General features: G+C 67.5%; 57 protein-coding genes (1 of these 57 only partly in view). 28 read left to right on the top strand and 29 right to left on the bottom strand.

What is annotated here, in order from left to right; translation table 11 throughout:
* From CXY91_RS30740 to CXY91_RS25320, 6 genes are all read left to right on the top strand, one after another.
* Positions 1-261, top strand: a 261-nt coding sequence (locus CXY91_RS30740; protein ID WP_210202612.1) for a hypothetical protein, incomplete at its 5' end; no start/stop codon positions are given.
* Positions 227-1,741 carry a chromosomal replication initiator protein DnaA gene (dnaA, locus tag CXY91_RS25300; protein WP_100964434.1) on the top strand — a complete coding sequence of 505 codons (1,515 nt, stop codon included), beginning with the start codon at positions 227-229 and terminating at the stop codon, positions 1,739-1,741. The genes CXY91_RS30740 and dnaA, both read left to right, overlap by 35 nt.
* A 137-nt stretch (positions 1,742-1,878) precedes the next feature.
* Positions 1,879-2,997: a DNA polymerase III subunit beta gene (gene dnaN, locus CXY91_RS25305; RefSeq protein ID WP_100964436.1), complete on the top strand. Its 1,119-nt coding sequence runs from the start codon at positions 1,879-1,881 to the stop codon at positions 2,995-2,997.
* 15 nt (positions 2,998-3,012) lie between these two features.
* Complete coding sequence (gene recF / locus CXY91_RS25310) at positions 3,013-4,140, top strand: DNA replication/repair protein RecF (protein ID WP_248307637.1); 1,128 nt, start codon at positions 3,013-3,015, stop codon at positions 4,138-4,140.
* 121 nt (positions 4,141-4,261) lie between these two features.
* Positions 4,262-4,876 carry a LysE family translocator gene (locus CXY91_RS25315; protein WP_100964440.1) on the top strand — a complete coding sequence of 205 codons (615 nt, stop codon included), beginning with the start codon at positions 4,262-4,264 and terminating at the stop codon, positions 4,874-4,876.
* A gap of 1 nt (position 4,877) precedes the next feature.
* Positions 4,878-5,231, top strand: coding sequence for a cupin domain-containing protein (locus CXY91_RS25320; RefSeq protein WP_100964442.1), 354 nt, complete (start codon positions 4,878-4,880; stop codon positions 5,229-5,231).
* Between the two features lie 3 nt (positions 5,232-5,234).
* Here CXY91_RS25320 and CXY91_RS25325 read toward each other — a convergent pair whose 3' ends face one another.
* Together CXY91_RS25325 and hrcA are read right to left on the bottom strand one after the other, a co-directional pair.
* Entirely contained in the window at positions 5,235-5,891 is a 657-nt protein-coding gene (locus CXY91_RS25325; protein WP_100964444.1) for an ankyrin repeat domain-containing protein, read from the bottom strand.
* The gene (hrcA, locus tag CXY91_RS25330) at positions 5,888-6,970 is read right to left on the bottom strand and encodes a heat-inducible transcriptional repressor HrcA (RefSeq protein ID WP_100964446.1); all 1,083 of its coding nucleotides are present in this window, start codon (positions 6,968-6,970) and stop codon (positions 5,888-5,890) included. Before hrcA ends, CXY91_RS25325 begins: the two co-directional genes overlap by 4 nt.
* A gap of 136 nt (positions 6,971-7,106) precedes the next feature.
* Between hrcA and rph the strand changes: the two genes are divergently transcribed.
* The 4 genes from rph (at position 7,107) to CXY91_RS25350 (ending at position 11,076) form a co-directional block, all read left to right on the top strand.
* Positions 7,107-7,823, top strand: coding sequence for a ribonuclease PH (gene rph, locus CXY91_RS25335; RefSeq protein WP_091835654.1), 717 nt, complete (start codon positions 7,107-7,109; stop codon positions 7,821-7,823).
* Positions 7,824-7,827: 4 nt separating this feature from the next.
* Positions 7,828-8,475 carry an RdgB/HAM1 family non-canonical purine NTP pyrophosphatase gene (rdgB, locus tag CXY91_RS25340; RefSeq protein WP_100964448.1) on the top strand — a complete coding sequence of 216 codons (648 nt, stop codon included), beginning with the start codon at positions 7,828-7,830 and terminating at the stop codon, positions 8,473-8,475.
* Positions 8,472-9,674, top strand: coding sequence for a radical SAM family heme chaperone HemW (gene hemW / locus CXY91_RS25345; protein WP_248307638.1), 1,203 nt, complete (start codon positions 8,472-8,474; stop codon positions 9,672-9,674). The genes rdgB and hemW overlap by 4 nt, the downstream gene beginning before the upstream one ends.
* Positions 9,675-9,864: 190 nt before the next feature.
* The gene (locus CXY91_RS25350) at positions 9,865-11,076 is read left to right on the top strand and encodes an SMP-30/gluconolactonase/LRE family protein (protein WP_248307639.1); all 1,212 of its coding nucleotides are present in this window, start codon (positions 9,865-9,867) and stop codon (positions 11,074-11,076) included.
* 9 nt (positions 11,077-11,085) lie between these two features.
* Here CXY91_RS25350 and tsaE read toward each other — a convergent pair whose 3' ends face one another.
* From tsaE to CXY91_RS25390, 8 genes are all read right to left on the bottom strand, one after another.
* Positions 11,086-12,702, bottom strand: coding sequence for a tRNA (adenosine(37)-N6)-threonylcarbamoyltransferase complex ATPase subunit type 1 TsaE (tsaE, locus tag CXY91_RS25355; protein ID WP_100964452.1), 1,617 nt, complete (start codon positions 12,700-12,702; stop codon positions 11,086-11,088).
* Positions 12,699-15,143, bottom strand: coding sequence for a sensor histidine kinase (locus CXY91_RS25360; RefSeq protein ID WP_244543861.1), 2,445 nt, complete (start codon positions 15,141-15,143; stop codon positions 12,699-12,701). Before CXY91_RS25360 ends, tsaE begins: the two co-directional genes overlap by 4 nt.
* Before the next feature lie 475 nt (positions 15,144-15,618).
* Complete coding sequence (gene ahcY / locus CXY91_RS25365) at positions 15,619-17,019, bottom strand: adenosylhomocysteinase (RefSeq protein WP_199777565.1); 1,401 nt, start codon at positions 17,017-17,019, stop codon at positions 15,619-15,621.
* Positions 17,020-17,295: 276 nt separating this feature from the next.
* On the bottom strand, positions 17,296-17,628 hold the full coding sequence (locus CXY91_RS25370) for an HPr family phosphocarrier protein (protein ID WP_091835672.1): 333 nt from the start codon (positions 17,626-17,628) through the stop codon (positions 17,296-17,298).
* A gap of 31 nt (positions 17,629-17,659) precedes the next feature.
* A complete protein-coding gene (locus CXY91_RS25375; protein ID WP_100964456.1) occupies positions 17,660-18,061 on the bottom strand; it encodes a PTS sugar transporter subunit IIA in 402 nt (133 codons plus the stop codon).
* A gap of 106 nt (positions 18,062-18,167) precedes the next feature.
* A complete protein-coding gene (locus CXY91_RS25380) occupies positions 18,168-18,620 on the bottom strand; it encodes an HPr kinase/phosphorylase (RefSeq protein ID WP_091835675.1) in 453 nt (150 codons plus the stop codon).
* Positions 18,617-20,413 (bottom strand): sensor histidine kinase, encoded by a 1,797-nt coding sequence (locus CXY91_RS25385; protein WP_100964458.1) that lies wholly within the window; start codon positions 20,411-20,413, stop codon positions 18,617-18,619. Before CXY91_RS25385 ends, CXY91_RS25380 begins: the two co-directional genes overlap by 4 nt.
* A 64-nt stretch (positions 20,414-20,477) precedes the next feature.
* Positions 20,478-21,179 (bottom strand): response regulator transcription factor, encoded by a 702-nt coding sequence (locus tag CXY91_RS25390; protein ID WP_091835682.1) that lies wholly within the window; start codon positions 21,177-21,179, stop codon positions 20,478-20,480.
* 147 nt (positions 21,180-21,326) lie between these two features.
* Here CXY91_RS25390 and CXY91_RS25395 point away from each other — a divergent pair, with 147 nt between their 5' ends.
* The 3 genes from CXY91_RS25395 (at position 21,327) to CXY91_RS25405 (ending at position 24,947) form a co-directional block, all read left to right on the top strand.
* On the top strand, positions 21,327-22,076 hold the full coding sequence (locus CXY91_RS25395; RefSeq protein WP_091835685.1) for a HugZ family pyridoxamine 5'-phosphate oxidase: 750 nt from the start codon (positions 21,327-21,329) through the stop codon (positions 22,074-22,076).
* 212 nt (positions 22,077-22,288) lie between these two features.
* Positions 22,289-23,899, top strand: coding sequence for a phosphoenolpyruvate carboxykinase (locus tag CXY91_RS25400; RefSeq protein ID WP_244543850.1), 1,611 nt, complete (start codon positions 22,289-22,291; stop codon positions 23,897-23,899).
* 37 nt (positions 23,900-23,936) lie between these two features.
* A complete protein-coding gene (locus CXY91_RS25405) occupies positions 23,937-24,947 on the top strand; it encodes an Lnb N-terminal periplasmic domain-containing protein (RefSeq protein ID WP_100964460.1) in 1,011 nt (336 codons plus the stop codon).
* Between the two features lie 54 nt (positions 24,948-25,001).
* On the opposite strand, the gene CXY91_RS25410 is transcribed toward CXY91_RS25405, so the two are convergent.
* On the bottom strand, positions 25,002-25,742 hold the full coding sequence (locus CXY91_RS25410; RefSeq protein WP_100964462.1) for a M48 family metallopeptidase: 741 nt from the start codon (positions 25,740-25,742) through the stop codon (positions 25,002-25,004).
* A 52-nt stretch (positions 25,743-25,794) separates the two neighbouring features.
* Positions 25,795-27,096: a polyhydroxyalkanoate depolymerase gene (locus CXY91_RS25415; protein WP_100964464.1), complete on the bottom strand. Its 1,302-nt coding sequence runs from the start codon at positions 27,094-27,096 to the stop codon at positions 25,795-25,797.
* A gap of 184 nt (positions 27,097-27,280) precedes the next feature.
* Between CXY91_RS25415 and CXY91_RS25420 the strand changes: the two genes are divergently transcribed.
* From CXY91_RS25420 to CXY91_RS25430, 3 genes are all read left to right on the top strand, one after another.
* A complete protein-coding gene (locus tag CXY91_RS25420) occupies positions 27,281-28,630 on the top strand; it encodes an ActS/PrrB/RegB family redox-sensitive histidine kinase (protein WP_091836087.1) in 1,350 nt (449 codons plus the stop codon).
* An 85-nt stretch (positions 28,631-28,715) separates the two neighbouring features.
* Positions 28,716-29,285, top strand: coding sequence for an ActR/PrrA/RegA family redox response regulator transcription factor (locus CXY91_RS25425; RefSeq protein WP_158673581.1), 570 nt, complete (start codon positions 28,716-28,718; stop codon positions 29,283-29,285).
* 15 nt (positions 29,286-29,300) lie between these two features.
* Complete coding sequence (locus CXY91_RS25430) at positions 29,301-29,750, top strand: group III truncated hemoglobin (protein ID WP_100964467.1); 450 nt, start codon at positions 29,301-29,303, stop codon at positions 29,748-29,750.
* A gap of 5 nt (positions 29,751-29,755) precedes the next feature.
* Here the strand turns inward: CXY91_RS25430 and CXY91_RS25435 are convergent, their stop codons facing one another.
* Positions 29,756-30,193 carry a YqhG/Tai3 family protein gene (locus tag CXY91_RS25435; RefSeq protein ID WP_158673582.1) on the bottom strand — a complete coding sequence of 146 codons (438 nt, stop codon included), beginning with the start codon at positions 30,191-30,193 and terminating at the stop codon, positions 29,756-29,758.
* A 119-nt stretch (positions 30,194-30,312) separates the two neighbouring features.
* On the bottom strand, positions 30,313-30,777 hold the full coding sequence (locus tag CXY91_RS25440) for an MmcB family DNA repair protein (protein ID WP_100964471.1): 465 nt from the start codon (positions 30,775-30,777) through the stop codon (positions 30,313-30,315).
* An 80-nt stretch (positions 30,778-30,857) separates the two neighbouring features.
* On the opposite strand from CXY91_RS25440, the gene CXY91_RS25445 reads away from it, so the two are divergent.
* Together CXY91_RS25445 and CXY91_RS25450 are read left to right on the top strand one after the other, a co-directional pair.
* Positions 30,858-31,877, top strand: a complete 1,020-nt coding sequence (locus CXY91_RS25445) for an MraY family glycosyltransferase (RefSeq protein ID WP_100964474.1) — start codon at positions 30,858-30,860, stop codon at positions 31,875-31,877.
* Complete coding sequence (locus CXY91_RS25450) at positions 31,874-32,803, top strand: NAD-dependent epimerase/dehydratase family protein (RefSeq protein WP_100964476.1); 930 nt, start codon at positions 31,874-31,876, stop codon at positions 32,801-32,803. Before CXY91_RS25445 ends, CXY91_RS25450 begins: the two co-directional genes overlap by 4 nt.
* On the opposite strand, the gene CXY91_RS25455 is transcribed toward CXY91_RS25450, so the two are convergent.
* From CXY91_RS25455 to CXY91_RS25465, 3 genes are all read right to left on the bottom strand, one after another.
* On the bottom strand, positions 32,724-34,691 hold the full coding sequence (locus tag CXY91_RS25455) for an SDR family NAD(P)-dependent oxidoreductase (protein ID WP_100964478.1): 1,968 nt from the start codon (positions 34,689-34,691) through the stop codon (positions 32,724-32,726). The genes CXY91_RS25450 and CXY91_RS25455 overlap by 80 nt on opposite strands.
* A 57-nt stretch (positions 34,692-34,748) precedes the next feature.
* Positions 34,749-35,345, bottom strand: coding sequence for a TetR/AcrR family transcriptional regulator (locus CXY91_RS25460; protein WP_100964480.1), 597 nt, complete (start codon positions 35,343-35,345; stop codon positions 34,749-34,751).
* A 154-nt stretch (positions 35,346-35,499) separates the two neighbouring features.
* A complete protein-coding gene (locus CXY91_RS25465) occupies positions 35,500-36,978 on the bottom strand; it encodes a cobyric acid synthase (protein ID WP_100964482.1) in 1,479 nt (492 codons plus the stop codon).
* A gap of 260 nt (positions 36,979-37,238) precedes the next feature.
* On the opposite strand from CXY91_RS25465, the gene CXY91_RS25470 reads away from it, so the two are divergent.
* Positions 37,239-38,390, top strand: a complete 1,152-nt coding sequence (locus tag CXY91_RS25470; RefSeq protein WP_100964484.1) for an aminotransferase — start codon at positions 37,239-37,241, stop codon at positions 38,388-38,390.
* Here the strand turns inward: CXY91_RS25470 and CXY91_RS25475 are convergent, their stop codons facing one another.
* The 7 genes from CXY91_RS25475 to hisF all read right to left on the bottom strand — a co-directional run bounded on the left by CXY91_RS25475 (position 38,391) and on the right by hisF (position 43,443).
* Positions 38,391-39,791, bottom strand: a complete 1,401-nt coding sequence (locus CXY91_RS25475) for a hypothetical protein (protein ID WP_143079714.1) — start codon at positions 39,789-39,791, stop codon at positions 38,391-38,393.
* A 94-nt stretch (positions 39,792-39,885) separates the two neighbouring features.
* A complete protein-coding gene (locus CXY91_RS25480) occupies positions 39,886-40,236 on the bottom strand; it encodes a RidA family protein (protein ID WP_100964486.1) in 351 nt (116 codons plus the stop codon).
* A 61-nt stretch (positions 40,237-40,297) separates the two neighbouring features.
* Positions 40,298-40,747 (bottom strand): YqaA family protein, encoded by a 450-nt coding sequence (locus CXY91_RS25485; protein ID WP_100964488.1) that lies wholly within the window; start codon positions 40,745-40,747, stop codon positions 40,298-40,300.
* Positions 40,747-41,274, bottom strand: a complete 528-nt coding sequence (locus tag CXY91_RS25490) for a DUF1697 domain-containing protein (protein ID WP_100964490.1) — start codon at positions 41,272-41,274, stop codon at positions 40,747-40,749. The genes CXY91_RS25485 and CXY91_RS25490 overlap by 1 nt, the downstream gene beginning before the upstream one ends.
* A gap of 32 nt (positions 41,275-41,306) precedes the next feature.
* Entirely contained in the window at positions 41,307-42,281 is a 975-nt protein-coding gene (gene coaA, locus CXY91_RS25495) for a type I pantothenate kinase (RefSeq protein ID WP_091835742.1), read from the bottom strand.
* A 73-nt stretch (positions 42,282-42,354) separates the two neighbouring features.
* A complete protein-coding gene (locus CXY91_RS25500) occupies positions 42,355-42,675 on the bottom strand; it encodes a phosphoribosyl-ATP diphosphatase (RefSeq protein WP_100964492.1) in 321 nt (106 codons plus the stop codon).
* A gap of 3 nt (positions 42,676-42,678) precedes the next feature.
* Positions 42,679-43,443 (bottom strand): imidazole glycerol phosphate synthase subunit HisF, encoded by a 765-nt coding sequence (hisF, locus tag CXY91_RS25505; protein ID WP_092159819.1) that lies wholly within the window; start codon positions 43,441-43,443, stop codon positions 42,679-42,681.
* 153 nt (positions 43,444-43,596) lie between these two features.
* Here hisF and CXY91_RS25510 point away from each other — a divergent pair, with 153 nt between their 5' ends.
* The gene (locus CXY91_RS25510; RefSeq protein WP_100964542.1) at positions 43,597-44,394 is read left to right on the top strand and encodes a transporter substrate-binding domain-containing protein; all 798 of its coding nucleotides are present in this window, start codon (positions 43,597-43,599) and stop codon (positions 44,392-44,394) included.
* A 188-nt stretch (positions 44,395-44,582) separates the two neighbouring features.
* Positions 44,583-45,383: a transporter substrate-binding domain-containing protein gene (locus CXY91_RS25515; protein ID WP_100964494.1), complete on the top strand. Its 801-nt coding sequence runs from the start codon at positions 44,583-44,585 to the stop codon at positions 45,381-45,383.
* A gap of 3 nt (positions 45,384-45,386) precedes the next feature.
* On the opposite strand, the gene hisA is transcribed toward CXY91_RS25515, so the two are convergent.
* The 4 genes from hisA to hisB form a co-directional block, all read right to left on the bottom strand.
* Positions 45,387-46,124: a 1-(5-phosphoribosyl)-5-[(5-phosphoribosylamino)methylideneamino]imidazole-4-carboxamide isomerase gene (gene hisA / locus CXY91_RS25520; protein WP_199777566.1), complete on the bottom strand. Its 738-nt coding sequence runs from the start codon at positions 46,122-46,124 to the stop codon at positions 45,387-45,389.
* Positions 46,112-46,768 carry an imidazole glycerol phosphate synthase subunit HisH gene (hisH, locus tag CXY91_RS25525; RefSeq protein WP_100964496.1) on the bottom strand — a complete coding sequence of 219 codons (657 nt, stop codon included), beginning with the start codon at positions 46,766-46,768 and terminating at the stop codon, positions 46,112-46,114. The genes hisA and hisH overlap by 13 nt, the downstream gene beginning before the upstream one ends.
* Entirely contained in the window at positions 46,765-47,250 is a 486-nt protein-coding gene (locus tag CXY91_RS25530) for a DUF2628 domain-containing protein (RefSeq protein ID WP_100964498.1), read from the bottom strand. The genes hisH and CXY91_RS25530 overlap by 4 nt, the downstream gene beginning before the upstream one ends.
* 78 nt (positions 47,251-47,328) lie before the next feature.
* Entirely contained in the window at positions 47,329-47,916 is a 588-nt protein-coding gene (gene hisB / locus CXY91_RS25535; protein ID WP_100964500.1) for an imidazoleglycerol-phosphate dehydratase HisB, read from the bottom strand.
* Positions 47,917-48,101: 185 nt separating this feature from the next.
* On the opposite strand from hisB, the gene CXY91_RS25540 reads away from it, so the two are divergent.
* Positions 48,102-48,872 (top strand): isocitrate lyase/PEP mutase family protein, encoded by a 771-nt coding sequence (locus tag CXY91_RS25540; protein WP_100964502.1) that lies wholly within the window; start codon positions 48,102-48,104, stop codon positions 48,870-48,872.
* On the opposite strand, the gene CXY91_RS25545 is transcribed toward CXY91_RS25540, so the two are convergent.
* Positions 48,786-49,313 carry a hypothetical protein gene (locus CXY91_RS25545; protein ID WP_199777567.1) on the bottom strand — a complete coding sequence of 176 codons (528 nt, stop codon included), beginning with the start codon at positions 49,311-49,313 and terminating at the stop codon, positions 48,786-48,788. The two genes, CXY91_RS25540 and CXY91_RS25545, sit on opposite strands and share 87 nt — an antisense overlap.
* Before the next feature lie 42 nt (positions 49,314-49,355).
* On the opposite strand from CXY91_RS25545, the gene hslV reads away from it, so the two are divergent.
* From hslV to CXY91_RS25575, 6 genes are all read left to right on the top strand, one after another.
* Positions 49,356-49,925 carry an ATP-dependent protease subunit HslV gene (gene hslV, locus CXY91_RS25550; RefSeq protein ID WP_091835770.1) on the top strand — a complete coding sequence of 190 codons (570 nt, stop codon included), beginning with the start codon at positions 49,356-49,358 and terminating at the stop codon, positions 49,923-49,925.
* The gene (locus tag CXY91_RS25555) at positions 49,922-50,422 is read left to right on the top strand and encodes a GNAT family N-acetyltransferase (RefSeq protein WP_100964504.1); all 501 of its coding nucleotides are present in this window, start codon (positions 49,922-49,924) and stop codon (positions 50,420-50,422) included. The genes hslV and CXY91_RS25555 overlap by 4 nt, the downstream gene beginning before the upstream one ends.
* A complete protein-coding gene (hslU, locus tag CXY91_RS25560) occupies positions 50,422-51,729 on the top strand; it encodes an ATP-dependent protease ATPase subunit HslU (protein WP_100964506.1) in 1,308 nt (435 codons plus the stop codon). The genes CXY91_RS25555 and hslU overlap by 1 nt, the downstream gene beginning before the upstream one ends.
* Positions 51,726-53,330, top strand: coding sequence for a murein biosynthesis integral membrane protein MurJ (murJ, locus tag CXY91_RS25565; protein WP_100964508.1), 1,605 nt, complete (start codon positions 51,726-51,728; stop codon positions 53,328-53,330). Before hslU ends, murJ begins: the two co-directional genes overlap by 4 nt.
* A 53-nt stretch (positions 53,331-53,383) precedes the next feature.
* Positions 53,384-54,445, top strand: coding sequence for a tryptophan--tRNA ligase (trpS, locus tag CXY91_RS25570; protein ID WP_100964510.1), 1,062 nt, complete (start codon positions 53,384-53,386; stop codon positions 54,443-54,445).
* A 249-nt stretch (positions 54,446-54,694) separates the two neighbouring features.
* A protein-coding gene (locus CXY91_RS25575; protein ID WP_091835787.1) for a universal stress protein crosses the window boundary here: on the top strand, positions 54,695-54,874 show its 5' portion. 315 nt of this gene lie beyond the right edge of the window; only the first 180 of its 495 coding nucleotides appear in the window; it begins with the start codon at positions 54,695-54,697; its stop codon lies off the right edge, out of view.

Raw genomic sequence — 54,874 nt, forward strand, 5'->3', positions numbered from 1 at the left:
AATGCGCTTCTATGTCTCAAAGATTTAAAGGCCTGGAAATTAGTCATAGCCGCGGCCGATCTTTTTAGAGCGCGCGGCTCTACCTCGAAAAGCGTTGGGAGACCTCGCTTCGCGGCTTTCGTGCCGCCGGAGGCGGGCAGCGTTTTTCTCGATGAACAGATCACTGCATGGCCAACCTCGGAAAACGCGGTGGCAACATGCACGACAATGGAATGGGGCAATTGGAATGTTCGAGCGGATCGAGACTGGCAATCTGGTTGAGGCTGCGGCCACCCCTGTGGTGACCAGTCTTGCCCCGACTGAGCCGGCGAGCGTCGCCGGGGCCAAGGACCGGTGGGACAGGGTCCGCCGGCGCCTGCGCGCCGAACTCGGCGAGGACGTCTTCTCGAGCTGGTTCGCGCGCGTCGAGATCGGCGCGGTCGTCGAAGGTGTCGCCCATCTCACCGTGCCGACCCGCTTCCTGAAGAGCTGGCTCGAAGCCCATTATGCCGAGCGCCTGCGGGCGCACTGCATGGCCGAGCTCGATGCGCCCAACGGCGTCGCCCTTTCGGTGCGCCAGGTGGCGAGAGAGAGCAGCGAGCCCTGCCAGGACCTCTCGGCACAGCGGGCGCGCCCGGCCCAGGCTCGCCCGGCCACCCCGATGTCGGATGTCGCCCCCGCCTCGGCCGCCACTCCGGCGAGCGATCGCGACCCCATGGACGCCTGCGGCACGCTCCTCGACCGGCGCATGACCTTCCAGAGCTTCGTCGTCGGCAAGTCGAATGCGCTCGCCTTCGCCGCCGCCGAGCGGATTTCGGCGGCGCCCGCCGGCTCGACGCCCTATAACCCGCTCTATCTCCATGCCGGTGTCGGCCTCGGCAAGACGCATCTGATCCAGGCGATCGCCCAGGATGCGCGCCAGCACGGCAAGCGCGTCGCCTATTTCACCGCGGACCGCTTCATGTACGGCTTCGTCGCCGCGCTGAAGTCGCAGACGGCGCTCGCCTTCAAGGAGAAGCTGCGCGGCATCGACCTTTTGATCGTCGACGACGTCCAGTTCATCCAGGGCCGCTCGATCCAGCAGGAATTCGGCCACACGATCAACGCGCTGATCGATGCCGGCAAGCAGATCGTCGTCGCCGCCGACCGGCTGCCGACCGATCTGGAGGCGCTCGACGAGCGCATCCGCTCCCGGCTCGCCGGCGGCCTCGTCGTCGAGATCGGCGAGCTCGACGAGGCGCTGCGGGTCAAGATCCTGACCACCCGCCTCGACGGGCTGAAGGCCGCCCATCCGAGCTTCCACGTCAATCCGGACGTGATCGCCTATGTCGCCAAGCTCGTCGCCACCAATGGTCGCGATCTCGACGGCGCCGCCAACCGCATCCTGGCGCATGCGACGCTGACCGGCGCCAGCGTGACGATGGAGACGGCGGAAGCGGCGATCCGCGATCTCGTCCGGACGCGCGAGCCGCGCCGGGTCAAGATCGAGGACATCCAGAAGCTGGTCGCGACCCGCTACAATGTCAGCCGCGCCGACATCCTGTCGGAGCGCCGGACAGCGGCGGTGGTCAAGCCGCGCCAGATCGCGATGTATCTCGCCAAGGCGCTGACGCCACGCTCGCTGCCCGAGATCGGACGCCGCTTCGGCGGGCGCGACCACACCACCGTGCTGCATGCGGTGCGCAAGATCGAGAAGGCCATCGTCGAGGACCGTCTCCTCCATGACGAGGTCGACCTCCTGAAGCGCATGCTGCAGGAGTGAGCCTCGGGCGGCCACTCTTGCGTTAACTGTGCAGGCGGGCGCGCGCGCCCTTGCGCGCGGCCCGGCCGTCCGGCAATGTCGCGGGCCACCTTTCTGCCTGCCGGCTCGCCGCGGGCGCCAGCATGCCAGAAGACGCCATGAAGGTTACGGTCGAACGCTCCACGCTCCTGAAGTCGCTCGGGCATGTCCATCGTGTCGTCGAGCGGCGCAACACGATCCCGATCCTGTCGAATCTCCTGCTGCGCGGCAGCGAGGATGGGTTGAAGCTGAAGGCGACTGACCTCGACATCGAGGTGGTCGAGACCGTGCCGGCCGACGTGGTCGAGTCCGGCGCGACCACGGTCCCCGCGCACACGCTCTACGACATCGTCCGCAAGCTGCCAGACGGCTCGCAGGTCTCGCTGGAGACCACCGGCGAGACCGGCCAGATGGTGCTGCGCTCGGGCCGCTCCCGCTTCACCCTGCAGACGCTGCCGGAAAGCGATTTCCCGGACATCACCGCCGGCGAGATGGCGCACCGCTTCGTGCTGCCGGCCGGCGAGTTCAAGCGCCTGATCGACAAGACCCAGTTCGCGATCTCGACCGAGGAGACGCGCTACTATCTCAACGGCATCTATCTGCACGCCATCGACGTCGACGGGCGCCCGGTGCTGCGCGCCGTCGCGACCGATGGCCATCGCCTCGCCCGCGTCGACACCGCGGCCCCGCAGGGCTCGCTCGGCATGCCCGGCGTGATCGTGCCGCGCAAGGCCGTGGCCGAGATCCAGAAGCTGCTGGAGGACGGCGAGAGCGAGGTCCAGATCGAGCTCTCCGCCACCAAGATCCGCGTCGCCACGGCCGAGGTCGTGCTGACCTCCAAGCTGATCGACGGCACCTTCCCCGACTATCAGCGCGTCATCCCCTCCGGAAACGACAAGCTGCTCACCGTCGACCGGGGCGATTTCGCGGCCTCCGTGGACCGCGTCTCGACGATCTCGTCCGAGCGTGGCCGCGCCGTGAAGCTCTCCATGGCCGATGGCCGGATGACGCTCTCGGTGACCAATCCCGATTCCGGCTCGGCGACCGAGGAGATCGAGGTCGACTACGACGCCGGCCCGCTCGATATCGGCTTCAACGCGCGCTATCTGATGGACATCGCCGCCCAGCTCGACGGCGACACTGCGCTGCTCAAGCTCGCCGACCCGGGCTCGCCGACGGTGATCCAGGACCGCGAAGGCGCTTCGGCCCTCTATGTGCTGATGCCGATGCGGGTCTGATCCCGCGAGCGCATCTTGACCGCGGTCGCACGCCTAACGCTGCAGAATTTCCGCTCCTATCCAACCCTCGATCTCGCGATCGAGGGTCGGCTCGTTGCGCTGTGCGGCGAGAACGGCGCCGGCAAGACCAATCTGCTCGAAGCCCTGTCGCTGTTCGCGCCCGGGCGCGGCCTCAGGCGCGCCGACCTCTCCGACATGGTGCGCCAGCCGGGCGATGGCGGCTTCGCCGCCTCGATCGGTCTCGCCGATGACGGGGCGCGGCTCGGCATCGGCCTGGAGCCGCCCGATGCCGAGGGCCGGCGGGCCCGGATCGCCCGGATCGACGGCGCCCCGGCCGGCTCGGCGCTGGCCTTCAGCGATTATGTCAGGCTGGTCTGGCTGACGCCCGATCTCGACGGGCTGTTCCGCGGCGCCGCCGGCGATCGCCGCCGCTTCCTCGACCGGCTGGTGCTGGCGGTCGATCCCGGGCATGGCACGCGCTCGAATGCGCTGGAAAAGGCGCTGCGCTCGCGCAACCGCATCCTCGACGAGAGCCCGCACCAGCAGCGCTGGCTCGACGCGGTCGAGCGCGAGATCGCCGAGCTCGGCGTCGCCGTCGCGGCCGCACGCGCCGAGACCGTGGCCCGGCTCTCCGCCATCATCGCGCAGACCGCGGACGAGACCTCGCCCTTCCCGCAGGCCGAGATCGCACTGGAAGGTGAGATCGACGCTCTGGTCGCGACCTTGCCGGCGCTCGACGCCGAGGATCGCTATCGCGAGCTCCTGCGGGAGATGCGCCCGCGCGACAAGGCGGCAGGGCGCACCCTCGCCGGCCCGCAGGCTTCCGATCTCGCCGTGCGCCATGCCGCCAAGGATATCCCGGCCGGACAGGGCTCGACCGGCGAGCAGAAGGCGCTGCTGATCGGGCTGGTGCTCGCTCATGCCCGTCTGGTCGCGAGGATGAGCGAGCTGCCGCCGCTCGTCCTGCTCGACGAGGTCGCCGCCCATCTCGATCCGCGCCGGCGGGCGGCGCTCTATGGAGCGCTGGCCGAGCTCGGCTGCCAGGTCTGGATGACCGGCGCAGACCCGGCCCTGTTCGGCGATCTCCCGGCCGGAGCCCAGCGTTTGCTGGTCACGCCGGGCGAGGTCCGCCCCGTCTCCTGACAGCATTAGGGCGGCGATGCGTCAGAATCGCTGATCAGCACCATCACGCTTGCCGATAAGACGCGGGATCGGCTTGCTGCTAGCATGGCGCCAACAACGTCTTTTTGGGGAGCAACGCTCGATGGATCTCGCCGGGCTTCTGGTTTTCGCCGGTGTCTATTTCCTCGCCGTCGCCTCGCCGGGGCCAGGCATCGCGGCGATCGTGGCGCGCTCGCTCTCGACCGGCTTCCGGCGGGCCGTGCCCTTCGTGCTGGGCATCGCAGCCGGCGACCTGGTCTGGCTGGCCTTCTCGGCGCTCGGCCTGTCCGTGCTGATGCAGAACTTCCACGGCCTGTTCCTGATCATCAAGTATGCCGGCTGCGCCTATCTCGTCTATCTCGCCTGGAAGCTCTGGACCGCGCCGGTGAGGAGCCTGGAAGACCAGCCGGCGATGCGCGGCGAGGGTATCCGCCTCTTCCTCGGCGGCGTCGCGCTGACGCTCGGCAATCCCAAGGTGATGGTGTTCTTCGTCTCGATCCTGCCGCTGATCGTCGATCTGCAGGCGATCACGCCGCTGGCCTTCGCCGAGGTCGCTGTGCTGACCATGCTGATCATCAACACCACCCTGCTCGGCTATGCCTTCGCCGCCGACAGGGCGCGCCGGCTGGTGGCGAGCCCGCGCACCATGCGCCGGATCAACCGCGTCACCGGCGGCGTGATGGCGGGCGCCGCGGCGGCGATCGCGGCGCGTGGCTGAGATGGCGGACGAAACCACGACACAGCGCGCCATACGCCGCGAGGACTGGTCCGAGACCCCAGGCGAATGGCATGGCGAGGTGCAGGGCTTCGGCGGCGAGGTCTCGCTGATCTTCGTCCGGGCCGAGCCCGGCAAGGGGCCGAGGCTGCACAGCCATCCCTATCCCGAGACCTTCATCGTGCGCGCCGGGCGGGCGCTCTACACGATCGGTGACCAGGAAATCGAGGCCGGACCCGGGGAAATCCTGGTCGTGCCGGCCGGCGTGCCACATAAATTCCGCAGCCTCGGGCCGGAGGTACTGGAATCGATCGACATCCACGCCAGCGAGCGCTTCGTCACCGACTGGCTGGAATAACGCTCAGCGCCCGCCGGCCGCCGCGATCAGCTTGGCGATCTCGCTTTGGCCGCGCTTGCGGGCGTGCTGGAGCGGGCTGACGCCATCCTTGTCGGCGAGATTGGGGTCGGCGCCCGCAGATAGCACGAGCCGGGCCACCTCCTGATGGCGCGGGCCGCCATCGCCGAGGATCACGATCTCCAGCAGACAGGTCCAGCCGAGATTGTTGACGTGATTCACGTCGATGCCTGATGTCAGGAGCAGCTTGGCGGTCTCGACATGGGCGCGCTCGCAGGCCGGGATCAGGGCATTGCCGCCATAGCGGTTGCGGATAGTGAGATCGGGCTTCAGCGGCAGCATCGCCGCGATGATCTCGGTGCGGCCGCTGGCGCCGGCCAGAAGCCAGGGCGTGTCCTGGTTCGACGCCTGGGCGTTGGGATTAGCGCCTGCCGCCAGCAGCGCCTTGGCGACGGCGACATGATTGCCGGCGACGGCGAGCAGGAGCGCCGTCTGACGCTGGCCATCGCGCTGTTCGATATCCGCCTTGGCGGCGATCAGGCGATTCACCGCGGCAAGATCACCACGGGCGGCCGCTTCGAGCAGGCCGGTCTGTGCTCCGCTCGCTCCGGCCATCAGCAGCACTCCCGCCAGCAACGCAGCAGCCGGCAGCGGCCGCCTCATCGCCCGCCATCGAGCAGGCGCCCGACCACCTTGGCGGTGTAGTCAACCATCGGCACGATCCGGGCATAGTTCAGCCGGGTCGGGCCGATGATGCCGACCACGCCGACGATGCGCTGGCCGCCATCGCGGAAAGGCGCGGCGATGATCGAGGAACCCGACATCGAGAACAGCTTGTTCTCCGAGCCGATGAAAATGCGCACGCCGTCGCCGGCCTCGGCCCGCGAGAGCAGGTCGATCAGTTCGGTCTGCGTCTCCAGATCGGCGAAGAGCAGGCGGATGCGCTCCAGATCCTCCTGCGCCTTCAGGTCCTCCAGCAGATTGGCCTGGCCGCGCACGATGAGATGCCGGTCGCCGGAAGGGCCGGAGCTCGTCGCTATCCCGGTCTCGACCAGCCGGGCGGTCAGTTCGTCGAGCTCGCGCTCCATCAGGGCGCGGCTGTCGGCGATCTCGCGGCGAAGCTCGTCGAGCGTCTTGCCGACGATGCGGGCATTGAGGAAGTTGCCGGCCTCGACCAGCGCCGACGCCGGCAGGCCCGCCGGCAGCGCCAGGATGCGGTTCTCGACCGTGCCGTCATCGGCGACGAGCACGGCGAGCGCGCGGCCGGCATCGAGCCGGACGAATTCGATATGGCGCAGGCGCACATTGGCCTTGGTGGTGACGACGACGCCGGCGCCGCGCGACAGGCCAGACAGCAAGGCCGAGGCCTCGGTCAGCGTCTGGTCGAGCGAGCGATTGCTGGCGGCGGCCCTGATCTGCGCCTCGATGCGGCCGCGCTCGTCCGAGGTGAGATTGCCGACCTCCATCATGCCGTCGACGAAGAAGCGCAGGCCCCGCTCGGTCGGCAGCCGCCCGGCCGAGGTGTGCGGAGCGTAGATCAACCCCGCCATCTCCAGATCGGTCATGACATTGCGCACCGTCGCCGGCGACAGCGCGATCGGCAGCAGCCGGGCGATGTTGCGCGAGCCGACCGGCTCGCCGGTGGTGAGGTAGCCGTCGACGATCTGCCGGAAGATCTCGCGCGAGCGCTGGTCGATCTCGACCAGGCCGCCGGGTGTCTCGGGGCGCGTATGGGCGCTCATTCCGTGGCGAACAACCTCAACTGCATGATCCATTGTCCCCGCTGGGCGCGGCGGGATCAAGTCCCATGGCCGCTCGCCTTGCCGCACCCCGCTTAAGCGCCTACAAGCCGCCGACTCCAAAAGACAGGAAGACACGATGAGACCCTCGAAGCGCGCAGCCGACGAGATGCGGAAGGTCACGCTGGAACGCGGCGTGGTGCGCTATGCGGAAGGCTCGTGCATGGTCACCTTCGGCGAGACCAAGGTGCTCTGCGCCGCCACAGTCGAGGAAAAGGGGCCGCCGTGGCTGCGCGGCACCGGCAAGGGCTGGGTCACCGCCGAATATTCGATGCTGCCGCGCGCCACGCATGAGCGCACCCGCCGCGAGGTCACCTCCGGCAAGCCCTCGGGCCGCACGCAGGAGATTCAGCGCCTGGTCGGGCGTTCGCTTCGCGCCGTGGTCGACCTGACCGCGATCGGCGAGCGCCAGATCGTCGTCGATTGCGACGTGCTGCAGGCCGATGGCGGCACCCGCACCGCCTCGATCACCGGCGCCTGGGTCGCGCTGCACGACGCGCTGAAATGGATGGAGGGGCGCGGCATGCTGAAAGGTGCCAATCCGCTGAAGGATCATGTCGCAGCGATCTCCTGCGGCATCGTTGCCGGCAATCCGGTGATCGATCTCGACTATGTCGAGGATTCCGGCGCGCAGACCGACGCGAATTTCGTCATCACCGGCTCCGGCGGTCTCGTCGAGGTGCAGGGCACCGCCGAGGGCGCGCCGTTCTCCGAGGAGGAGCTGCTGGCGCTGCTGAAGCTCGCCAAGGGCGGGGTGTCGAAGCTGGTGGCGATGCAGAAGGCGGCGGTGGCCTGACGCCATGACCACGAACCGCCTCCTCACCGGCAAGGTCGTGATCGCGACCCACAACCAAGGCAAATTGCGCGAAATGCGCGAGCTGCTGGCGCCCTATGGCGTCGAGCTGGTCTCGGCCGGCGAGCTTGGCTTGCCCGAGCCGGCGGAGGATGGCCACATGTTCGCCGAGAACGCCGCGATCAAGGCGGTGGCGGCGGCCAAGGCTTCCGGCCTGCCGGCTATCGCGGACGATTCCGGCGTCTGCATCGATGCGCTCGATGGTGCGCCCGGCCTGTTCTCGGCCAACTGGGCCGGGCCGGGCAAGGATTTTGCCCCGGCGCTGGCCCGTGTGCAGGCCGAGCTTGCGAAGCGCGGCGCGACCACGCCCGAGCAGCGCAAGGCGCATTTCGTCTCGGCGCTGGTGATCGCCTGGCCGGACGGGCATCAGGAATTGTTCGAAGGCCGCGTCTTCGGCACGATCGTCGAGGCGCCGCGTGGCACCGCCGGCTTCGGCTACGACCCGATCTTCCAGCCGGCCGGGCATGGCAAGACCTTCGGCGAGATGAGCGCAGAGGAGAAGCACGGCATCCCTAAGGACGGCTCGCCCGGCCTGTCGCACCGGGCCCGCGCCTTCCATGTGCTTGCCGCCGCCTGCCTGAGGGCGCCCGCTTGAGCCCTTCGGCCGCCCTTGCCGCGCGGCCCGGCGTGCCGACGCATCCGACTGCGGATGCCGGCTTCGCCGTCTATGTGCACTGGCCGTTCTGCCTGGCCAAATGCCCCTATTGCGACTTCAACTCCCATGTCCGGCACCAGCCGCCGGACCAGGCGCGCTATATCGCCGCCTTCCGCCGCGAGATCGCCCAGCGGGCCGAACTGGCGCCCGGACGCACGGTGTCCTCGATCTTCTTCGGCGGCGGCACGCCTTCGCTGATGGAGGGTGCGACGGTCGGGGCGATCCTCGATGCGATCGGTGAGCATTGGGCCGTCGATCCCGATTGCGAGGTCTCGCTGGAGGCCAACCCGACCAGCGTCGAGGCCGGGCGCTTCCGCGATTTCCGCGCCGCCGGCGTCAACCGCGTCTCGCTCGGCGTGCAGGCGCTGAACGATGCCGATCTCAAGGCGCTCGGGCGGATGCATTCGGCGCAGGAGGCGCTCGATGCGGTCGCGATCGCGCGGCGCTATTTCGAGCGCTATTCCTTCGACCTGATCTATGCCCGCTCGCCGAACCAGACACCGGCGCTGTGGCAGGCCGAGCTCGAGCTCGCGATCAGCCATGCGGCGGAGCATCTTTCGCTCTACCAGCTCACCATCGAGCCCGGCACCGCCTTCGACCAGCTCTACAGGGCCGGCAAGCTCGCCATTCCCGACCCTGATGCGGGCGCAGCGCTCTACGAGCTGACGCAGGAGATCACGGCCAAGCACGGGCTGCCGGTCTACGAGATCTCGAACCATGCAAGGCCGGGCGCGGAATGCCGGCATAACCTGATCTACTGGCACTATGGCGAATATGCCGGCATCGGGCCGGGCGCCCATGGCCGGCTGGTGACGGCGGAAGGCCGCTACGCGCAATCGACCGAGAAGCGCCCCGAGACCTGGCTGGAGCGAGTCGAGGCCGGCGGCGACGCTTTGGTCGAAAACGAGAAACTTTCGGCCGAGGCGCAGGGCGACGAGTACCTGCTGATGGGCCTGCGGCTCGTCGAAGGCATCGATCTCGACGTGTTCGAGGGGCTGGCCGGGCGCAAGCTCAACGGCAACCGCATCGGCAGCCTGATCGCCGAAGGCTTCCTCACCCGCAGGGCCAATGGCCGGCTCGCCGCGACGCCGGAAGGCGCGCTGCTGCTCGATGCGCTCGTCGCCGATCTCGCAGCGTGAGTGGCGATCCCGGCGGCAGGCGGACTCCACATCATTAAACCGATTTAGTCAGATGAGAAGCCCTGCTGGAGCAGGCCTCGTCATGCCCAGGCGGTCTCCTTCCGCCACGTCACCGCCGCAATCGGCGCTCCCGATGGCCGGGTAAGAACAGCATAAGTTCAACCCAGGGAGGTCACCGATGCAGCAACGCATGATCGATGAATCACGCCCCACCTTGTCACGCCGCCGCCTGTTGCAGGTTGCCGGCGCAGGAGCCCTCGCCGCTGCCGCCGATACGGCCCTGGCGCAGGCTCCGGCTGCAAGGCCCGGCCCGCCCACGACGATCACGACGCCGCCGCGCGATTTCAGCCGCGGCGGCGCGCCGACCACCTATTTCTGGGACCCGGACGTCCTCGCCGTCGATCCCGCCTTCGAAGGGCTGGCCCAGCCCAATGCCGCGATCCAGCGGCTGTGGACCGGAGCACTCTGGGCGGAAGGCCCGGCCTGGAACGCACAGGGGCGCTATCTCGTCTGGAGCGACATCCCGAACAACCGGCAGATGCGCTGGCTCGAGGATGACGGCCGCGTCAGCGTCTTCCGCACGCCATCGGGTAACAGCAACGGCAACAGCTTCGATTTCCAGGGCCGGCAGCTCTCCTGCGAGCATCTCAACCGCCGCGTCGTGCGCTACGAGCTCGACGGCTCGGTGACGATCCTCGCCGACAAGTTCGACGGCAAGCGGCTGAACTCGCCGAACGATATCGTCCAGCATCCCGATGGCAGCTACTGGTTCACCGACCCGCCCTATGGCGGCCAGCTCTATGAGGGCGCGCCCGATGCGGCCGGCGGGCCGAGCAACACCAGCGGCAAGATCAATCCCCGGCTCGGCCAGCCGCCCGAGATCGGCTTCTACAAGCGCGAGCTGCCGACGAATTGCTATCGCATCGATCCCAGCGGCCGCGTCGATCTCGTCGTCACCGAGCAGCAGGTCCCCGATCCGAACGGCTTATGCTTCTCGCCGGACTACAAGAAGCTCTACATCGCCTCGACCGGCAAGGGCCCTGGCGATACCGGCCCCGGCGGCAAGGGCGACATCCACGTCTTCGACGTCGGCACCGACAACAAGCTTACCAACGGCAAGCTGTTCTCCGACTGCATGGTCGACGGGGTGAAATGCGGGCCTGACGGACTGCGCTGCGACGTGCAGGGCAATCTCTGGGCCTCCAGCAATGCCGGGCGCGCGGTCGGCTACAACGGCGTGCTCTGCTTCAACCCGGAGGGCAAGCTGATCGGCCGCATCCGGCTGCCGGAGGTCTGCGGCAATGTCTGCTTCGGCGGACCCAAGCGCAACCGACTGTTCATGGCGGCGAGCCAGTCGATCTATGCGCTCTATCTGGGCACGCAGGGGGCCGGGCCGGGCTGAGCGCCCGGCTCAGGCCTCACTCTGCTCGGGCTCGGGCCGGTCCTGCTCCGCGGGATCGGCCTCGACCTTCGCCTCCGGCTTCTCCTGCCCGGCATAGAGCTTGGGGAGATAGGTCTCGTACCAGGCCTTCAGCTCCGCCAGCGCCGGTTGTTCGAGATTGCGGCGCAGGTAAGCCTCGATCCGTGGCAAGTGCTTGAGATAGCCCGGCTTGCCGTCGCGGCGGTCAAGCCTCGCGAAGATGCCGGCGATCTTGGTGTTGCGCTGGGCGCCGAGGATGGCATAGGCGCGGGCGAAGCCCGGCACGTCGAAATGGGGATCGGTGCCACGCCGCGCCCCCGCATAGGCGGCGAGCAGGCGCAGCTCCAGCGCCGCCGGCACATCGACGCGCGCGTCCTGGCCGAGCGAGACGAGATCATAGGCGGGGTGGCCGAGCACGGAGTCCTGGAAATCGATCAGGCCGAGCCTGGCATGGCCGACGCGATCGGGGAGCCAGATCAGGTTCGGCGAATGATAGTCGCGCAAGGTCCAGGTCGCCGGCGTCTCGAAGAGCTCGTCGAACAGCTTGTCCCAGATGCGGCTGAACTCGGCCCGCGTCACCGCCGGCAAGGTGACGCCGGCGATGTGCGGGGCATACCAGTCGAGCACCAGCTCGGTCTCGATGGCAAGCGCCTCGCGGTCATAGTCGGGCATGACATGATCGCGCCCTTCGACCACCGGCAGAATCGTCGGCAGGGCATGCCGGTGCAGTTCGGCGAGCAGGCGGGCGGCGGCCTCGTAGCGATCGGGGATCGGCCCGTCGGCGCCGACGACCGGCTCGGCCCCGAGGTCCTCGATGATCAGCAGGCCGGTGACGAGATCCTGTGCCAGGATGTCCGGAGCCGAGAGGCCGAGCGAGCGCAGGGCCTTGTCCATGGCGACGAAGGCGTCGACGGTCTCGGCGAGATGGGCGATGGCGCTGTAGGGCTTGCCCTGGCGGATCGCCGGCCCATCCGGACGCGGCGGCGAGATCATCAGGATCGCGGTCTCGCCCGACGGCCTGATCAGGCGCTCATAGGCGCGGCTCGAGGCATCGCCGAGCATGAACTCGCGCCTCGCCTCGCTCCAGCCGGCTTCGTCGATCAGGCGGCGGGCACCGATCGCAAGCGCAAGCCGCTGGCGCCAGAGCACGCCGCCGGAGAGCGTCGCGATCCGGCCCTGCTCGGGGTTGTCCGGATCGACCTCCAGCACGATGTCGAGCCGCCGGCCCGCCGGGAGGCGCGTGCCGGCCCGGTCCGGCCATTCGACGATGGTCATCGCGAGGTCGAGGTCCTCGATCAGGCCGATATCGTCGAGCTCGTCGGGGCTGCGGACGCGGTAGAGATCGGCATGGAGCAGGAGCCCACGCGCGCTGTCATAGCTCTGCACCAAAGTGAAGGTCGGGCTCGGCGCTTCCAGCGCCGGATCGCCGGCGAGGCGGCGCAGCATGGCCCGCGCCAGCAGCGACTTGCCGGCGCCGAGATGTCCGGAGAGCGCGACGATGTCGCCGGTCTTGAGGATGTCGGCGATGTCCTCAGCCAGCCGGACCGTCGCGGCCTCGTTCGGCAGGATGACGGTATGGGTACCCGCCCGCGCGGCCTCGTCACTCATTCAGCGGCGTCCGAGATGCGCATGCCTTCAGGCGGGAAGACGACGGTGACACGCGTGCCCTTGCCCAGGGCGGAGTCGAGCTCGACGCGGCCGCCATGCAGCTCGACAATCGAGCGGACCATCGACAGGCCGAGCCCGACGCCGCGATGGCGCGATCCCAGCGAATGACTCTCGAAGCGGTCGAACACCTTCTCCTTGACCTCGTCCGGGATGCCGCGACCCTCGTCGGCGACGGTGATGCGGATCTCGCCGCCGAAGCGGCCGGCGCTGACGCTAATGGTCTGGCCGGGTTGCGAGAAGCCGATCGCATTGGAAAGCAGGTTGAACAGGATCTGGCGCAGGCGCTTGGGATCGGCGCGCAAGGGGCCGGTCTGGGGGGCGATGTCGACCTGCAGCCTGAGCTTGCTGTCGGCCAGGCGATCCTGCAGCCCGGTCGCGGCCTGGGCGATGCTCTTGGCGACATCGACCTCCTCGATATCGAGCGCCAGCGCGCCATTGTCGATCGAGGCGAGGTCGAGGATGTCGTTGATGATGGCGAGCAGCGCGCCGGAGGACCGGACGATGTGGCCGGTATAGTCGCGCTGCTTTTCGTTGAGCGCGCCGACCGTCTCCTCGCCGAGCAGTTGCGCGAAGCCGATGATGTTGGTCAGCGGCGAGCGCAACTCGTAGGAGACGTGGTGGACGAACTCCTCGCGAAGCCGCGAAGCGCGCTCCAGGGCGTCGTTGCGTTCGGTCAGTGCCCGCTCGACGTTCACGCCGGCGGTGACGTCGGCGAAGGTGATCAGCGTCGCGCCATCGGGCAGCGGCGTGGCCGTGCAGTCGAGCACCGTGCCGTCGCGGCGTTCCATATGGCAGCGATAATCCTCGCGCGCATCGCGCACGCCGGCGACGGCGCTGCGGATTTCGGTCCAGACCGCGTCATCCGGGAAGAGCGGGCGGCTCAGGGTCACGACCTCGTCGATATGCGGCGCCGCGGCTGCGCGCTCCGGGGTGAGCTTCCAGAGCTGGGCGAAGGCCGGATTGGAGAGCTTGAGGCGCCCGTCCGAACCGAACACCGCGACACCCTCGCGCAAGGAATCGAGTGTCTCGCGCTGGGTACGCGAGAGCGCGTTGAAGCGCGATTCCAGGGTGAAGCGCTCGGTCTCGTCATCGAAGAGATAGGTGACGCCGCCCTGCGGGTTCGGGCTGGCGACGACATGCACGGTGCGCCCATCGGGCAGGTACCACCAATCCTCGCTGGCGCGCGTCGCGGTATAGGCGGCGTGGACCTGCGCCTTCCAGGTGCGGTAGTCGCCGAGCTCGGGCAGGCGGCGCTCGGTGCGCAGGCGGTCGAGGATCTCGCCATCCGTCGGATTGGAGTCGAGGAAGCCCGGGTCGAGCGACCAGAGCGCCTCGTAGCCGCTGTTGCGGTAGACCAGGCGCTGCGAGGCGTCGAAGACGGCGACCCCGGTCTTCAGCCGGTCGAGCGTGCGCACATGCGCGTCCATCTGGCGCTGCAGGTCGGCACGGACCGCCTCCAGCTCGCTCATGTCGGTGGCGATGCCGGCATAGCCCGACGGCGTCGGCGTCTCCATGACGTCGACGATGCGGCGCTGGCCGGCCATAACGACGGGCGCGCGCAGCTGGAAGACGCGCCCGTCCTTGCGGGCCTTGGCCGCCGCCTCGCGCTCGCTGCGATCGAACAAATCGAGCCCGGCCGTGACCGCCTGCTGGCAATCGGCGGCCTCGACGGCACGGGCATAGGCCGCGTTGACCCAGGTCAGGCGGCCGTCGGTCGCGCGCATCCAGACCGGCTGAGGCACGCCGGCGAGCAAGGTCGTGAGCGCGGCATGGTCGGTGGCGAGCTTGCCGAGCTCATTCTCCAGCGCCAGCGCCCGCGCCCGTTCGCCGCCGACCTCGCGCAGGCGGATCACGGCGCGACCGGCGACGGGCCGGCCTTCCGCATCGACGAAACGCCCCGCCTTGGCCCTGAAGGTGAAGGAGAAGGCCTCGCCGCGCTCCTTGAGGGCCTCGGTCGCCAGCTCGAGGCGCTTGGCCTCCGCCGGCGGCGCCCACGTGCCGTATGCCAGCGCCGGGGCGGGGCCGCCAATGCCGAGAAAGCCGCTGTCGCCCTCCACCACCGGGCTCGCCTTCGGCCCGTCCCAGCTCAGCACGACCTGCCGGTCGCTCGCGAGCAGGGCACTGAGCCGCTCCTGATGGCCGCGCGCCGCTTCCAGCCCGGCGGCGAGCTCGCCTTCCCGGCGGGTCCAGCGCGAGCGCTCACGGACATAGAGGATCGAGGTGGTGGTGGCGAAGACGACGAGGCCGACGAAAATCAGGGAAAGTCCGCCAGTGCTCAGCCAGTCCGCCCGCAAGGGCAGCAGCGCCTCGGCCTGCGCGAGAGCCGGAGCCGGCGCAGCGCCGGCAAGCCCGGGCAGAAGGAGGCGGACCACTCCGTTCATCTCCCGCCCGACCTGCCTTGCCCGTCTCATTCTCGCATCCGTCCTGTTCCAGGCCAATCTTCCGGTCGCAGCCGGCCGGTCGCGGCCAACGCGACAACCGGCCATGGCTCCCTCCAGGGATCCACGCCCGCAACCCGCAAAGCCACCGCTGCACGAAACCGGGCGCCACATGCGAAGCCTGCCGGCAGCCCGAATCAGTGCCACTGTAATCACCGCACGACTCCGGCAGGAAGTGCTTAATCGACGGTAAAGGCCAAATGGCGACGGCCGGATTTGAGGTCACCAGAGGAGCGTCAACAAGTTGATGCCAGCTGCCGTCTCGCATCTATTAGTAGTATGAAAGGCTGCGGCCGGCCCCGAACGCGAAAAAGCCCGGCGCAAGGCCGGGCTTTCGAAAGATGGGCGCCTCGTCCGGGAAACCGGTTCCCGATGCGCGATGTCGCTTCGCCCGGCCGGCAGCGGCCGGACGAAGGTGTCAGTAGCGATAGAGCTCCGGCTTGAACGGGCCGGCCTGCGCGACGCCGATATACTTCGCCTGAGCGTCGTTGAGCTTGGTCAGCTTGGCGCCGACCTTGGCGAGGTGGAGCGCCGCGACCTTCTCGTCGAGGTGCTTGGGCAGGGTGTAGACCTTGTTCTCGTACTTGGCGTGATGGTTCCAGAGCTCGATCTGAGCCAGCGTCTGGTTCGAGAACGAGCAGGACATCACGAAGGACGGGTGGCCGGTCGCGTTGCCGAGGTTCACCAGGCGGCCTTCCGAGAGCAGGATGATGCGCTTGCCGTCGGGGAACTCGATCTCGTCGACCTGCGGCTTGACGTTGTCCCACTTGAAGTTCTTCAGGCCGGCGACCTGAATTTCCGAGTCGAAGTGGCCGATGTTGCAGACGATGGCGCGGTGCTTCATCGCGCGCATGTGGTCGACGGTGATGACGTCGAGGTTGCCGGTCGCGGTGCAGAAGATGTCGGCGCGCGGCGCGGCATCTTCCATGGTGACGACCTCATAGCCTTCCATCGCCGCCTGCAGGGCGCAGATCGGGTCGATCTCGGTGACGAGCACGCGGCAGCCGGCCTGGCGCAGCGAGGCGGCCGAGCCCTTGCCGACGTCGCCATAGCCGGCGACGACCGCGACCTTGCCCGACATCATCACGTCGGTGCCGCGGCGGATGGCGTCGACCAGCGACTCGCGGCAGCCATAGAGGTTGTCGAACTTCGACTTGGTGACGCTGTCGTTGACGTTGATCGCCGGGAACGGCAGACGGCCCGCCTTGGCGAGCTCGTAGAGGCGGTGCACGCCGGTGGTGGTCTCCTCGGAGACGCCCTTGATCGCGGCGCGGGTCTTGGTGAACCAGCCCGGATTGGCCTTCAGCTCGCGCTTGATCAGCGCGAAGAAGATCGTCTCTTCCTCATTGCCCGGCTTGTCGAGGAAGGCGGCGTTGCCGGCCTCGGCCTCGGCGCCGAGGATGATCAGCATGGTCAGATCGCCGCCATCGTCGAGGATCATGTTCGGCGTGCCGCCGTCGCCCCAGGTCGCGGTGCGCAGCACGTACTCCCAGTACTCTTCCAGCGTCTCGCCCTTGATGGCGAAGACCGGGGTACCGGTGGCGGCGATCGCCGCGGCGGCATGATCCTGGGTCGAGAAGATGTTGCAGGACGACCAGCGCACGTCCGCGCCGAGCTCCTTGAGGGTCTCGATCAGCACGGCGGTCTGGATGGTCATGTGCAGGCAGCCGGCGATGCGGGCGCCCTTGAGCGGGGCTTTGCCCTGGTGCTCGGCGCGGATCGCCATCAGGCCCGGCATCTCGTCCTGGGCCATGTTGATTTCCTTGCGGCCGTAATCCGCGAGGCTGATGTCCTTGACGACGTAATCCTGCTTCGACACGGGGAGGCTCCAATCGATCGTTCTTTGAATGATGGCGGCTCTCTAGCAGGGAGCCTGCCGGAAGGCAATCAAAGATATAAAGATGTCTTTATATCCGCAGCAAACCGCGCGGCAAACCCTGCTCCGAACCTCTGCTGTGGCCACCAGCCTTTTCCCGGATGCGACGGATCGAGAGGCGCCCGGTCATGAGCATTCGGAAAAAGCCGATCAGGGAACGAGCATGACGATGCGGTAGACAGACGCGGACAGCGCCGAGAGCGCGCTCCAGATCGCCGCCTATTCGCCCTCGCCGAACCGGTCGGCGACGAGCGCGCCCAGTGCCTGCAGCGCATCCTTGGCGTCGGCGCCCTTGGCGACCACGGTAATGGTCGAGCCGATGCCGGCGCCCAGGGTCAGGATGCCCATGATCGAGGTGGCGCCGACGGTCTCGCCGCAGCGAGAGACGGTGATATCGGCGTCGAACTGACTGGCGCATTGCACGAATTTCGCGGTGGCGCGGGCGTGCAGGCCCTTCTTGTTGACGATCTGGAACTCACCATAGACGGCACCGGCCGGGATCTCGACCTCGGTGCAGTCGCAATCTTCGTCGCGGATCTCGTCTTCGCGCATGCTTTGCACGCCGAACCTCACTTACCCGAACTCATTTGCCCGCGAGCACGCGGCTGGCCACCGTGATGTATTTCCGGCCCGCATCCTGCGCGCTGCTGACGGCCTCGTCGAGGGTCTTCTCCTCGCGCACGCTGGCGAGCTTGATCAACATCGGCAGATTGATGCCGGCAACGACATCGATCCGGCCCGGCTCCATCACGGAAATGGCGAGATTGGAGGGCGTACCGCCGAACATGTCGGTGAGGACGATGACGCCCTGGCCGGTCTCGACCTGCTCCACCGCCGCGATGATGTCGCGCCGACGGCCCTCCATATCGTCATCGGGGGCGATGGCGATGGTGGCCAGGTTGGCTTGCGGGCCAACGACATGCTCGAGCGCGGCGCGGAATTCCGTCGCCAGGTGCCCATGCGTAACAAGCACGAGTCCGATCATTCAGTCCCACCGAAGAGCGCCCATCGGCGCCCGGACAAGGTCGCGGTTTATGCGGCAGGTGCGAAGGATAGGCAAGGCGCTTGTCTCGAACTCGTCGAAAAGCAATTCAATCAGAGCCGGCGAACAGTGCAAGCGCCGTCAGGATCAGACGTTCGTCGCCGGCCCTCGGCAGCACGGAGAGCCGCGGCAAGGTGATGCCGGCGACGGTCTCGACCAGCGCCTCCGGCTCCGGCATGCGCTCGGGTTCGCTGCCGCAATCGATCACCAGCCGGAGCACCGCGGCGGCCAGATGCGGCTCCGGCGTCAGGCCGAGGCCACGGCGCTCGACGAGGCCCTCGATCGGCGGCACCGGCGCAGCGAGGAGGCGGCCGGCCTTGACGGCAATTTCAGTGCGATCGTCGGCGATCAGCCTGGCGAAACGGTCCTGCGATTGCGCCAGCCCGACCAGCGCCAACGCCAGGGTGGACTTACCGGCACCGGAGGGGCCGCGGATCAGGATGCCGGCCTCGCCGATCACGACGGCACTGGCATGCAGGCGAAGCGGAGGCGCCGCGCTCATGCCGGCTGCGCCGCGGCCGGCAGGCGCACGATGAAGCGGGCGCCGAGCCGCTTGTCCTCGCCTTCCGACTGCTCGGAGGCATAGCGGTTCTCGGCCCGGATCGTGCCGCGATGGGCTTCGACGATCTGGCGCGAAATCGACAGGCCGAGGCCGGAATTCTGGCCGAAGCCGCTTTCGGGCCGGTCGGTGTAGAAGCGCTCGAATATCCGCTCCAGCGCATGCGGCGGAATGCCGGGACCGTCATCCTCGATGGTGATCAGCACGTCGCCAGCAACCCGCGAGAGCTTGACCCTGACCGGCTTGTCGGCCGGCGAGAAGGACCGAGCGTTCTCGATCAGGTTGACAAAGACCTGGCCGAGGCGGGAATCGTGGCCCAGCACGCGGAAAGGATCCGCGCCCGGGCGCTGGCCGCCACGCCGGTCAACCGTGAGCTCGACGATTGGCTGGCCGTCGCGCCGGATCTGGTTCTGGACCGAGACGACCGCCTCGACCAGCTGGGCAACGTCGAGCGGGACGGCATCGTCGCGCGCGAGCTCGGCATCGAGGCGCGAGGCGTCGGAGATATCGGTGATCAGCCGATCAAGCCGCTTCACGTCATGGCGGATCACCGCGAGCAGACGGCCCCGCGAGTCCTCGCTCTTGGCCAGCGGCAGGGTTTCGACGGCGCTGCGCAGCGAGGTCAGCGGGTTCTTCAGTTCATGGGCGACGTCGGCGGCGAAGCGCTCGATCGCCTCCATGCGATTGTAGAGCGCCTGGGTCATCTCGCGGAACGAGCCGGAAAGATGGCCGATCTCGTCATGGCGGCTGGAGAAGTCCGGGATCTCCTCGCGCGACTTGACGCCGCGGCGGACGCGCTGGGCGGCGTCGGCGAGCTTGCGGATCGGCTCGGCGATGGTCCCGGCGAGCAGCACCGAGAGGATGATCATCACGCCGGCCGCGACCGCGAAGACCTGGAAGATGGCGTAGCGCTCGGAGGCGATGACGGCGTCGATGTCGCCGCCTTGGGTCGACAGCAGCAGCGCGCCGCGCACGGCCCGGAAGCGCTGCACCGGCACCGCAACAGAGACGATGGTCTCACCGCGGGTGTTGACGCGCACCACGCTAGCCGGCGAGCCGGCGAGCGCCCGGGCGACCTCGGTATATGACCTGCCATTGGCGTTGGCGAAATCGTCATAGGCCGGCACGTCGGCGCGGCCGAGCCGGTTGCGCAGCAGGTTCCAGGTTCGTTCGAGCAAGGGCGGCTCGTCGCTCTCGCCGATGCGCGGCAGATCGAGCCGCAGGATGTCGCCACGCGAATAGAGGTTGCGCGAATCCAGCGTCAGCATCCCGTCCTTGTCGTAGATGCGGGCGCGCGTCTTGGTCGGCGTCACCAGCCGGCGCAGCAGCGGAGCGACCTTTTCCGGATTGATCGAGAAATCGAGCGGATCCTCGGCGATGGCGCCGCTCTCGCCCGCCTGCATCTGCAGGAGCTTGTCGGGATCGATCGCGATCGTGTCGGTTTCGACCGTGGCGGAGGCGGCGATGGCGCCGGCGATGATCTCGCCCTGGGTCAGAAGGCTCTGCACCCGAGCCTCGATCAGGCCCTCGCGGAACTGGTTGAGATAGAGGAAGCCGACGAGCAGAGCGACGAGGCCGGCGAGGTTGAGGACGACGATGCGCCGGGTCAGGCTGGAGGCCGCGCGCCCGGAGATGGCGCGCAGCATGCGGCGGCCGAACAGCGCAGCACGACGGCGCAGCGTCAGCCCCGGCCGCGGCCCGCCGGTGCGGGCCCCTTCCTGTTCGATGGTCGCCATGAGCGGCTCATACCCTGTCCCGGTGCCCGCGCAAACGTCATCGCGGCGTGCGCCGGGGTGCTTCTCAGGACTCCTTGAAGCGGTAGCCGACGCCGTAGAGCGTCTCGATCATGTCGAAATCGACATCGACCTGATTGAACTTCTTGCGCAGGCGCTTGATGTGGCTGTCGATGGTGCGGTCGTCGACATAGACCTCGTCGTCATAGGCCGCGTCCATCAGGGCGTTGCGGCTCTTGACCACGCCCGGGCGCTGCGCCAGCGACTGCAGGATCAGGAACTCGGTGACGGTCAGCGTCACCGGCTCGCCCTTCCAGGTGCAGGTGTGGCGCTCCGGATCCATCCGCAGCAGACCGCGCTCCAGCGCCTTGGCATCCTCGGTGCGCGGTGCCGCGCTCGCATCCTTGGCGCCAGCCCGGCGCAGGATCGCCTTGACGCGCTCGACCAGCAGGCGCTGCGAGAAGGGTTTGCGGATGAAGTCGTCGGCGCCCATCTTCAGGCCAAAGAGCTCGTCGATCTCCTCGTCCTTCGAGGTCAGGAAGATCACCGGCAGGTCGGATTTCTGACGCAGGCGGCGCAGCAGCTCCATTCCGTCCATGCGCGGCATCTTGATGTCGAAGATGGCGAGGTCGGGCGGATTCTGCTTCAGACCGTCCAGGGCCGAGGCGCCATCCGTATAGGTCTGGATGCGATAGCCCTCGGCTTCCAATGCGATCGAAACCGAGGTCAGGATGTTGCGGTCGTCATCGACCAGCGCAATGGTTGGCATAAGCTTTTCCGGCTCTTTGTGTGCTGGCGTTACAATCAAAGGGTCCACTCTCGCGCGAGAACGGCCAAAGCATGGCTGCAATCTAGCCAAGCCAAGGCGGTTTCGCTACGTCTGCCCGCGAAAACCTTCAAGACGGCGAAAAGTGCCATGGCGACCGATCCGATCAGGCCGACAGATGCCAGCGCACGCGGATTGGCGCGCGGCCTCCTGCGCAGTGCGCGCTCGGCATCCCTTGCGACGCTGACGCCGGAAGGCCACCCTTTCGCCAGCCTGACCAGCCTCGCCACCGATATCGATGGCACGCCGCTGATCCTGGTGTCCTCGCTTTCCGGCCATACCGGCAACCTCGTCGCCGACCCGCGCTGCTCGCTGCTGATCGCGCCGGGCGGCAAGGGAGATCCGCTCGCCCATGCCAGGATCACGCTGCTGGCCACGGCGGAAAAGGTCGAGCGCGAGTCGGAATTCGGCCGGCGTGCGCGCCGTCGTTTCCTGGCACGCCAGCCGAAGGCTTCTCTTTACGTCGATTTTCCCGATTTCTCGTTCTTCGCGCTCAGGCTCCAGCGTGCCAGCCTAAATGGCGGCTTCGGCCGCGCTTACGAGCTCGAGGCCGCCGACGTGCTCAGCGATTGCTCACAGGCCGGGGCGCTGATCGAGGCCGAGGAAGGTGCGGTCGACCATATGAACGAGGACCATGCCGAAGCGATCGGGCTCTACGCCACGAGGCTGCTCGGCGGCGAGGACGGCGCCTGGCGCCTCTCCGGCGTCGATCCCGACGGAGCCGACCTGATGCTCGGCGACAAGGCGCTGCGCCTGCCCTTCGACGAGCCGGTGACGACGCCGGACGCGCTGCGCAGAACCCTGGCTGCCCTCGCCGGCAAGGCCCGCGAGGCCGCCTGAGCGCGGCGATTCACCACAGCTGAATTTTTCAAACGATTTAAATTTACTAAGGCCATTCGTGAGCCGGCCTCGTGACTTGAGCCGGCGTCATCATCCGCCTAAAGAGCCCTCCACTTCACCGGCCCATCAGGGTCATGGCGGGATTCTTGCTCCCGCTTCAATTACGGCGCCGGCATCGCCAGGCGACGGCTTCTCGGCAGGAGGAATTGCCAGTGGAGACCATCGGTCACGTCAACCCGAACAACGGCGCCGACTCGTTCGGCTTCCGTGGGCTCAAGGCGGTCTACTGGAACTTCGAGGCGGCGCGCCTCTATGAGGAATCGCTGCGGCGCGGCGAATCCCAGCTGGCCCGCGGCGGCGCGCTCTGCGCCGACACCGGCAGCCATACCGGCCGCTCGCCCAAGGACAAGTTCGTCGTCAAGGACGCACTGACCGAAAAGACGGTGTGGTGGGAGAACAACGGCGCGATCTCCTCTGAACAGTTCGAGACCCTGCTCGGCGACTTCATCAAGCACGCCGAAGGCAAGGAGCTGTTCGCGCAGGACCTCTATGGCGGCGCCGATCCGGCCCACCGCGTCAAGGCTCGGGTCTTCACCGAGATGGCCTGGCACTCGCTGTTCATCCGCAACCTGCTGATCCGGCCCGAGGCCGGCGATATCGCGAGCTACGTGCCCGAGTTGACGATCGTCGACCTGCCGAGCTTCAAGGCCGATCCGGCCCGCCATGGCTGCCGCAGCGAGACTGTCATCGCCATCGATTTCTCGCGCAAGATCGTGCTGATCGGCGGCACCGCCTATGCCGGCGAGATGAAGAAGTCGGTCTTCACCTATCTGAACTACACCCTGCCGGCGAAGGGCGTGGTGCCGATGCACTGCTCGGCCAATGTCGGCTCCAAGGACGATCCGGCGGTCTTCTTCGGCCTCTCCGGCACCGGCAAGACGACCCTCTCGGCGGATCCCGACCGCACCCTGATCGGTGATGACGAGCATGGCTGGTCGAAGGAGGGCATCTTCAATTTCGAGGGTGGCTGCTACGCCAAGACCATCCGCCTCTCGGCCGAGGCCGAGCCGCAGATCTTCGCGGCCTCGCAGCGCTTCGGCACGGTGCTCGAGAATATCGTCATGGATCCGATCTCGCGCGAGGTCGATTTCGACGACGAGACCAAGACAGAAAATACGCGCTCGGCCTATCCGCTCGACGCCATCCCGAACGCCTCGCGCACCGGCCGGGCCGGCACGCCGAAGAACATCGTGATGCTGACCGCCGACGCCTTCGGCGTGATGCCGCCGATCGCCAAGCTGACCCCGGCCGAGGCGATGTACCACTTCCTCTCCGGCTACACCGCCAAGGTCGCCGGCACCGAGCGCGGGCTGGTCGGCGTCCAGCCCGAGTTCTCGACCTGCTTCGGCTCGCCTTTCCTGCCGCGTCACCCGTCGGAATACGCCAATCTGCTGCGCGACTTCATCGCCAAGCACCATGTCGACTGCTGGCTGGTGAACACCGGCTGGACCGGGGGCGGCTACGGCACCGGCCGGCGGATGCCGATCCGCGTGACGCGTCGCCTGCTGACGGCGGCGCTCGACGGCTCGCTCAACCGCGCCGACTTCCGCCGGGACCCTTATTTCGGTTTCGCCGTTCCCACTTCGGTGCCCGGCGTCGAGCCGCACATCCTCTACCCGGTCAAGACCTGGCAGGATAAGGCCGCCTTCGCCGAGACGGCCAAGAAGCTGGTCGGCATGTTCGCGGAGAATTTCGAGAAGTTCGAGGCCCATGTCGACGACGCCGTGAAGGCCGCGGCACCGACGAGCTCCCTGGCGGCTTGAACACAATCCGCGCAAAAGCGTGCTAAGGGAGGCGGCGATGAGCCGCCTCTTTTTCGTTCTGCTGCAGCTGCTGCTGACGCTCGCCGCCCTCGGTGCCACCGCCTGGGGCGCGGGGCTTCTGATATTCCGCCTGCCCGGTGCGATCGGCATCGTCGGCGCGATCGGCTTCGGCCTCGCCGGTCTCGCCGGCACGATCGGCATCTGGAGCGGCGCGCCGCGCCTGCCGCTCGCCTTCGCCGTGCTCTTCATCGGCCTGCTCGGCTGGTGGGCCGGGCTCAAGCCTTCGCATGAGCGGAACTGGATCCCCGAGCTCGCACATCTGCCGCAGATGAGCGTTGCCGAAAACCGCCTGACGGTGACCAATCTGCGCCATTTCACTTGGCGGACGGAGAGCGACTACGACCAGCGCTGGGAAACCCGCAGCTATGACCTCTCGCGCATCCAGGGCGCCGATCTCTTCCTGTCCTACTGGTCGGGCGAGGCAATCGCGCATCTCCTGATCAGCTTCACCTTCGCAGACAGCGAGCCGCTGACGATCTCGATCGAGATCCGGCGCGAGAAGGGTGAGGAATGGTCGGCGCTGGCCGGCTTCTTCCGCAATTACGAGATGGCCTATGTCGCCGCCGACGAGCGCGACCTGATCGGCCTGAGAACCCAGGCGCGCGGCGAGGACACCCGGCTGTTCCGGCTGAGCGCCACGCCGCAGCAGGCGCGCGACCTGCTCCTCGCCTATGCCGCGGACGTCAACCGCCTGGCGCAGGAGCCGCGCTGGTACAACACGCTGACCACGAACTGCACCACCGTGGTCTACCATCTCGTCGGCCAGGTCGCGCCCGGCTGGAGGTTCTCGCTGCCGCTCGATCCGCGCGTCCTGCTCTCGGGCTACCTGCCGGGCTATCTCCGCGACATCGGCGCGGTCCGCCAGGACATGCCGCTCGACGAGCTGGTGAAGCTGAGCCATATCGGCGAGAAGGCGCGCAGCCTGAAGCCCGACAGCCCGGAATTCTCGCGCGTGATCCGCGAAGGCGTGCCAACCGGTAATTTTTGATATCGCATTTCTTCACGCGAACCGGTGCCCACTTCGCTTGAAAATGCTCAAGGCTCAACCATAGCCGTGCAGGCTCGCGCCATGGCGCTTGAGCCAGGCCTCCGCCTCCTCGGTGCGCGGGCAGAGCTTGTGCGTCAGCGCCCAGAAGCGGTGCGAATGGTTCATCTCCTTGAGATGCGCGACCTCATGGGCAGCGAGATAGTCGAGCACCAGGGCCGGCGCGAGGATCAGGCGCCAGGAGAAGCTGAGATGCCCCTTAGAGGAACATGAGCCCCAGCGGCTGGTGGTATCGCGCAGCGTGATCTTGCGCGCGGGGATGCCGAGCACGGCGGTATGCGTGCGCACGGCCTTCTCGAGATCGGCCAGCGCCTCGCGGCGCAGGAAATCCGTGACCCGGCGCGCGACATGGGCTGCCTCGCCGCAGACCGCGATGATCGGCTCGCCTTCGGCCGACAGCGTGGCACGGGTCACACCGCGTACCTTGGTCCAGTGCACGATGCGGTGCGGGACGCCGCGCAGCGGCACGACCGCACCCGGCTCGAAGGCGACGCCCTGCGGACGCTTGGCGAGGCGCGCCGCGATCCAGCCACCATGCTTCTCGGCGAAGACGCGGCCGGTCGCGAAGTCGACGCGCTCGGGCAGCGTCAGGGTGATCTCGCCCGTCGCCTGCGAGACGCGCAGCGTCAAGCGGCGCGCCGTCGCGCGCCGCTTGACGCTGACCGGGTAGAGCGCGCCGGCATGGGCGACCTCGATCCGGTCGGGATCGGGCTGGCGCCTGAACAGGGAGAACCGCATCCCGGCGATTGTGCGGGATTCGCAGCGGAAGCGGAAGGGGGCTGAGCTTAACTCAGCCCGCGACCTTCAGCGCCTTGCGCGCCGTCTGCGCGGTCTCGTTGCGGCGCTCCTTGGCTGCCTTCATGTCGAGGGTCAGCATGAAGTCGGCAATGCGCGGCGCGATCTCGGAGCGGAAGCGCGAGCCGTTGAAGACACCGTAATGGCCGACGCCCTTCTGCAGGTACTCGACCCGCATGTCGTCGGGGATGTTGACGCACAGATCATGCGTCGCCCTGGTCTGGCCGACGCCGGAGATGTCGTCTTTCTCGCCTTCGACCGTCATCAGCGCGACGCTGCGGATCGCCGTGAGGTCGACCAGCTTGCCGCGATGCATCATCTCGCCCTTGGGCAGAGCGTGCTTGACGAAGACGGTGTCGACGGTCTGCAGGTAGAACTCGGCGGTCAGGTCCATCACCGCCATGTACTCGTCGTAGAAGTCGCGATGCTTCTCGGCCGAATCGCCGTCCCCGGCGATGAGATGCTTGTACATGTCGTAATGCGCGGTGAGATGGCGGTCGAAATTCATCGCCATGAAACCGGAGAGCTGCATGAAGCCGGGATAGACCTCGCGGAAAGCGCCGAGATGCGGGAACGGCACGCGGGTGATGCAGTTGCGGCGGAACCAGTCGGTGCCTCGCTCCATGGCAAGCTGGTTGACCGCGGTCGGCGAGCAACGCGTATCGATCGGCCCGCCCATCAGCGTCATCGAGCGCGGCGACGAGGGATCGCTCTCGGCCTCCATGCGGGCGATCGCGGCGAGCACCGGCACGGAAGGCTGGCAGACGGCCATGACATGGGTGTCGGGGCCGAGCTTGTGCAGCATGGCGATGACGTAATCGACATAGTCGTCGAGATCGAAGCGGCCGGCCGAGAGCGGCACCAGGCGGGCATCGACCCAGTCGGTGATGTAGACCTCGTGATCGGGCAGGAAGGCCTCGACGGTGCCGCGCAGCAGCGTGGCGTAATGGCCCGACATCGGCGCGACCAGCAGCACCTTGGGCTGCGGCTTGCGGCGACCTTCGATCTTGCGGTCGAAATAGACCAGGTTGCAGAAGGGACGCTGCCAGACGACGCGCTCCTCGACTTCGACCTTGACGCCGCCCATCGTGGTGGTGTCGAGGCCGAAGGCCGGCTTGCCGTAGCGGCGCGTGGTGCGCTCGAACAATTCGCAGGAGGCGGCGATCGTGCGGCCGAACGGGGTATAGGTCAGCGGGTTCGCCGGGTTCTTGAAAGCGAGCTGCATGGCGTCGGACATGGCCCGCGCCGGGCTGACCATCATATGAACCGCCTCATAGGCGTGATAGGCGAACGACATGGCGGCCCTTTCGCTCTTTCGCAGCGCCGCATCCCACGATGCAGTGCAGCAAGGGAACGCAGCCTAAGTAGAATTTGTTCTGATTCAATCGTCCAAAGGGCTAAGATTTCCTTGTGATGCCGATTAGCCACAACTTCCACCGTCCTGTCCGCTTGCGGCATTGCGAAAATTCCGCCCCGTGACGATCGCCGACCTCGTTCCTTCCGCTCCTGGCGGCACACCCCGGCATTTGCGGCTCGACACGCTGGTGCGCCTGCGCTGGCTGGCTATCGCCGGCCAGAGCGTCGCCGTCGCCGGCGTGCATTTCGGGCTCGGCTTCTCGCTGCCGTTCGGCTGGTGCTTCCTCGCCATTGCCGTCTCTGCCTGGCTCAACATCGCCCTGCGCATCCGCTTCCCGCTCAGCCACCGCCTGCGGGAAGGCGCGGCGACGGCACTGCTCGGCTTCGACATCCTGCAGCTTGCCGCCCTGCTCTATCTCACCGGCGGCCTGCAGAACCCGTTCGCGATCCTGTTCCTGGCGCCGGTGATGATCTCGGCGACGGCGCTGCCGCCGCGACACACGCTGGCGCTCGGACTGCTCGCCGCCGGGCTCGCGACACTGCTCACCATCCTGCACTGGCCGCTGCCCTGGGCCGGGAGCGAGCGCCCGGTGCTGCCGCCGCAATACCAGCTCGGCAACTGGATCGCGCTTTTGCTCGGGCTCGGCTTCACCGCCATCTATGCCTGGCGCGTCGCCAAGGAGGCGCGCGATCTGTCGGAGGCGCTGGCCGCGACCGAGCTCGTGCTGGCGCGCGAGCAGCACCTCTCTCAGCTCGACGGGCTCGCCGCCGCCGCTGCCCATGAGCTCGGCACGCCGCTCGCCACCATCGCGCTGGTCGCCCGCGAGCTCTCGCGGCTCGCCCCGGCCGAAGGCGAGATGGCGGAGGACATCACGCTGCTGCGCGAGCAGGTCGAGCGCTGCCGCGGCATTCTCGGCAAGCTCGCCTCGCTGCAGGACGACGATGCCGGCCCGCTCGACCAGCTTTCGCTCAGCCTCTTGATCGAGGAGGCCGCCGGGCCGCAGAGGCCCTTCGGCGTGCCGTTCGAGATCGCGCTGATCGGCGAGAAGCCGGAGCCGGTCTGCCGACGCAATCCCGGCATGAACTACGGGCTCGGCAATATCGTCGACAACGCCGTCGACTTCGCTCGTTCCAAAGTGACGATCACGGCGCAGTGGACCGACGAAGCCGTCATCCTGACCATCGCCGATGACGGGCCGGGCTTCACGCCGGAAGTGCTGCTGCGGGCGGGCGATCCCTATCTTTCGCGCTCGCATGCCAAGGAATCGCGCGCCGGCGGCGGCCTCGGCCTCGGCCTGTTCATTGCCAAGACGCTGCTGGAACGCAGCGGCGCGACGCTGGAATTCTCCAATCTGCCGTTGCCGGCAACCGGCGCCAGCATCCGCATTACCTGGTTGCGGGCCGTGTTCGAACGCGATGATCGACCCAGCGGACCTTCAAACCCGGAGCTTTTGGCCCCATATGCGACAGAATGAGGCGTTGCGGCGTTTCAGCGCGTCGCGCAATCGGTAGAGTGGATAGTGAGCCGGACAGTTACCCGCCCGGCAGGAGATTATGGCGATGGACACGGCGCCGATGACAGGCGAGCTCACCGATACGGCCGGCAGGGACATGTCTCTTCTGCTCGTCGACGACGACAAGCCGTTCCTGACCCGCCTCGCCCGCGCGATGGAAGGCCGCGGCTATTCCGTGAGGATCGCAGAATCCGTCCAGGCCGGGCTCGCCGCGGTCGAGGAGGCGGCACCGGCCTATGCAGTGATCGACCTGCGCCTCGGCGACGGCAACGGCCTCGACGTGATCGCCCGGCTCAAGGAGAAGCGCCCGGATGCTCGCGGCGTCGTGCTGACCGGCTACGGCAACATCGCGACCGCGGTCAGCGCGGTGAAGCTCGGCGCTTATGACTTTCTCGCCAAGCCCGCCGATGCCGACGAGATTCATTCGGCGCTGGCCGCCGGGCCGAACGCCCGGCCGGTGCCACCGGAAAACCCGATGTCGGCCGACCGTGTGCGCTGGGAGCACATTCAGCGCGTCTACGAGCTATGCAGCCGCAATGTCTCGGAAACGGCGCGCCGGCTCGGCATGCACCGGCGCACCCTGCAGCGCATCCTGGCCAAGCGCGCGCCGCGATGAACTAAGGTTTGGGCATTGCCTTCTCAGAAAGCCGGCGAGCACTTTTCTGAGCAAAGCTCTGCGGCACTCCCCGAGCGCATCAGCGAAGAGCTGATCGCCCAGTTGGTCGACACCTTCTATGGCCGGGTACGGCTGGACCCGCTGATCGGCCCGATCTTCCTCGACAAGCTCGGCGACGACTGGGACGCCCACCTCGCCAAGCTGCGTGATTTCTGGTCGTCGGTAACGCTGATGAGCGGGCGCTATCGCGGCAAGCCACAGCAGGTCCACATGCCGCTGCCGCTCCAGATGCAGCATTTCGAGCGCTGGCTCGCGCTGTTCGAGCAGACGGTCACCGAGCTCTGCACCGGCCCGGCCAGGTTTCTGTTCATTGACCGCGCCCGGCGCATCGCCGACAGCCTGCAGATCAGCTTGAACATCGGCCCGAAGGCGCTGGCCCTGCCGGGGCGCAGCACCTCCGGCTGAGCTACTCAACACCGGAGTTTCGACAAGCGCCAGCGATGGCTCAGCGAGGCGATGTCGCCGATCTTCCAGAGTTCGCCGACACGCACGAAGTCGTAGCGGATATGGTTGGGCTCGCCGAAGTTCCGGAAACGGACGTCCACTGCAGCGCGATTGTCGCCAGCCTTGGTCTCGATCCGTAGCGTGCGCGCGATTTCCCTGTCGTCATAATCGTTTCCGCTGCTCGTAATGGCAAAATCGATGCAGAGGTTCTCGGTCCTGTCATCGGCGGCGAACAACCTGACGAGACCGGGCTGGAAATAGCGGGCGCGATTCTCGGGCGCGCGCAGCCGCCCGATCGAGCTCTGCGTCAGGCCGCCGGCATATATGCCGCGCACAATCGTCTCGGGCGTCTCCGCAGAGGCCGTCCCGACAGCAAGAAAGCCGAGGGCAGCGGCCGAAACCATGAGCCTGTACATCATTTCGATACCTGCAAACGGCCGGCGAGCCCGAACCTGCTAGCTCAGATCTTACCCAAGGTCACGTACCCCGATGCGGTAACCCGGTTATCGGAAAGACGCTGCTCTCAACCCAGCTCCGGATCCTCGATGCCGGAGAGCCGCCCCGCCGCCAGCCTGGCAAAGGCGATGGTCAGCATCTTCCGGCGCGCCGGCGCCAGCTGATGGCGCGGCGGCTCGCGCAACAGCTCGCCGCCGAAGGCATCGGCGACGATCAGGCCGACATCCTCGGGCAGGATCTCCAGCGGGAATTCAGGCGCGACCGCAAAGAGGAAGCCGTCGCAATAATCGCGATAGTCCGGCCATTTGCCGTCGACGCGATAGTCCTCGATCCCCGATTTGACCTCGACCACCAACAGTTCGCCGGATGGCGAAAGCGCGACGATGTCGCCGCGCCGGCCATTGGCGAAGGTCATCTCCTTGACGATGGCATAGCCACGCTCGCGCAGATGACGCGAGGCGCCGCGGCAAACGGCGCGGGTGATCTCCGGGCGCGCAGGCGGCGGATTGAGGACGGACAGGGCAATGGCCATACCAGGCATGTTCTCTTTTTGTGCTCGCCGATGCAAGAGCTGCTTGCGATGACCGCCGGCATGGCTATGGTCCGCCCGCCTTGGAACGTTTCGCGCCCCTCCTGCTGATCGCGCTTGCCGCCGGCCTGGCCTACGGTCTGTGCTTGGCCCTGCGACCCTTGATGATGCGCTATGCGTTGGCGCGGCCGAATGCCCGCTCTAGCCACCGCACGCCGACACCACAGGGCGGCGGCATCGCCGTGCTCTCCGGTGCCTTCCTGGCGCTCGGGCTCGCACTGGCCTTCATTCCGATGGATGCGGGGGCCCGGCACGGGCTCGTCCTGGTCATGGTCGCCTCCGCTTTGCTGGCCGTGGTCGGCGCCTGGGACGACATCAGGCCACTCTCGCCGGCGCTGCGCCTGCCGCTGCAATTCCTTTGCGTCGGCATCGTCGTGTTCTACGCCGCACCCGATTTGCGGCTGCTGCCGGAAGCGCTGCCGCTCTGGGCAGAACGCGGCCTTGCCCTGATCGCCGGCGCCTGGTTCGTCAACCTCGTCAACTTCATGGACGGCATCGACTGGATCACCCTCGCCGGGCTTGTGCCGCTCGCCGCTGCGATCGCGCTCGCCGGCGGCTACGGCATCGTCGATCCCGCCACCGGCCTGCTTGCTGCGGCGTTGCTGGGCGGGCTGCTGGGCTTTGCGCCGCTCAACAAGCCGGTCGCGCGCATCTTCCTCGGCGATGTCGGGGCTTTGCCGCTTGGCCTGCTCGGAGCGTATCTGCTCTACCGCCTCGCCGGCACCGGCGCGCTGACCGCGGCGCTGATCCTGCCGCTTTATCATGTGATGGATTCGACGATCACGCTGCTGCGCCGCTTGGCGCGAGGCGAAAAGGTCTGGCAAGCGCACCGTTCGCACTTCTACCAGCAGGCGACTGATAACGGTTTCAAGGTGATCGAGATCGTCGCGCAGATCGGCCTGCTCAATCTTGGCCTCATCGCCCTCGCGGCGCTCAGCATCGCCGTGCCCGCACTCTGGGCACAGCTCGGCAGCCTGTCGATCGCGCTGGCGCTGACGATCGGCTTGCTGCGCCGCTTCTCGCGCAAGCGGGCGCGGCCATGAGCGAGCGCATCCTGCTCACCGGCGCGAGCGGCTTCGTCGGCCGGCATGTGCTTGATGACCTCGCAGCGCGCGGCTATCGCGTGCGGACGGCGGGGCGGAGCGCAACCCCTGCCAGCCCCGATGTCGAGCATGTCGCGATCGGCGATCTCGGCGCGCCGGTCGACTGGCAGCCGCTGCTCGACGGCGTCGATCACGTCGTCCACAGCGCCGGATTGGCCCATGCCGACGGCGACATTCCGGAGGAGCGCTACCGGGCTGTGAACACCGAGGCGACGCTGGCACTGGCGCGGGCAGCGCTGGCGGCAGGCGTGCGCCGCTTTATCTTCCTGTCCTCGATCCGGGCGCAGAGCGGGCCGATCAGCGAGAAGCCGCTGAGCGAGATCGATACGCCTGCGCCGAGCGATGCCTATGGCCGCTCCAAGCTCGCGGCAGAACAAGGCCTCGCCGGGCTCGATCTCGACTGGGTCGCACTGCGGCCGGTACTGGTCTATGGGCCGGGAGTGAAGGCCAATATGGCGGCGCTCCTCAAGCTGGCAAAGCTGCCCGTGCCGCTGCCGCTCGGCGCGCTCTCGGCCAGGCGCTCGCTGCTCGCGATCGAGAATCTCTCCGAGGCGATCGCCTTCGCCCTGACGCAGGCCTGCCCGGCGCGGCGCAGCTACATCGTTTCTGATCCGGAACCCCTGTCGGTCGCGCAGATGCTCGCCGCGATGCGGGCCGGCCTAGGACGCGGGCCTGGGCTGATCCCGATCCCGTCGGCGCTGCTGGCGCTGGCGGCGCGGCTCGCCGGGCGCAGCGCTGCCTATGAGCGGTTGGCGAACGGGCTCGTCGCCTCGCCGGCTGCGCTGATCAAGGCTGGCTGGCAGCCGCCCGCGGAGACGAAGGCTGCGCTGGCGCAACTGGCGGCAAGCCGGGCCGACGCCGGCTGAAATCGGGGATCGCAGCTTCGAGCACCGCCTCGGCGCCGAGCCTGTCCTGCGCCGCCAGCGCCCTCTCGAGCTCGTCGAGCCAACCCTGCATGCGTTCGCGCCCGGCGAAGATCGGCTTGGCCGCCATGACGCCGTCGAGCCCGGTCTCGGCCATCGGCTCGTCCTTGGCGAAGAGGATCTCGTTCAGGCGCTCACCCGGCCGGACGCCGGTCACGGCGATCTCGATGTCGACGCCCGGCTCGTAGCCGGCGAGGCGGATCATGCGCTCGGCAAGATCCATGATCTTGAGCGGCTGGCCCATCTTCAGCACATAGACGGCGGCGCGCTCGTCCTGCGCCTCATGCTCGGGCGCATGCGAGGCCGAGGTCAGCACAAGGTCGCAGGCCTCGCGGATCGTCATGAAGTAGCGGATCATCTCCGGGCTGGTCACGGTGACCGGCCCGCCGCGCTCGATCTGCGCCTTGAACTTGGGCACCACCGAGCCGACCGAGCCGAGCACGTTGCCGAAGCGGACCGCAACGAGGCGCGTGCCGCGATTGCCATTGGCAAACTCGGCATCGCGCGCCTGCGCGTACATCTCGGCGAAGCGCTTGGTCGCGCCCAGCATCGAGACCGGCTCGATCGCCTTGTCGGTCGAGATCATCACGAAGATGCCGGCGCCGGCGGCGATCGCCGCCTCGATGGCGACGACCGAGCCGAAGATGTTGGTCTTGATGCCCTCGCCCCAGTCGGCCTCGAGATAGGGCACATGCTTGAGCGCGGCGGCATGGATGACGATGTCGGGCGCGAAGGCCTTGAACAACGGGCCGAGGCGCGCCTCGTCGCGGACATCGGCGAGCGCACCGGTGACCCGCATCGGGAGATCCTGGGCGGCCAGCGCCTCGGTGACGTGGAACAGCGCCGGCTCGGAATTCTCGACGACGAGCAGTTCCACCGCGCCGAAGGCAGCGCAGCGCAGGCAGATCTCCGAGCCGATCGAGCCGCCGCCGCCAGTGACGATAACGCGCTTGCCCTTGAGAAAGCCTTCAAGCCGCGCCCGATCGATCTTGACGGAGGGGCGCACCAGGAGATCCTCGATCTCGAGCGGCGCCAGCTCATTGCCGCGCATGCCCTCGCCGAGCGTATCGAGCCGCGAGATCGGGATGGCGAGCTTGCGGGTGTGGGCGAGCCATTTGTCCGGCTCGGCCTCGGGCGCGAGCGCGCTCGGTGTCGCGACGATGCGGCGGAACGGCTCGCCGCGCTCGCTGGCGTCGGTCGCGATCGTCTCTATCTGCGAGAGCAGGCCGAGCACTGGCACGCCGCGGATGGACTGCCCGAGATCATCGGGCCTCGGCGAGAGGACACCGGCCGGCCGCATCTTGCCCATCGCGCCCGATTCCATCGCCCGGATCACGATTTCGATGTCGACGGCGCGGCCGAGCAGCAGGGCCGGCAGGCTGGACCCGCGTGCGGCCTGGTGCTTGGAGCGGGAGTATTTGAAGTAGCGATAGGCCAGGCGCGGCCCCCCGAGGAGCGCGATCTGCACCAGCCAATAGAGGACGATGGTGATCTTGCCGAAGAAATAATAGCCGTAGAGGTTCTGCGCGACGAGCACGTAGTCGACGACCAGCAAGGTCAGGGTCAGGACCGTGACCGCCCGGACGATGTTCGAGAGATCCGGCAGCGAGGCGAAACGCCATTTCGAGCGATAGAGCTGGAAGAACCAGTACACAGCGCCGGCATAGGCGACGAAGAAGGGCAGGATCTTCGGCAGTTGCCGCATCCGCTCCTCAAACAGCCAGCCATCGAAACGCACGGCGAAGACGAAGACGATCGCGAGCGCGGTCATCGCCAGGTCGTGGGCGACCACGGCGAGCTTCTTGGCGCTCTGTTTGGTGAGATTCAGCATGCGCGGCGGGGTATCCCGCTCCGCCAGCGCCTTGTCAACGCAGGTCGGAGCTGCCGGTCAGGCAGCGGAGCGGACAGCGCGCAGCCCGGCGAGGATGAAATCGATCATCTCCTCGACGGTCGGGCCGGGAAGCTCGGCACATTGGGCGAGCAGGAGCGGATGACAGAAACGCAGCATCGCCATGCGTACGCAATGGGTCGCGGTGACCGGATCGCGGGCGGTGAACTCGCCCCTGGCGATGCCGTCGGCGACGACCGAGCGCAGGATCGCGTCATAGCGCTCGATATGGCCGCGGACGACGTCCCAGCTCTCCTCCATCGCGCAGGCGACCATTTCATGCAGGCGGTGATTGTCGAGATAGCGGGCCGCATTGATGCGGCAGGTCGCAGAGAGGATGTCGCGCAGGCGCTCGCTCGCAGGACGCTTCTCGGCGGCGATCGCAGCGACGGTCGCCTCGAGCTCGCTCATCGAGCGCTCGGCGACGGCCTCGTTGATCGCCTTCTTCGAGTCGAAGAAACGATAGACATTCGCCGGGCTCATGCGCAGCGACTTGGCGATATCGGCGACAGTGGTCTTCTGATAGCCGATCTGGCGGAAGAACCGCTCGGCGACATCGATGATGTCGTGCCTCGTATCGCGCTCTACTGTGCTCATGCCACAGCAACTTCCCGGTCTGATGACTTGTTCCCATAGGCCGTCTGCGGACGCCATCGTTGCCTATGACGAATTTCGTCAGTCGTCAACAAATTGAACGGCAAAGCTTTATTTGTGTCCTCCTGACAGTTTTTCGCGGAATACCCGTTCGATGTCAGGAGCGCGATCGCGCCAGTGCGAGGATGGCGTCGATGTCGAGATGGCGCTCCAGATGCCCGGCCAGGCGGTCGAGCGCCGCCTCCACGGCCGGTTCATAGGCTTCTCCCTCCGCCAGCGGCTTTCCCGCCAGGTTTTCGAGCCAGGCGCGGCGCAGCGGGTCGCAGGTCAGGACGCCATGGAGATAGGTCCCGACCACCCTTCCGTCGGCGCTGCGCGCCCCTTCCGGCCGACCGTCGACGCGGAACGGCGCCCGCACGCGGTCCGGCCCGTCGCTGACGCCGAGATGGATCTCGTAGGCGCGGCCCGCCGTGCCGCTCTCCGGATGGGCGACCGCGACCTCGCGCACCGTCTTGTCCGGCGTGAGCTCGGTCTCGATGTCGAGCAGGCCGAGCCCAGGGGCGGCGCCGGCCGGGCCTTCGAGCCCGAGCGGGTCGCGCACGCTCCTGCCGAGCATCTGGTAGCCGCCGCAGAGACCGAGGACATGGCCGCCGCGGCGGCGATGGGCAAGGATGTCTATGTCCCAGCCTTCCTCCCGCAGCCTGGCGAGATCGCGCAGCGTCGTCTTCGAGCCCGGCAGGATCACCAGGGCGGCGTCACCCGGCAATGGCGTGCCGGGGCCAACGAAGACAAGCTCGACGCCGGGCTCGAGCTTGAGCGGATCGAGATCGTCGAAATTGGCGATGCCGGGCAGGACCGGCACGGCGATCTTCAGCCCGCCATCGCGGGCCGGGGCGCCGCGGATCAGGTCGAGCCCGTCCTCGGCCGGCAGGCGCGCAGCATCGGCGAACCAGGGCACGACGCCGAGGCTCGGCCAGCCGGTCGCCCGGGTGATCGTGTCGAGCGCCGGGGTGAACAGGCCGACATCGCCGCGGAAGCGGTTGATGGCGAAGCCGCGGATCATCGCCCGATCCTCGGCATCGAGCACGGCATGGCTGCCGACGAGACTGGCGATGACCCCACCGCGGTCGATATCGCCGACGAGGATCGCGGGAACGCCGGCAGCACGCACAAAGCCGAGATTGGCGATGTCGCGGGCGCGCAGATTGGTCTCGGCCGGCGAACCCGCGCCCTCGACCAGGATCAGGTCGGCGCCATCGCTCAGTCGCTCGAAGCTCTCCAGCACCTTCGGCAGGAAATCGCCGCGGCGGCTGAAATCCCCGGAGGAGAGATGGCCGGCGACGCGGCCCTGCAGGATGATCTGGCTGCCGCGCTCGCTCTCCGGCTTGAGCAGCACCGGGTTCATGTCGACATGGGCGGCGATCCGGGCCGCACGCGCCTGCAGCGCCTGGGCCCGGCCGATCTCGCCCTGCGCGGTCGCGGCGGCGTTGTTCGACATGTTCTGCGGCTTGAACGGGCGCACTTTCAGCCCGCGATCGGCGAAGAGGCGGCAGAGGCCGGCGACGAGCAGCGACTTGCCGACATTGGAGCCGGTGCCGAGCACCATCAGGGCAGGGATTCGGTGGAAGGGATGCATGGAGCCTGCCTAGCCCGCTTCCAGCCCCAGAAAAAGCTCACCGGTCCACGCCAGCGTCCCACGGCTCCAAAGGGGCGAAGAAACCGCGGAAGTGCTGTCGTGAACCGGCTGAGGGGTAGAAGACACTGACTACTGACGAATGTCAATATTCATCACTTCGCATAATCTGCCGCTTTTTCGGGACGATGCACACCGGCGTTGCGCGTGCTATGGCGGCATCCGAGCCTTTCCGCCCGCCTTCCCGAGTGAAGCCAGCCGCGATGAACCCGATCTTTTCCGCCCTTCCGACGACGATCTTCGAGACCATGTCGCGGCTCGCGCGCGAGCACCAGGCCGTCAACCTCGGCCAGGGCTTCCCCGACGATCCCGGCCCCGAGGACGTCCGCCGCAAGGCGGCGCAAGCCGTGATCGAGGGCTGGAATCAGTATCCGCCAATGATGGGCCTGCCGGAGCTGCGCCAGGCGACGGCGACGCATTTCCGGCATTGGCAGGGTCTGGAGCTCGATCCGGAGGCCGAGGTGATGATCACTTCCGGCGCAACCGAGGCGATCGCCGGCGCGCTGATGGCGATCGTCTCGCCCGGCGACGAGGTCGTGCTGTTCGAGCCGATGTACGACGCCTACCTGCCGCTGGTGCGGCGCGCCGGTGGCATCCCGAAATTCGTGACGCTGACGCCGCCGCATTTCGGGCTGAGCGAGGAGGCGCTGGCGAAAGCCTTTTCGCCGAAGACCAGGGTGGTGCTGTTCAACAATCCGCTCAACCCGACCGCGACCAATTTCAGCGAGGCCGATCTCGACCTGCTGGCCTCGTTCTGCGTCCGGCACGACGCGGTCGCGATCTGCGACGACGTCTGGGAGCATGTCGTCTTTGACGGCCACCGCCATCAGCCATTGATGAGCCGGCCGGGCATGCCCGAGCGCACGGTCAAGATATCCTCGGCCGGCAAGATCTTCTCGCTGACCGGCTGGAAGGTCGGGATGGTGATGGCGGCGCCCGAGCTGATGCGCGTGCTCGCCAAGGCGCACCAGTACATCACCTTCACCACGCCGCCGAACCTGCAGGCGGCGGTCTCCTATGGCCTGGGCAAGGCCGACGGGTATTTCGAGGGAATGCGCGCCGATTTCCAGCGCTCGCGCGATCGCTTCGCAGGCGGCCTGCGCGATCTCGGCTTCAGCGTGCTGCCGAGCGCCGGCACCTACTTCCTGAATGTCGACATCGCCCCGCTCGGGCAAAGCGACGACGTCGCCTTCTGCCAGCGGCTGGTCGCCGAGCACGGCGTCGCCGCGATCCCGGTCAGCGCCTTCTATGCGGAAGGGGCGGTGCGCAATGTCGTGCGCTTCTGCTTCGCCAAGCACGACGCCACGCTCGACAAGGCGCTGGAGAGGCTCGCTGCCCTGCGCGTCAGGGCCTGATCAGCTCTTCCGAAGGGTCTCGACGAGGACTGCGGCCCGCCGCAGTTTCGGCTCACGCCGCTTGGCCTCGGCCGCCAGCCCGAGCCCGCGCAGCGTCTCGATCGCCATGACGAGCTCGGTGGTCGCCCTTTCGGCCTCGGCGCGGTGGCGGATGCGCTCGGCCAGCTCCAGCCGCGCCTCGGCCCGGTTCGCGGCGCTCTCAGCCCAGAGCGAGGGCACGATCTCGCGACGCCTAACCTCCAGCGCCGCGTCGAAGGCAGCGATCGCCTCCTCCAGCACGACCGGCTCGTTGTAATAGCGGGCGAGGCCGACCAGCGCGGCGCCGATCCGGTCCTGCACCTCGGCCCAGTCGAGCGGGACGCTCTCGCGCGGCCGGTCGTCGAGCACCAGCTTGAAGCAGTTCACCGCCGCTTCGAAAGCCGAGACGCCGCTGGCACGAAGGCCAAGCGCGACATGGGCCTTGCCGAGCTCCCATTGCAGGCGGCCCCATTCGCGCGGCATGTCGGCGCGCGTCATCCCTGACAGCCCGGCGCGAAAGGCAGCGACTCCGTCGTCGAGCAGGCCGGCATCGTCCTCGATCTCGCCGAGCCGGGCCAGCGCCTCGCCCAGCCTGGTCTGAAGCGCGGTCCAGAGGCGCGGCGCCTTGGCGCGAGTCAGGTCCTCCAGCGTCGTGCGGTAGATCTCGACCACCTGGCGCAGCAGGGCGCTGCCGCCTTCATAATGCGACAGCCCGGTAAGCGAGCGCGCCAGCCTGAGCTGGGTCTCGGCCCAGAGCACGGTCTGGTCGAAATTATCGAGCTTGGCGAGCATGCCGCGCAGCTGGCCGATCGACGCGACGAAGGCGGCCTTGTCGGAAAAGTCGGCGCCGCGCCGCGCCAGCGCATCGGCCTGCATCCAGGCATAAGTCAGCCCGCTGCCAGCTTCGGCCGAATCGGCGATCAGCGCCGCCTCGGCATAGCGCTCGGCGGCCTCGCGATAGGCTTGCGGATTGAGGTGCAGCATCGCCACGGCGCCACGATCGGCGCGGCCGGCGGCGGCGGCGAGCAGACGATCCCGGGAGAGCGCATCGGGAGCAGCGGCGCCATCGAGATTGCGCTGCTCGGCCAAAGCGAGCAGGCGATCGGCTTCGGCGAGCCGGCCGTCGGCCAGCGCCTGAATGGCCTGTCCCTGCAGCCGGTCGCGCTCGGGATCGTTCCCGGACGGCTTGGCGAGCCGGGCCTGCAGGCTGCGGAAATCCCCGGCGCGGCGCGCCAGGTTGTTCTCGATGCGGGTGAAGTCGGGCTTGCCGGAAGCGTCGCCCATCGAGGCGAGCACGCCAAGCAGCAGCGCGGGGGGAACGCCCTCGCGCTGCGAGACACGGGCCAGGATGGCGGCGAGTTCCGGATTCACGTTTCCCGTCACCCTAGATCACGGTGATCGATCCGAAGAACCCAGAGCAGGATCTCAGCGACAGACCGGTTCCCACTTTGCGGATCCTGCTCTCGTGCGACAGCGATCAGATCGCGGCGATGACCGCGATCTCGACGGTGTATTGCGGGCCGGCTAGCTTGGCCTCGACGGTGGCGCGGCCCGGCGTGTTGCCGGCCGAGACCCAACCGTCCCAGACCGCATTCATCTCGGCGAAGGTCGACATGTCCGAGAGCCAGATGTTGACCATCAGCAGCTTCGACTTGTCGGTGCCGGCTTCGGCCAGGAGGCCGTCGATGATCGAGAGGATGTCCTTGGTCTGCTCGGCGACGCTCTTGCCGGCCGCCTTGTCGGCGACCTGACCGGCGAGATAGACCGTGTTGCCATGCACGACGGCCTTCGACATGCGCGGGCCGGGGGCGATGCGCTTGATGCTCATGATCTGGTCTCCATCAGAAAGGGCCTCGCTGGTAGCCCGAGACCGGAATCCGCGCAAATGCTTATGCAGCGGCGGCCCAGCCCGCCCAGAGCAAGGCATAGCGTGCCGCCTTGCCGATGAACACGAGCAAAACGAAGCGTCCGAGCGGATAGTTGAGCGAGCCGGCGACGAAGGTCAGCGGATCGCCGCCGATCGGCAGCCAGGCGAAGAGCAAGGACGGCCAGCCGAAGCGGGCGAACCAGCCCTGCGCCTTGGCGAAACGCACGGGATCTGGCCGCAGCCGCGCCGGCAACCGCTCGACGCCGCCCGTCGCGATCAGCCGGCCAAGCCACCAGTTGACGACCGAGCCGGCGGTGTTGGCGACCGAGGCGACGATGAAGAGCAGCGTCGGATCGACCGATTTCGCCGCCAGGAGCCCGATGAAGACGGCTTCCGACTGGGCCGGCAGCAACGTCGCTGCGACGAAGGCTGCACCCGCCATCAGGCCGAGGGACGCGAAATCGAGAGGCATCAGTCCAGCATCGCGGCGAGCGCGTTGACGGTATTGGCGTTGCGCAGCGTGCCGATGCCGAGCTTTTTCGTCGTCAGATGCGAGAGCAGCCTGGTCTCGCTCGGCTTGCCACCGAAATCGATCCAGAGATCGCCGTCGGAGATCGCGAGCGCAATGCCGGGCGCGGCGAGCCGGCGGAGCATGGACAGGGCGTCAGGGCCGAGCGGCTTTCGCATGACGCGGATGCCGATATCGGCGCCGTTGCCGTTCGGAAAGGGATTCCGGGCCGCGAGCCGCTTCCAGGCCTCTGCGGTGCGCGCGATGATATCGACATGCTTGCCGAAGCGGGTGCGAAAGCCCGCTTCCAATCGGCTTTCGACCGTCGCAAGCGGCGCATCCTCGCCCTCGAAGATCAGGTTGCCGGTGGCGACCCAGCTGCGCACATCACGAAAGCCGAGTTCCGCCGCCATCGCCTTCAGATCCGCCATCAGCACGCGCCTGCCGGGGCCGAGCACGATCGAGTGCAGCAGGGCGACATAGGTCGTCATCGTGGTTTTGGACCCGGCGGTTCGATGCCGCGCTAAAGCCGCCGCAGCGCGACCTGCTGGATGCGGTGGCTCGCGCCCTTGGTCAGGATCAGACTGGCGCGCTGGCGGGTCGGCACGATGTTCTCGCGCAGATTGGGAAGGTTGATGCCGGTCCACAGTTTCTCGGCGATCGAGAGCGCCTCGTCCTCGCCGATCTCGGCGTACTTGCGGAAGAAGGAGCGCGGATCGCGGAAGGCGGTCTGGCGCAGCGTCATGAAGCGGTTGACGTACCAGCGGTGCAGGTCGTTCTCGTCAGCGTCGAGATAGACCGAGAAGTCGAAGAAATCCGAGACGATCGGGGTGACCGTGCCGTCCTTGGGCAGGCGGCTCGCCTGCAGCACGTTCAACCCTTCGAGGATCAGGATGTCCGGCCGCTCGACCGTGACCTGCTCGCCGGGCACGACGTCGTAGACCAGATGCGAATAGACGGGGGCGCTGACGGCGCGCTTGCCGGCCTTCACATCGGAGAGGAACCGCAGGATCGCGGCGCTGTCATAGCTCTCCGGAAAACCCTTGCGCTGCATCAGCCCGCGGCGTTCGAGCTCGGCATTGGGCAGGAGGAAACCGTCGGTGGTGACGAGCTCGACCTTGGGCGTGTTCGGCCAGCGCGAGAGCAGAGCCTTCAGGACGCGCGCCGTGGTCGACTTGCCGACCGCGACCGAGCCGGCGACGCCGATGACATAGGGGACCTTGACCTCGGCCTCGGCCATCAGGAAGCGCTGCGTCGCCTTGAACAACCCTTGCGTCGCGGCGACGTAGAGCGAGAGCAGGCGCGAAAGCGGCAGGTAGATCGCGACGATCTCGTCGAGCGAGATCGGGTCGTTGATCGATTGCAGCTTGGTCAGGTCGTCGACCGACAGCGTCAGCGGCGCATCGGCTCGCAAATGCGCCCACTCGTCGCGCGAGAAACTGCGATAGGGCGAGACCAGATCGGGGGCGGAGGGCGCCGCGAGCGGACGCTGGTCCATGATGCCCCCCGTATTCCAAGCTTCGAGGTTCAACGCAACGGCCTCGACTTTCAAACTTGGGCACGACCATGCCCTAACGGGGTCGCGCCGCCTTCTCGGCCAGGCCGGAGCGCGCGCTGCGGGCCTCAAGCTGGCTCAAGACGTCCCGCAATGCAACATCGCGTGACCTGAGCACGACCAAAAGATGATAAAGCACATCGGCGCTCTCGGCGATCAGTTCGTCGCGATCGCCCTTAACAGCGGCGATGACGGCCTCGACCGCTTCCTCGCCGAACTTCTTGGCGGCGCGCTCGGGTCCGGCGGCCAAGAGCTTGGCCGTCCAGGATTCTTCCGGCGAAACACTGGCGCGCTCGGCGACGATGCGTTCGAGGTCGGCGAGGGAAAAAGCAGTCATCGCTCAATCCAGCCGCATCGCCAGCCCGGCGGCGGCCATATGCGCCTTGGCCTGCGGAATGCTGTAGGTGCCGAAATGGAAGATCGAGGCGGCGAGCACCGCCGAGGCATGGCCGTCGCGCACGCCGGCGACGAGATCGTCGAGATCGCCGACCCCACCCGAGGCGATCACCGGCACCGAGACCGCGTCGGCGATGCGCTGGGTCAGGCCGATGTCGTAACCAGATTTTGTGCCGTCGCGGTCCATCGAGGTCACCAGCAACTCGCCGGCGCCGAGCGAGACGACCTCGCGGGCGAAGGCGATGGCGTCGATCCCGGTGGCGTTGCGCCCGCCATGGGTGAAGATTTCCCAGCGCCCGGGCGTGACCTGCTTTGCGTCGATGGCGACGACGATGCACTGGTCGCCGAATTTTTCCGCGGCTTCCTTGACGAAGGGGCGGTTGGTCACCGCCGCGGTGTTGATCGCGACCTTGTCGGCGCCGGCCAGCAGCAGCGCGCGGATATCCTCGACCTTGCGCACGCCGCCGCCGACGGTCAGCGGCATGAAGCAGGCCTCGGCCGTGCGGGTGACGACGTCGAGCAAGGTCCCGCGCGCCTCATGGCTTGCGGTGATGTCGAGGAAGCAGAGCTCGTCGGCCCCGGCCGCGTCATAGGCCTTAGCGGCCTCGACGGGATCGCCGGCATCGACGAGATCGACGAATTTCACGCCTTTGACGACGCGGCCGTCTTTGACGTCGAGGCAGGGGATGATGCGGGTCTTCAAGGTCATCGGCGGGCCTGCCCGAGCGGGAGCGACAAAAACGGGTCGGCGCATATAGCGCTGCCGCTGCACGGCACGCAAACGCAGCGCACACAGGCCGGATTGATCGCCGCCACGATCCCTGCTCTCCTGCGCGCCACAAGCAAAGCCGAGGGGATTTCCATGACGATCGCATCGCCCTTCAAGGGCCTGAAACTGGCTGTGCTGAGCGCCGTGGCCGGGCTCGGTTTGAGCGCCGCCGCGCTGGCGCAGGCTCCGGCCAGCCAGCTCGAGACGATCCAGAGCCGCGGAGCCCTGCAGATCTGCACCACCGGCGACTACAAGCCGTTCACGCTCGCCAAGGACGGCAGCTATGAGGGCATCGACATCGAGCTCGGAAAATCGCTGGCGAAGGCCATCGGCGTCGAGGCCAAATTCGTGCAGACGAAATGGGCCGACCTGATGAACGACTTCACCGGCGGCAAATGCGACATCGCCATGGGCGGCATCTCGGTGACGCTCGACCGGCAGAAGCGCGCCTTCTTCTCCGCGCCCTATCTGATCAACGGCAAGGCGCCGATCGCACGCTGCGCCGACGTCTCGAAGTTCCAGACCGTCGCCGACATCGACAAGCCGGAGACACGCGTCATCGTCAATCCGGGCGGCACGAACGAGCGCTTCGTGCGCGCCAACTTCAAGCAGGCCAAGATCGAGATCTTCCCGGACAACGTCACGATCTGGGATCAGATCCTCGCCGGCAAGGCCGACGTCATGGTGGCCGAGTCGATCGAGACGAAAGTCCAGGAGAAGATCCGCCCGGGCTTGTGCGCCATCAACCCGGACTCGCCGCTGCAATATGGCGAAATGGGCTATCTGCTGCCGCGCGGCGACATCGTTTTCAAGGCGTTCGTCGACCAATGGCTGCATCTCGCCAAGGCAACCGGGGAGTTCGGCACGATCTACAATCAGTTCGTTCGCTGACTTTTCGGCAGGGTCGCGCCGCTTCGCTGACAGACAGTGGCGTGGCGCAACCTGCAGCATGTTTCAGCACGACGCGATGCAACGCCTGCTAGTCAAGCGATGCATGCCAGGCACGGGCGCCCTTACCCGCATGGCGGTTGAAGCTGGTCCCGCGCGCTGCTCTCCTTGCGGCACTGACAAGAGAGGGGATGAGGGCTTTTTTCATGCTGTCGACGATCATCCGCGCGGCGTTCTCCGCCGCCTGCGCAGCCTTCATCTCGATCGGCGCCGTCCAGGCGCAGGCACCGGCCAGCGCACTCGATGCGATCCAGAGCGCCGGGACGCTGCGGATCTGCACCACCGGCGACTACAAGCCGTTCACCAATGCCGTCGGCGACAGCTATGAGGGCATCGACATCGAGATGGCGAAGTCGCTAGCCAAGGCGATCGGCGTCGAGCCCAAATTCGTGCGGACGAAATGGGCCGAGTTGATGGCCGATTTCACCGGCGGCAAATGCGATATCGCCATGGGCGGCATCGGCGTGACGCTGGAGCGGCAGAAGCGCGTTTTCTACTCGGATCCGGCGCTGCGGACCGGCAAGATCCCGCTGGTGCGCTGCGCCGACAAGGACAGGTTCCAGAGCGTCGCCGACATCGACAAGCCCGGCGTCACCGCGATTGCCAATCCCGGCGGCACCAATGAGCGCTTCGCCAAGAGCAACTTCAAACAGGCCAAGGTCACGCTTCACCAGGACAATGTCGGCATCTTCGACGAAATCCTCGCCGGGCGTGCCGACGTGTTTGTCACCGAGGCGATCGAGGCGACCGTGCAGCAGAAGCTGAAGCCGGGCCTGTGCGCCATCAATCCCGACAAGCCGCTGACCTTCATCGAGATCGGCTATCTGCTTCCGCGCGGCGACGTGATCTTCAAGGCCTTCGTCGACCAGTGGCTGCACATCGCCAAGGCGACCGGCGAGTACCAGCGCTACTACGAGCAGTATCTTCGCTGAGGCTCAGGCGGCCGCCAGCCGCGCCAGCGCCGCCGCAGGATCGATCCGGCCGTCATAAAGGGCGCGGCCGGTGATCGCGCCCTCGAGGATCGCGGCATCGGGCGCGCAGAGGCGTTCGATATCGGCCATGGAGGCAAGGCCGCCCGAGGCGATCACCGGGATCGTCAGCGCATGGGCGAGCGCGATCGTACCGTCCCAGTTGATGCCCTGGAGCATGCCGTCACGGGCGATGTCGGTGTAGACGATCGCGGCGACGCCGGCATCCTCGAAGCGGCGCCCGAGATCATCCGCCGCCAGTGACGAGGTCTCGGCCCAGCCTTCCACGGCGACGAAGCCGTCGCGCGCATCGATGCCGACCGCGACCTTGCCCGGAAACGCCTTCGCGGCCTCGCGGACGAAACCGGGATCGCGCACCGCCGCCGTGCCGATGATGACGCGGGCGATGCCCTTGGCGAGCCAGCCCTCGACCGTCTTCATGTCGCGGATACCGCCGCCGAGCTGAACGGGGAAGCGAACACGTTTCAGGATCGCTTCGACCGCAGCCGCGTTCATCGGCTTGCCGGCGAAGGCGCCATCGAGATCGACGACGTGAAGCCACTGGAAGCCCTGTCCCTCGAAGGTCGCGGCCTGGGCGGCGGGATCGTCGTTGAACACCGTCGCCTGATCCATGTCGCCCTGCTTCAGGCGGACGCAGCGGCCTTCCTTCAGGTCGATGGCGGGGAAGAGGATCACGGCGCCCACCTCAGGAAATTGCCGATCAGCTTGAGGCCGAGCTTCTGGCTCTTCTCGGGGTGGAACTGGGTGCCGGCGATATTGTCCTTTGCCACGATCGCGGTGACCGGGCCGCCGTAATCGGTCAGCGCCAGCACCTCCTCCGGCCTTGTGGCCGTCAGCGCGTAGGAGTGGACGAAATAGGCGTGCCAGCCGGAAGGGCCGGTCTCGATTCCGGTGAGGAGCGGATGCTCGTCCTGCGGGTGCAGCGTGTTCCAGCCCATATGCGGGATCTTCAGGGCGTCATCGCCCGGGCGGATCAGCGCGACGTCGCCGGCAATCCAGTTAAGGCCCTCGGTGGTGACATATTCGAGGCCGCGGCTCGCCATCAGCTGCATGCCGACGCAGATGCCGAGGAAGGGCCGGCCCTTGCCGCGCACTGTCTCCTCCAGCGCCTCGACCATGCCGGGGACGGCGTCGAGCCCGCGCCGGCAGTCGGCGAAGGCGCCGACGCCGGGCAGCACGATGCGATCGGCGGCGCGGACCTCGGCGGGATCGCTGGTGACGCGGATGGTCGCTGGCGTGCCGGCCTCAACGGCGGCGCGCTCAAAGGCCTTGGCGGCCGAGTGGAGATTGCCCGAGCCGTAATCGACGATGGTAACGGTCTGGCTCATCGCCCGTTCGCCTCCGGGAAGAGGCCGATCACCGGCGCGGAGCTCGCTGCGAAGCGCGCGGGAGCCGGTGCCGTCTCGACGATGCGGGGCGCCGCGCCGGCCGGCAGGGCCCGCTCGAAGAAGCGGCGCTCGGCGCTGGAGAGATCCGGCGCCTCGACCACGTCGACCAGCCGCCAGCCCTTCCGCATCAGCTTGCGCGCAATCAGGTTCTGACCCTCGAAGCCGAGGAAGACCGCAAGCGCGGTATGCGACAGCATCACCGCGAAAAAGGAGAAGCCGATCTGGCGCTGCAGGTAGACCAGCCCGCCCCACACCAGCGCATAGAGGATGAAGGCGAGCCAGAGCCGTTTGAACAGCAGCCAGAGACCGCCGAAGACCAGCGCCGAAAAGGTGAAGGTCTCGGGCAGGAGCCTGGCCTGCTCGACCTCCTCGCGCAGCCCGCCGGCGCCCGGCGGCGGGATCAGAGCCTGATAGAACGCCATGGCAGCGATCCCTTTGATCCCAAAAGTTTAGAGCATTGCTCAAGCAAAAAACCGGTTTCCACTTTTTCGCGCAATGCTCTAGAGGGCGCCCTTGGTCGAGGGCACGCGGCCGCCCTCGCGCGGATCGACTTCCAGCGCCTGGCGCAGCGCCCGGGCCAGACCCTTGAAGCAGCTTTCGGCGATATGATGGGCATTGTCGCCATAGAGCGTCTCGACATGCAGGGTCAGCCCGGCATTGATCGCGAAGGCCTGGAAGAACTCGCGCACCAGTTCGGTGTCGAAGCTGCCGATCTTCTCCGCCCTGAACTGCGTCCGGAAGACCAGGAAAGGCCGGCCGGAGACGTCGACCGCGACGCGGGTCAGCGTCTCGTCCATCGGCAGGTGGACATCGGCATAGCGGCGGATGCCCTTCTTGTCGCCGAGCGCCTGCTTCAGGGCCTCGCCGAGCGCGATCCCGGCATCCTCGACCGAGTGATGGTCGTCGATATGGGTGTCGCCCTTCACCTTGACCGTGGTGTCGATCAGCGAATGGCGGGCGAACAGATCGAGCATATGGTCGAAGAAGCCGACCCCTGTGGCAATCTCGGCTTTGCCCGTGCCGTCGAGCACGAGCTTGACCGCGATGTCGGTCTCGTTGGTGCGGCGCTTCACTTCGCCCGAACGCATGCTGACCTCTGTACCCTCGCAAAACCGTGCCCGCTTTAGCAGGCGACCGGCCGGAAGGCCATGGCGATCGAGGCGGATCCGCTCTCGGCCGACCTTTCTCGTTGACTCGGCGCCTGGCGCATCTGCTGACAGAAGGCGACGGCCGGGTTCGCTACCAGCGGCGCGGCGAGGCAGGGAGAGGTGCGATGACACAGGCTGACAGAGCGAGCCAGTTCGCCGCACTGCACGTCAAAGGCCGGCCGCTCGTCCTCTACAATATCTGGGATGCCGGCAGCGCCCGCTCGGCCGCGAAGGCCGGGAGCAAGGCGATCGCCACCGGCAGCTGGTCGATGGCGGCGGCCCATGGCTTCGACGACGGCGAGGCGATCCCGCTCGACTTCATCGAAACGATCGTCGGCCGCATCGCCTCCTCCGTCACGCTGCCGCTAACCGTCGATTTCGAAGGCGGCTACGCGAAAGACCCGGACGGCGTCGCGAAGAATGCCGCGCGGATCATCGAAGCCGGCGCAGTCGGCCTGAACTTCGAGGACCGGATCGTCGGGGCAGGCGCGCTCTATGCCATCGCCGACCAGGTGCAGCGGATCAAGGCGATCCGGAGCGCGGCGGATCGTCTCGGCATCGCCGTGTTCATCAACGCCAGGACCGACCTTTTCCTGCTGGAAGCCGACAAGACGCGGCACTCCGGCCTCATCGACGCGGCGATCGAGCGGGCGCAGGCCTATCAGCAGGCCGGCTGCAACGGCTTCTTCATTCCCGGACTGCTGGACGAGAGCGGCATCGCGGCGATCTGCGCTGCGTCGACGCTACCCGTGAACGTGATGATGATGGGTGGCGCGCCCGATCGCGAGACCCTGATCCGGCTCGGCGTGTCACGGATCAGCTACGGCCCCGGCCCCTATCTGGCGGCGCAGGCCCGCTTCGTCGAGCAATGTGCCGCCAGCCTGGCCGGCGCCTGACGGCGGCGGCCCGAAGCGGGCCAGGAACGCCCGCGCCCTCGGCAGCGCATCGTGGAGGAACTGGCCCGGCTCGCGCAGCCAGAGACCGTCATAGGCCTTCGATTTCGCTTCGCTGATCAGGACGTCCTGGGGCAGGTACACGAGCGTTCCGTCCCAGCCCGCCCACCAGAGCCGGCCCTTGGCCCAGTGATGGGCGACCAAGGCTTCTTCGCAGCGATAGCCGTGAAAATCGAAGGCGATCCTGCCATCGCTGACGAAGACGTGGTTGCCGGTGAAGCCTTCGGCCGGTCTGATCCAGACGGCGTGGAAACCCTGCTCCGGATAGGCTTCCAGGAAGGCGTAGGCGAGGATGTGGCAGGCGCCGCAGGCGAAGAAGACCCGCTCGGGCAGATTCCAGCGTTTGACAGGGTCGCTCTTGATACCGGGCTTCAGCCTGAACATCTTGGCGGTTCCCGTCGACCGTTTGCCCGAGATCGAATCGCAATGTCAGAGACTAGCAATGCCCCCGTCATGCACGCGACCACCATCCTGATGGTGCGCAAGGGCAGCCGGGTCGTGATCGGCGGCGACGGCCAGGTTTCGCTCGGCCCGACGATCATGAAGGGCAACGCCAAGAAGGTGCGCCGCCTCGCCAAGGGTGCGGTGATCGCGGGCTTCGCTGGCGCGACCGCCGACGCCTTCACCTTGTTCGAGCGGCTGGAGGCCAAGCTGGAGCAGTTTCCGACGCAATTGCTGCGCGCCTGCGTCGAGCTCGCCAAGGACTGGCGCACCGACCGCTATCTGCGCCGGTTGGAGGCGATGCTGCTGGTCGCCGACAAGGACGTCTCGCTGCTGATCTCCGGCACCGGCGACGTGCTCGAGCCGGAAGCGTCCGAGCATGGCTCGGTGATGGCGATCGGGTCGGGCGGCAATTATGCGCTCGCGGCGGCCAGAGCCCTGATCGACGGCGAGGCCGATGCCGAGACGATCGTGCGGAAGGCGATGAAGATCGCCGGCGATATCTGCGTCTATACCAACCATTCCCTTGTCATCGAGAGCTTGGAGACCCCATGAATTTCGTCGCCGATGGCTATTCATTCGCCCCCGCGACGCCCGACGACTTCCCGATGCTGGCGCGCTGGCTCGAACAGGACCATGTCCGGCGCTGGTGGGGCGACCCCGACGAAGAGCTCGCCGAGATCGCGCGCATCTTCGGCGATCCCAGCATGGAGGCGCTGATCGTCAGCCATGACGGGCGCCCCTTCGCCCACCAGCAGAGCTGGGATCCCGCGCTCTGGCCCGACTACCCGCTGCAGGACCAGCCAGCCGGCACGCGCGGGATCGACCAGTTCATCGGCGAGGCCGACATGCTCGGCCAGGGCCATGGCACCCGCTTCATCGGCGCCTTCACCCGGCATCTGCTGGCGCAGGGCGCGCCGCGGGTGGTGATCGACCCCGATCCGGAGAATCTCGCCGCGATCCGCGCCTATGAGAAGGCTGGTTTCACGGCCCTAGACGTTCGCGAGACCGGCGACGGCCCCGCGCTGATCATGATCCAGGAACCTGTTTGATGACGTCGTTTTCCCCCCGCGAGATCGTCTCCGAGCTCGACCGCTTCATCGTCGGCCAGAAGGACGCCAAGCGCGCCGTCGCGATCGCCCTGCGCAATCGCTGGCGCCGGCAGCAACTGGAAGGGCCGCTGCGCGAGGAGGTCGCGCCCAAGAACATCCTGATGATCGGGCCGACCGGCTGCGGCAAGACCGAGATCGCGCGCCGCCTCGCCAAGCTGGCGAATGCACCGTTCCTCAAGGTCGAGGCGACCAAGTTCACCGAGGTCGGCTATGTCGGCCGCGACGTCGAATCGATCGTGCGCGACCTCGTCGAGGTCGCGATCGGCCTCGTCCGCGAGAGCCGGCGCAAGGATGTCGAGGCCAAGGCGCATGTCGCGGCCGAGGAGCGCGTACTCGATGCCCTCGTCGGACCGACGGCGAGCGCGACCACGCGCGACAGCTTCCGCCGCAAGCTGCGCAACAACGAGCTCGACGACAAGGAGATCGAGGTCGAGATCGCCTCGGCGGCCTCTAGCGCGCCGATGTTCGAGGTGCCTGGCATGCCCGGCGCCTCGATCGGCGCGATCAACCTCTCCGACATGCTCGGCAAGGCCTTCGGGCAGCGCGGCAAGCCCAAGCGCGTGCTGGTCAAGGAAGCCTACGCACCGCTGCTCGCCGAGGAGAGCGACAAGCTGATCGATCAGGACGCGATCGTCCAGGCGGCGATCCGCGAGGTCGAGAACAACGGCATCGTCTTCCTCGACGAGATCGACAAGATCTGCGCCCGCGAGGGCCGCGGCGGCGCCGATGTCTCGCGCGAAGGCGTGCAGCGCGACCTGCTGCCGCTGATCGAGGGCACCACGGTGGCGACCAAGCACGGGCCGGTGAAGAGCGACCACATCCTGTTCATCGCGTCGGGTGCCTTCCACGTCTCGAAGCCATCGGACCTCTTGCCGGAGTTGCAGGGCCGCCTGCCGATCCGGGTCGAGCTCTCGTCGCTCGACGTCGAGGATTTCAAGCGCATCCTGACCGAGACCGAGGCCAGCCTGATCAAGCAGTCGGTGGCGATGCTGGCGACCGAGCAGGTCACGATCGACTTCACGCCGGACGCGGTCGCGGCGATCGCCCGCATCGCGGTCGAGGTCAATTCGAGCGTCGAGAACATCGGCGCGCGCCGGCTCCAGACCGTTATCGAGCGCATCCTCGACGAGATCTCCTTCACGGCGACGGATCGCGGCGGCGAGAGCATCACCATCGATGCGGCCTATGTCGAAGCGCGCATCGGCGACCTCGCCAGAAACGCCGATCTCAGCCGGTTCATTCTGTGAGCTCTTCGGGCGAGGCAGAGCCCCCATCCTCACGCCTCGCCCGCGATTCGCTGATCGTCGGCGCTGCGACGGTCCTGTCGCGCCTGCTCGGCTTTGCCCGGGACGTGCTGATCGCGCGCCTGCTCGGCGCCGGTCCCGTGGCGGACGCCTTCCTGGCAGCCTTGCGCCTGCCGAATCTCGTCCGGCGCGTGCTCGGCGAGGGCGGGCTGAACGCGCCCTTCGTGCCGCTCTACCTCGCGATCAAGGCCGAGCGAGGTGAAGAAGCCGCCAAGCGCTTTGCAGGCGCTGCCGCGAGCCAGCTCGGCCTGCTGCTGCTCGGCTTCGTCGTTCTGGCCGAAATCTTCGCGCCCTGGGTCGTGCTCGGCCTGGCCGGCGGCTTCGCCGACGAACCGCAGACGCTGGCGCTCGCCGCCTACTACACGCGGCTGATGCTGCCCTTCGTGCTGCTGACCACGCTTGCCGCACTGCTCGCGGCGCTGCTCAATGCCGAGGGGCGCTTCACCGTGGCGGCGTTGGCGCCGGCACTGATGAACGCGATCCTGCTCGCGGCCTTGCTGTTCGCGCTGTTCCGCGGCGGTGACAGCCATGCCAGTGCGACGCTGCTCGCCGCCTGCCTCAGCCTCACCGGCCTGGCGCATCTCGCCATGATCCTATGGCGGCTGCTTGGCATCGGCCTGCCGCGCCCCGGCCTGCGCTGGTCAACGGATATGAGCCGGCTGGTCAGGACCGGCGGGGCGACATTGCTCGCTGCCTCCGCCGCGCAACTCGTCCTCCTGATCTCGACGCAAATCGCCTCGACCGGGCCCGGCTCGGTCTCGGCGCTGTATTATGCCGACCGCGTCTTCCAGTTGCCGCTCTCCTTCTTCGGCGTCGCGATGGGCACGGTCGTGCTCTCGGCCATGGCTGGCGAACGCTCGCAGGCGGACCACGACGCCCTGCTCGGCCGGGCGCTGGCACTTGGCCTGGCACTGGCGATCCCAGCCGCGACGGCCCTGTTCGTGCTGGCCGAACCGATCGTCTCGGTTCTGTTCGAGAACGGGCAGTTCAACGCTGCTGACCGCGAGCGTACCGCCGCCGCGCTCGCAGCCTTCGCCTGCGGCCTGCCCTTCGCACTCGCCGCCAAGGTGTTCGGACAGGTCTATTTCGTGCGACGGCAGCCGCGCCTGCCATTGATCGCCGGCTTTGCCGCTGTCGCCGTCGCCGCGCTAGCCGGTTTCGCTTTGCTGGGCTGGCGCGATGCGGCGATGATCGGGGCACTGGCGGCAAGCCTCGCCTTCATCGTCCAGGCGGGCCTGCTCGCGATCCATCTGCTGCGGGCAGGGCTGTGGCGACCGCGCTGGACGGATGGCCGGACGATCCTCGCGATCATCATGGCCGCCTTGCTCATGATCGCGGTGCTCGAGGCCATGCTCAGGCCGCTGCTCTCCGCGCTCGACCTGCGCCAGCCGGCCCTGTGGCGGGCCGGCGCGCTGGCAGTGCTGTGCTGCGCGGGTGCTGCGGTCTACGCCGTTGCCGGCTTCCTGCTCGGCGCCTTCGACGCTGTCCTGCCTTCGCGGCTCTTGCGCCTTCGCGGCGCATCCGTCAGAACGCCGCGTTCCTGAGCGGATCGACCCCCGACTCGAAGGATTTCTTCGCCCTGACGACGGAGCGCCCCATGGCCGCTTTCTCTCCCCGCGTCTTCTCCGGCATGCAGCCGACCTCGACGCTCCATCTCGGCAATTATCTCGGCGCGCTGGTGAACTGGGTCGCGATGCAGAAGACCCATGACTGCATCTATTGCGTCGTCGACATGCACGCGATCACGCAAGGGCTCGACGTCTGGGGCGGGCCGGCCGAGCTGACCCGCGCCACACGCGAGGTCGCGGCCGCCTACATCGCTGCCGGCGTCGATCCGAAGAAGAGCATCATCTTCAACCAGAGCCAGGTCTGCGGCCATGCCGAGCTCGCCTGGGTGTTCAACACCGTCGCCCGCCTCGGCTGGCTCAACCGCATGACCCAGTTCAAGGAGAAGGCCGGCAAGGACCGCGAGAACGCCTCGGTCGGGCTCTACGACTATCCCGTGCTGATGGCGGCCGACATCCTGCTCTACAAGGCGACCCATGTGCCGGTCGGCGAGGACCAGAAGCAGCATCTCGAGCTGACTCGCGACATCGCCCAGAAGTTCAACAACGACTTCGCCGAGCGCATCGCCGAGCTTGACCTCGGCACCGGCGAGCTCGGCTATTTCCCGCTGCCCGAGCCGATGATCCAGGGCCCGGCCCCGCGGGTGATGAGCCTGCGCGACGGCACCAAGAAGATGTCGAAATCGGACCCGTCGGACTATTCGCGCATCAACCTGACCGACGATGCCGACATGATCGCGCAGAAGATCCGCAAGGCGAAGACCGATCCGGAGGCGCTGCCCTCCGAGGAGAAGGGGCTGGAGGGCCGGCCGGAGGCTGAGAACCTGGTCGGGATCTATGCCGGGCTCTCCGGCGAGAGCAAGGCGCAGGTGCTCGGCCAGTTCGGCGGCAGCCAGTTCTCCGGCTTCAAGGCGGCGCTGGTCGAGCTGGCGGTCGGCAAGCTCGCGCCGATCGCCGACGAGATGCGCCGCCTGCTGGCCGATCCCAGCCATATCGACGCCATCCTCAGCGACGGCGCCGACCGCGCCGCCGCGATCGCCGCGCCGATCATGCTCGACGTCAAGGACATCACCGGCTTCGTGCGCAGGCGCTGATCCGGCGGGCGCCCAGTGTCGTGATTTCGACGTTCGCTCTCGGTCGATATCAGGTGCGGAGCGAACGTCGAAATCAAAGAAAGGCACTAGGAATCAAGGGTTTACGAGTGTCCCTGACGATTCTGGAATTCGCTCCACACTCGATATCGGGCAGTGGCTAATTTCGGAATCGGGACAATTGGGAGGCTTGCACTGACGTTGCGACGCCTGTCACCATGACATGTCCTGAAACGGCGGCAGGCAACGGCAATGGTCAAGAGACGGCGGTCCTATGAGACGGGCCATCGCCCGAAATTCCTCGCTGTCGTCGACGACAGCCCGGAATGCGCGAAGGCGGTGCGCTTCGCGGCGCGCCGCTGCGCGCGCCTGGGTGCGTCGATCGTGCTGCTCGGCGTGGTCACCCCGCCACCGGACGAGACCTGGCTCGGC

The organism is Allobosea sp. FBZP-16 (genome assembly GCF_002831785.1).
GTDB classification, from domain to species: domain Bacteria; phylum Pseudomonadota; class Alphaproteobacteria; order Rhizobiales; family Beijerinckiaceae; genus Allobosea; species Allobosea lupini.

Excerpts from the sequence above, each read along its gene's own strand:
- CXY91_RS25440 (WP_100964471.1), bottom strand. The coding sequence starts at position 30,777 with ATGGCCATTGCCCTGTCCGTCCTCAATCCGCCGCCTGCGCGCCCGGAG.
- hisF (WP_092159819.1), bottom strand. The coding sequence starts at position 43,443 with ATGACCTTGAAGACCCGCATCATCCCCTGCCTCGACGTCAAAGACGGC.
- CXY91_RS25490 (WP_100964490.1), bottom strand. The coding sequence starts at position 41,274 with ATGACGACCTATGTCGCCCTGCTGCACTCGATCGTGCTCGGCCCCGGC.
- CXY91_RS25435 (WP_158673582.1), bottom strand. The coding sequence starts at position 30,193 with ATGGTTTCGGCCGCTGCCCTCGGCTTTCTTGCTGTCGGGACGGCCTCT.
- CXY91_RS25370 (WP_091835672.1), bottom strand. The coding sequence starts at position 17,628 with ATGCGCGAAGACGAGATCCGCGACGAAGATTGCGACTGCACCGAGGTC.
- CXY91_RS25485 (WP_100964488.1), bottom strand. The coding sequence starts at position 40,747 with ATGCCTCTCGATTTCGCGTCCCTCGGCCTGATGGCGGGTGCAGCCTTC.
- CXY91_RS25450 (WP_100964476.1), top strand. The coding sequence starts at position 31,874 with ATGAGCGAGCGCATCCTGCTCACCGGCGCGAGCGGCTTCGTCGGCCGG.
- CXY91_RS25350 (WP_248307639.1), top strand. The coding sequence starts at position 9,865 with ATGATCGATGAATCACGCCCCACCTTGTCACGCCGCCGCCTGTTGCAG.
- hisB (WP_100964500.1), bottom strand. The coding sequence starts at position 47,916 with ATGCGTTCGGGCGAAGTGAAGCGCCGCACCAACGAGACCGACATCGCG.
- CXY91_RS25510 (WP_100964542.1), top strand. The coding sequence starts at position 43,597 with ATGACGATCGCATCGCCCTTCAAGGGCCTGAAACTGGCTGTGCTGAGC.
- CXY91_RS25315 (WP_100964440.1), top strand. The coding sequence starts at position 4,262 with ATGGATCTCGCCGGGCTTCTGGTTTTCGCCGGTGTCTATTTCCTCGCC.
- CXY91_RS25460 (WP_100964480.1), bottom strand. The coding sequence starts at position 35,345 with ATGAGCACAGTAGAGCGCGATACGAGGCACGACATCATCGATGTCGCC.
- CXY91_RS25360 (WP_244543861.1), bottom strand. The coding sequence starts at position 15,143 with ATGAACGGAGTGGTCCGCCTCCTTCTGCCCGGGCTTGCCGGCGCTGCG.
- CXY91_RS25465 (WP_100964482.1), bottom strand. The coding sequence starts at position 36,978 with ATGCATCCCTTCCACCGAATCCCTGCCCTGATGGTGCTCGGCACCGGC.
- hrcA (WP_100964446.1), bottom strand. The coding sequence starts at position 6,970 with ATGAGCGCCCATACGCGCCCCGAGACACCCGGCGGCCTGGTCGAGATC.
- CXY91_RS25320 (WP_100964442.1), top strand. The coding sequence starts at position 4,878 with ATGGCGGACGAAACCACGACACAGCGCGCCATACGCCGCGAGGACTGG.
- dnaN (WP_100964436.1), top strand. The coding sequence starts at position 1,879 with ATGAAGGTTACGGTCGAACGCTCCACGCTCCTGAAGTCGCTCGGGCAT.
- CXY91_RS25385 (WP_100964458.1), bottom strand. The coding sequence starts at position 20,413 with ATGGCGACCATCGAACAGGAAGGGGCCCGCACCGGCGGGCCGCGGCCG.
- CXY91_RS25410 (WP_100964462.1), bottom strand. The coding sequence starts at position 25,742 with ATGCGGTTCTCCCTGTTCAGGCGCCAGCCCGATCCCGACCGGATCGAG.
- CXY91_RS25530 (WP_100964498.1), bottom strand. The coding sequence starts at position 47,250 with ATGGCGTTCTATCAGGCTCTGATCCCGCCGCCGGGCGCCGGCGGGCTG.
- CXY91_RS25390 (WP_091835682.1), bottom strand. The coding sequence starts at position 21,179 with ATGCCAACCATTGCGCTGGTCGATGACGACCGCAACATCCTGACCTCG.
- hslU (WP_100964506.1), top strand. The coding sequence starts at position 50,422 with ATGACGTCGTTTTCCCCCCGCGAGATCGTCTCCGAGCTCGACCGCTTC.
- CXY91_RS25375 (WP_100964456.1), bottom strand. The coding sequence starts at position 18,061 with ATGATCGGACTCGTGCTTGTTACGCATGGGCACCTGGCGACGGAATTC.
- CXY91_RS25425 (WP_158673581.1), top strand. The coding sequence starts at position 28,716 with ATGGACACGGCGCCGATGACAGGCGAGCTCACCGATACGGCCGGCAGG.
- CXY91_RS25470 (WP_100964484.1), top strand. The coding sequence starts at position 37,239 with ATGAACCCGATCTTTTCCGCCCTTCCGACGACGATCTTCGAGACCATG.
- rdgB (WP_100964448.1), top strand. The coding sequence starts at position 7,828 with ATGACCACGAACCGCCTCCTCACCGGCAAGGTCGTGATCGCGACCCAC.
- dnaA (WP_100964434.1), top strand. The coding sequence starts at position 227 with ATGTTCGAGCGGATCGAGACTGGCAATCTGGTTGAGGCTGCGGCCACC.
- CXY91_RS25515 (WP_100964494.1), top strand. The coding sequence starts at position 44,583 with ATGAGGGCTTTTTTCATGCTGTCGACGATCATCCGCGCGGCGTTCTCC.
- CXY91_RS25500 (WP_100964492.1), bottom strand. The coding sequence starts at position 42,675 with ATGACTGCTTTTTCCCTCGCCGACCTCGAACGCATCGTCGCCGAGCGC.
- CXY91_RS25325 (WP_100964444.1), bottom strand. The coding sequence starts at position 5,891 with ATGAGGCGGCCGCTGCCGGCTGCTGCGTTGCTGGCGGGAGTGCTGCTG.
- CXY91_RS25480 (WP_100964486.1), bottom strand. The coding sequence starts at position 40,236 with ATGAGCATCAAGCGCATCGCCCCCGGCCCGCGCATGTCGAAGGCCGTC.
- coaA (WP_091835742.1), bottom strand. The coding sequence starts at position 42,281 with ATGGACCAGCGTCCGCTCGCGGCGCCCTCCGCCCCCGATCTGGTCTCG.
- hslV (WP_091835770.1), top strand. The coding sequence starts at position 49,356 with ATGTCAGAGACTAGCAATGCCCCCGTCATGCACGCGACCACCATCCTG.
- tsaE (WP_100964452.1), bottom strand. The coding sequence starts at position 12,702 with ATGAGTGACGAGGCCGCGCGGGCGGGTACCCATACCGTCATCCTGCCG.
- rph (WP_091835654.1), top strand. The coding sequence starts at position 7,107 with ATGAGACCCTCGAAGCGCGCAGCCGACGAGATGCGGAAGGTCACGCTG.
- CXY91_RS25395 (WP_091835685.1), top strand. The coding sequence starts at position 21,327 with ATGGCGACCGATCCGATCAGGCCGACAGATGCCAGCGCACGCGGATTG.
- CXY91_RS25555 (WP_100964504.1), top strand. The coding sequence starts at position 49,922 with ATGAATTTCGTCGCCGATGGCTATTCATTCGCCCCCGCGACGCCCGAC.
- CXY91_RS25455 (WP_100964478.1), bottom strand. The coding sequence starts at position 34,691 with ATGCTGAATCTCACCAAACAGAGCGCCAAGAAGCTCGCCGTGGTCGCC.
- trpS (WP_100964510.1), top strand. The coding sequence starts at position 53,384 with ATGGCCGCTTTCTCTCCCCGCGTCTTCTCCGGCATGCAGCCGACCTCG.
- CXY91_RS25540 (WP_100964502.1), top strand. The coding sequence starts at position 48,102 with ATGACACAGGCTGACAGAGCGAGCCAGTTCGCCGCACTGCACGTCAAA.
- CXY91_RS25415 (WP_100964464.1), bottom strand. The coding sequence starts at position 27,096 with ATGTCGTTCGCCTATCACGCCTATGAGGCGGTTCATATGATGGTCAGC.
- hisH (WP_100964496.1), bottom strand. The coding sequence starts at position 46,768 with ATGAGCCAGACCGTTACCATCGTCGATTACGGCTCGGGCAATCTCCAC.
- CXY91_RS25405 (WP_100964460.1), top strand. The coding sequence starts at position 23,937 with ATGAGCCGCCTCTTTTTCGTTCTGCTGCAGCTGCTGCTGACGCTCGCC.
- CXY91_RS25545 (WP_199777567.1), bottom strand. The coding sequence starts at position 49,313 with ATGTTCAGGCTGAAGCCCGGTATCAAGAGCGACCCTGTCAAACGCTGG.
- CXY91_RS25380 (WP_091835675.1), bottom strand. The coding sequence starts at position 18,620 with ATGAGCGCGGCGCCTCCGCTTCGCCTGCATGCCAGTGCCGTCGTGATC.